Origin of the sequence: Acinetobacter sp. LUNF3, assembly GCF_022699605.1 — a bacterium.
In the GTDB taxonomy this organism is placed as follows: domain Bacteria; phylum Pseudomonadota; class Gammaproteobacteria; order Pseudomonadales; family Moraxellaceae; genus Acinetobacter; species Acinetobacter johnsonii.
In genome coordinates, this window is the sequence record NZ_CP093968.1 from 2,420,259 (window position 1) to 2,477,929 (window position 57,671).

At 41.9% G+C, this 57,671-nt stretch carries 49 protein-coding genes, 6 tRNA genes, 1 other RNA gene and 2 pseudogenes (2 of these 58 cut by a window edge); 25 read left to right on the forward strand and 33 right to left on the reverse strand.

Going from position 1 to position 57,671, the window contains the following annotated elements:
* Positions 1 to 1,588 carry the 5' portion of an ATP-dependent zinc metalloprotease FtsH gene (ftsH, locus tag MN200_RS11805; RefSeq protein ID WP_058870063.1) on the reverse strand. It extends 305 nt beyond the left edge of the window, so the window shows 1,588 of its 1,893 coding nt (coding positions 1-1,588); the start codon lies at positions 1,586 to 1,588; its stop codon lies off the left edge, out of view.
* A gap of 132 nt (positions 1,589 to 1,720) precedes the next feature.
* A complete protein-coding gene (rlmE, locus tag MN200_RS11810) occupies positions 1,721 to 2,371 on the reverse strand; it encodes a 23S rRNA (uridine(2552)-2'-O)-methyltransferase RlmE (RefSeq protein ID WP_004695608.1) in 651 nt (216 codons plus the stop codon).
* Between the two features lie 194 nt (positions 2,372 to 2,565).
* Here rlmE and yhbY point away from each other — a divergent pair, with 194 nt between their 5' ends.
* Positions 2,566 to 2,889, forward strand: coding sequence for a ribosome assembly RNA-binding protein YhbY (gene yhbY, locus MN200_RS11815; protein WP_004695606.1), 324 nt, complete (start codon positions 2,566 to 2,568; stop codon positions 2,887 to 2,889).
* A 12-nt stretch (positions 2,890 to 2,901) separates the two neighbouring features.
* Entirely contained in the window at positions 2,902 to 3,441 is a 540-nt protein-coding gene (locus tag MN200_RS11820; RefSeq protein WP_004695605.1) for a DOMON-like domain-containing protein, read from the forward strand.
* An 86-nt stretch (positions 3,442 to 3,527) separates the two neighbouring features.
* Here MN200_RS11820 and MN200_RS11825 read toward each other — a convergent pair whose 3' ends face one another.
* Positions 3,528 to 3,974 (reverse strand): hypothetical protein, encoded by a 447-nt coding sequence (locus MN200_RS11825; RefSeq protein ID WP_010327273.1) that lies wholly within the window; start codon positions 3,972 to 3,974, stop codon positions 3,528 to 3,530.
* 307 nt (positions 3,975 to 4,281) lie between these two features.
* On the opposite strand from MN200_RS11825, the gene carA reads away from it, so the two are divergent.
* The 4 genes from carA to MN200_RS11845 all read left to right on the forward strand — a co-directional run bounded on the left by carA (position 4,282) and on the right by MN200_RS11845 (position 10,074).
* Positions 4,282 to 5,424: a glutamine-hydrolyzing carbamoyl-phosphate synthase small subunit gene (gene carA / locus MN200_RS11830; RefSeq protein WP_058870064.1), complete on the forward strand. Its 1,143-nt coding sequence runs from the start codon at positions 4,282 to 4,284 to the stop codon at positions 5,422 to 5,424.
* A gap of 14 nt (positions 5,425 to 5,438) precedes the next feature.
* Positions 5,439 to 8,672 (forward strand): carbamoyl-phosphate synthase large subunit, encoded by a 3,234-nt coding sequence (gene carB / locus MN200_RS11835; RefSeq protein ID WP_058870065.1) that lies wholly within the window; start codon positions 5,439 to 5,441, stop codon positions 8,670 to 8,672.
* Positions 8,673 to 8,765: 93 nt separating this feature from the next.
* Positions 8,766 to 9,242 carry a transcription elongation factor GreA gene (greA, locus tag MN200_RS11840; protein WP_005400425.1) on the forward strand — a complete coding sequence of 159 codons (477 nt, stop codon included), beginning with the start codon at positions 8,766 to 8,768 and terminating at the stop codon, positions 9,240 to 9,242.
* A 214-nt stretch (positions 9,243 to 9,456) separates the two neighbouring features.
* Positions 9,457 to 10,074: a CatB-related O-acetyltransferase gene (locus tag MN200_RS11845; protein WP_058870066.1), complete on the forward strand. Its 618-nt coding sequence runs from the start codon at positions 9,457 to 9,459 to the stop codon at positions 10,072 to 10,074.
* Here MN200_RS11845 and MN200_RS11850 read toward each other — a convergent pair.
* The gene (locus tag MN200_RS11850) at positions 10,046 to 11,473 is read right to left on the reverse strand and encodes a P-loop NTPase fold protein (protein ID WP_029575085.1); all 1,428 of its coding nucleotides are present in this window, start codon (positions 11,471 to 11,473) and stop codon (positions 10,046 to 10,048) included. The two genes, MN200_RS11845 and MN200_RS11850, sit on opposite strands and share 29 nt — an antisense overlap.
* A 297-nt stretch (positions 11,474 to 11,770) precedes the next feature.
* Between MN200_RS11850 and MN200_RS11855 the strand changes: the two genes are divergently transcribed.
* Entirely contained in the window at positions 11,771 to 12,211 is a 441-nt protein-coding gene (locus tag MN200_RS11855) for a universal stress protein (protein WP_058870078.1), read from the forward strand.
* Positions 12,212 to 12,254: 43 nt separating this feature from the next.
* On the opposite strand, the gene MN200_RS11860 is transcribed toward MN200_RS11855, so the two are convergent.
* Both MN200_RS11860 and MN200_RS11865 read right to left on the reverse strand, forming a co-directional pair.
* Positions 12,255 to 12,578 carry an MGMT family protein gene (locus tag MN200_RS11860; RefSeq protein WP_058870079.1) on the reverse strand — a complete coding sequence of 108 codons (324 nt, stop codon included), beginning with the start codon at positions 12,576 to 12,578 and terminating at the stop codon, positions 12,255 to 12,257.
* Between the two features lie 114 nt (positions 12,579 to 12,692).
* Complete coding sequence (locus MN200_RS11865; RefSeq protein ID WP_004695584.1) at positions 12,693 to 14,192, reverse strand: cation:proton antiporter; 1,500 nt, start codon at positions 14,190 to 14,192, stop codon at positions 12,693 to 12,695.
* A 223-nt stretch (positions 14,193 to 14,415) separates the two neighbouring features.
* Here MN200_RS11865 and MN200_RS11870 point away from each other — a divergent pair, with 223 nt between their 5' ends.
* A complete protein-coding gene (locus MN200_RS11870) occupies positions 14,416 to 14,973 on the forward strand; it encodes a hypothetical protein (protein WP_078425319.1) in 558 nt (185 codons plus the stop codon).
* Positions 14,974 to 15,027: 54 nt separating this feature from the next.
* Here the strand turns inward: MN200_RS11870 and MN200_RS11875 are convergent, their stop codons facing one another.
* On the reverse strand, positions 15,028 to 15,933 hold the full coding sequence (locus MN200_RS11875; protein ID WP_004695581.1) for a neutral zinc metallopeptidase: 906 nt from the start codon (positions 15,931 to 15,933) through the stop codon (positions 15,028 to 15,030).
* A 41-nt stretch (positions 15,934 to 15,974) separates the two neighbouring features.
* Positions 15,975 to 16,901: a DUF808 domain-containing protein gene (locus MN200_RS11880; RefSeq protein WP_004695578.1), complete on the reverse strand. Its 927-nt coding sequence runs from the start codon at positions 16,899 to 16,901 to the stop codon at positions 15,975 to 15,977.
* A gap of 197 nt (positions 16,902 to 17,098) precedes the next feature.
* Between MN200_RS11880 and trpS the strand changes: the two genes are divergently transcribed.
* The 3 genes from trpS (at position 17,099) to MN200_RS11895 (ending at position 20,975) form a co-directional block, all read left to right on the forward strand.
* Positions 17,099 to 18,112, forward strand: a complete 1,014-nt coding sequence (gene trpS / locus MN200_RS11885) for a tryptophan--tRNA ligase (protein ID WP_242759446.1) — start codon at positions 17,099 to 17,101, stop codon at positions 18,110 to 18,112.
* A gap of 460 nt (positions 18,113 to 18,572) precedes the next feature.
* Positions 18,573 to 19,217: a YqiJ family protein gene (locus MN200_RS11890; RefSeq protein WP_242759448.1), complete on the forward strand. Its 645-nt coding sequence runs from the start codon at positions 18,573 to 18,575 to the stop codon at positions 19,215 to 19,217.
* A 45-nt stretch (positions 19,218 to 19,262) separates the two neighbouring features.
* Complete coding sequence (locus tag MN200_RS11895; protein ID WP_114392794.1) at positions 19,263 to 20,975, forward strand: flotillin family protein; 1,713 nt, start codon at positions 19,263 to 19,265, stop codon at positions 20,973 to 20,975.
* 299 nt (positions 20,976 to 21,274) lie between these two features.
* Here MN200_RS11895 and MN200_RS11900 read toward each other — a convergent pair whose 3' ends face one another.
* The 10 genes from MN200_RS11900 to sdhC form a co-directional block, all read right to left on the reverse strand.
* Complete coding sequence (locus MN200_RS11900; RefSeq protein WP_227509226.1) at positions 21,275 to 21,649, reverse strand: hypothetical protein; 375 nt, start codon at positions 21,647 to 21,649, stop codon at positions 21,275 to 21,277.
* A gap of 388 nt (positions 21,650 to 22,037) precedes the next feature.
* Positions 22,038 to 22,928, reverse strand: coding sequence for a succinate--CoA ligase subunit alpha (gene sucD / locus MN200_RS11905; protein WP_004982733.1), 891 nt, complete (start codon positions 22,926 to 22,928; stop codon positions 22,038 to 22,040).
* A gap of 11 nt (positions 22,929 to 22,939) precedes the next feature.
* Complete coding sequence (gene sucC / locus MN200_RS11910) at positions 22,940 to 24,106, reverse strand: ADP-forming succinate--CoA ligase subunit beta (protein ID WP_058870082.1); 1,167 nt, start codon at positions 24,104 to 24,106, stop codon at positions 22,940 to 22,942.
* 172 nt (positions 24,107 to 24,278) lie between these two features.
* Positions 24,279 to 25,712 (reverse strand): dihydrolipoyl dehydrogenase, encoded by a 1,434-nt coding sequence (lpdA, locus tag MN200_RS11915; RefSeq protein ID WP_058870083.1) that lies wholly within the window; start codon positions 25,710 to 25,712, stop codon positions 24,279 to 24,281.
* Positions 25,713 to 25,771: 59 nt separating this feature from the next.
* Positions 25,772 to 26,986 (reverse strand): 2-oxoglutarate dehydrogenase complex dihydrolipoyllysine-residue succinyltransferase, encoded by a 1,215-nt coding sequence (gene odhB, locus MN200_RS11920; RefSeq protein WP_058870084.1) that lies wholly within the window; start codon positions 26,984 to 26,986, stop codon positions 25,772 to 25,774.
* Between the two features lie 16 nt (positions 26,987 to 27,002).
* A complete protein-coding gene (locus MN200_RS11925) occupies positions 27,003 to 29,825 on the reverse strand; it encodes a 2-oxoglutarate dehydrogenase E1 component (protein ID WP_058870103.1) in 2,823 nt (940 codons plus the stop codon).
* Between the two features lie 805 nt (positions 29,826 to 30,630).
* Positions 30,631 to 31,341: a succinate dehydrogenase iron-sulfur subunit gene (locus MN200_RS11930; RefSeq protein WP_004982744.1), complete on the reverse strand. Its 711-nt coding sequence runs from the start codon at positions 31,339 to 31,341 to the stop codon at positions 30,631 to 30,633.
* A 14-nt stretch (positions 31,342 to 31,355) separates the two neighbouring features.
* The gene (locus MN200_RS11935; RefSeq protein WP_004695556.1) at positions 31,356 to 33,254 is read right to left on the reverse strand and encodes an FAD-binding protein; all 1,899 of its coding nucleotides are present in this window, start codon (positions 33,252 to 33,254) and stop codon (positions 31,356 to 31,358) included.
* Positions 33,255 to 33,266: 12 nt separating this feature from the next.
* Positions 33,267 to 33,632 carry a succinate dehydrogenase, hydrophobic membrane anchor protein gene (gene sdhD, locus MN200_RS11940; RefSeq protein ID WP_004695554.1) on the reverse strand — a complete coding sequence of 122 codons (366 nt, stop codon included), beginning with the start codon at positions 33,630 to 33,632 and terminating at the stop codon, positions 33,267 to 33,269.
* Positions 33,632 to 34,030, reverse strand: coding sequence for a succinate dehydrogenase, cytochrome b556 subunit (sdhC, locus tag MN200_RS11945; protein ID WP_005400408.1), 399 nt, complete (start codon positions 34,028 to 34,030; stop codon positions 33,632 to 33,634). Before sdhC ends, sdhD begins: the two co-directional genes overlap by 1 nt.
* A 1,026-nt stretch (positions 34,031 to 35,056) precedes the next feature.
* Between sdhC and gltA the strand changes: the two genes are divergently transcribed.
* Positions 35,057 to 36,331: a citrate synthase gene (gene gltA / locus MN200_RS11950; protein WP_004695551.1), complete on the forward strand. Its 1,275-nt coding sequence runs from the start codon at positions 35,057 to 35,059 to the stop codon at positions 36,329 to 36,331.
* A 148-nt stretch (positions 36,332 to 36,479) separates the two neighbouring features.
* Here the strand turns inward: gltA and MN200_RS11955 are convergent.
* From MN200_RS11955 to MN200_RS11980, 6 genes and pseudogenes are all read right to left on the reverse strand, one after another.
* A pseudogene (locus tag MN200_RS11955) lies at positions 36,480 to 36,713 on the reverse strand (cyclohexanone monooxygenase); the annotation flags it as partial.
* Between the two features lie 65 nt (positions 36,714 to 36,778).
* A complete protein-coding gene (locus tag MN200_RS11960) occupies positions 36,779 to 37,711 on the reverse strand; it encodes an IS5 family transposase (RefSeq protein ID WP_058870086.1) in 933 nt (310 codons plus the stop codon).
* A gap of 54 nt (positions 37,712 to 37,765) precedes the next feature.
* Positions 37,766 to 39,121 (reverse strand): annotated as a pseudogene (locus MN200_RS11965) (NAD(P)/FAD-dependent oxidoreductase); the annotation flags it as partial.
* Positions 39,122 to 39,139: 18 nt separating this feature from the next.
* Positions 39,140 to 39,934, reverse strand: a complete 795-nt coding sequence (locus MN200_RS11970) for an SDR family NAD(P)-dependent oxidoreductase (protein WP_058870087.1) — start codon at positions 39,932 to 39,934, stop codon at positions 39,140 to 39,142.
* Positions 39,935 to 39,999: 65 nt separating this feature from the next.
* Complete coding sequence (locus MN200_RS11975) at positions 40,000 to 40,956, reverse strand: metal-dependent hydrolase (RefSeq protein WP_058870088.1); 957 nt, start codon at positions 40,954 to 40,956, stop codon at positions 40,000 to 40,002.
* Positions 40,957 to 41,140: 184 nt separating this feature from the next.
* Positions 41,141 to 41,647, reverse strand: a complete 507-nt coding sequence (locus MN200_RS11980; protein ID WP_058870089.1) for a hypothetical protein — start codon at positions 41,645 to 41,647, stop codon at positions 41,141 to 41,143.
* Between the two features lie 203 nt (positions 41,648 to 41,850).
* Here MN200_RS11980 and MN200_RS11985 point away from each other — a divergent pair, with 203 nt between their 5' ends.
* Complete coding sequence (locus MN200_RS11985; RefSeq protein ID WP_058870090.1) at positions 41,851 to 43,476, forward strand: NAD+ synthase; 1,626 nt, start codon at positions 41,851 to 41,853, stop codon at positions 43,474 to 43,476.
* A gap of 117 nt (positions 43,477 to 43,593) precedes the next feature.
* Here MN200_RS11985 and MN200_RS11990 read toward each other — a convergent pair.
* Positions 43,594 to 43,670: transfer RNA gene (locus MN200_RS11990), tRNA-Met, on the reverse strand.
* A 250-nt stretch (positions 43,671 to 43,920) separates the two neighbouring features.
* Here MN200_RS11990 and MN200_RS11995 point away from each other — a divergent pair.
* Positions 43,921 to 44,265 (forward strand): hypothetical protein, encoded by a 345-nt coding sequence (locus MN200_RS11995; RefSeq protein ID WP_242759450.1) that lies wholly within the window; start codon positions 43,921 to 43,923, stop codon positions 44,263 to 44,265.
* Positions 44,266 to 44,426: 161 nt separating this feature from the next.
* Here the strand turns inward: MN200_RS11995 and MN200_RS12000 are convergent.
* The 4 genes from MN200_RS12000 to coaD form a co-directional block, all read right to left on the reverse strand.
* Positions 44,427 to 44,503: transfer RNA gene (locus MN200_RS12000), tRNA-Met, on the reverse strand.
* 73 nt (positions 44,504 to 44,576) lie between these two features.
* Positions 44,577 to 44,954: RNase P RNA component class A (gene rnpB / locus MN200_RS12005), an RNA gene on the reverse strand.
* 26 nt (positions 44,955 to 44,980) lie between these two features.
* A complete protein-coding gene (locus tag MN200_RS12010; protein ID WP_004695536.1) occupies positions 44,981 to 45,244 on the reverse strand; it encodes a YfhL family 4Fe-4S dicluster ferredoxin in 264 nt (87 codons plus the stop codon).
* 1 nt (position 45,245) lies between these two features.
* Positions 45,246 to 45,737 (reverse strand): pantetheine-phosphate adenylyltransferase, encoded by a 492-nt coding sequence (coaD, locus tag MN200_RS12015; RefSeq protein ID WP_004695534.1) that lies wholly within the window; start codon positions 45,735 to 45,737, stop codon positions 45,246 to 45,248.
* 141 nt (positions 45,738 to 45,878) lie between these two features.
* Between coaD and smpB the strand changes: the two genes are divergently transcribed.
* Positions 45,879 to 46,355 (forward strand): SsrA-binding protein SmpB, encoded by a 477-nt coding sequence (smpB, locus tag MN200_RS12020; RefSeq protein WP_004695532.1) that lies wholly within the window; start codon positions 45,879 to 45,881, stop codon positions 46,353 to 46,355.
* Positions 46,356 to 46,395: 40 nt separating this feature from the next.
* Here the strand turns inward: smpB and MN200_RS12025 are convergent, their stop codons facing one another.
* From MN200_RS12025 to rluD, 3 genes are all read right to left on the reverse strand, one after another.
* Positions 46,396 to 46,962 carry a flavodoxin family protein gene (locus tag MN200_RS12025; protein WP_005400401.1) on the reverse strand — a complete coding sequence of 189 codons (567 nt, stop codon included), beginning with the start codon at positions 46,960 to 46,962 and terminating at the stop codon, positions 46,396 to 46,398.
* Positions 46,963 to 47,069: 107 nt separating this feature from the next.
* On the reverse strand, positions 47,070 to 47,810 hold the full coding sequence (gene pgeF, locus MN200_RS12030) for a peptidoglycan editing factor PgeF (protein WP_242759452.1): 741 nt from the start codon (positions 47,808 to 47,810) through the stop codon (positions 47,070 to 47,072).
* Between the two features lie 30 nt (positions 47,811 to 47,840).
* Complete coding sequence (rluD, locus tag MN200_RS12035; RefSeq protein ID WP_058870095.1) at positions 47,841 to 48,893, reverse strand: 23S rRNA pseudouridine(1911/1915/1917) synthase RluD; 1,053 nt, start codon at positions 48,891 to 48,893, stop codon at positions 47,841 to 47,843.
* A gap of 71 nt (positions 48,894 to 48,964) precedes the next feature.
* Here rluD and MN200_RS12040 point away from each other — a divergent pair, with 71 nt between their 5' ends.
* Complete coding sequence (locus MN200_RS12040; protein ID WP_004695525.1) at positions 48,965 to 49,948, forward strand: outer membrane protein assembly factor BamD; 984 nt, start codon at positions 48,965 to 48,967, stop codon at positions 49,946 to 49,948.
* Between the two features lie 193 nt (positions 49,949 to 50,141).
* On the forward strand, positions 50,142 to 52,037 hold the full coding sequence (locus MN200_RS12045) for a DNA primase (RefSeq protein ID WP_058870096.1): 1,896 nt from the start codon (positions 50,142 to 50,144) through the stop codon (positions 52,035 to 52,037).
* A 25-nt stretch (positions 52,038 to 52,062) separates the two neighbouring features.
* On the opposite strand, the gene hemA is transcribed toward MN200_RS12045, so the two are convergent.
* Positions 52,063 to 53,346, reverse strand: coding sequence for a glutamyl-tRNA reductase (gene hemA / locus MN200_RS12050; protein WP_058870097.1), 1,284 nt, complete (start codon positions 53,344 to 53,346; stop codon positions 52,063 to 52,065).
* A gap of 78 nt (positions 53,347 to 53,424) precedes the next feature.
* Here hemA and MN200_RS12055 point away from each other — a divergent pair, with 78 nt between their 5' ends.
* The 8 genes from MN200_RS12055 to MN200_RS12090 all read left to right on the forward strand — a co-directional run.
* Positions 53,425 to 55,134 (forward strand): hypothetical protein, encoded by a 1,710-nt coding sequence (locus MN200_RS12055; RefSeq protein ID WP_242759454.1) that lies wholly within the window; start codon positions 53,425 to 53,427, stop codon positions 55,132 to 55,134.
* Between the two features lie 4 nt (positions 55,135 to 55,138).
* A complete protein-coding gene (lolB, locus tag MN200_RS12060) occupies positions 55,139 to 55,720 on the forward strand; it encodes a lipoprotein insertase outer membrane protein LolB (RefSeq protein WP_178928225.1) in 582 nt (193 codons plus the stop codon).
* A gap of 11 nt (positions 55,721 to 55,731) precedes the next feature.
* A complete protein-coding gene (gene ispE, locus MN200_RS12065) occupies positions 55,732 to 56,562 on the forward strand; it encodes a 4-(cytidine 5'-diphospho)-2-C-methyl-D-erythritol kinase (protein WP_242759457.1) in 831 nt (276 codons plus the stop codon).
* A 1-nt stretch (position 56,563) separates the two neighbouring features.
* Positions 56,564 to 56,638: transfer RNA gene (locus MN200_RS12070), tRNA-Gln, on the forward strand.
* Positions 56,639 to 56,666: 28 nt separating this feature from the next.
* Positions 56,667 to 56,741: transfer RNA gene (locus MN200_RS12075), tRNA-Gln, on the forward strand.
* Positions 56,742 to 56,760: 19 nt separating this feature from the next.
* Positions 56,761 to 56,835, forward strand: a tRNA-Gln gene (locus MN200_RS12080).
* 90 nt (positions 56,836 to 56,925) lie between these two features.
* Positions 56,926 to 57,000, forward strand: a tRNA-Gln gene (locus tag MN200_RS12085).
* 36 nt (positions 57,001 to 57,036) lie between these two features.
* Positions 57,037 to 57,671, forward strand: the 5' portion of a protein-coding gene (locus MN200_RS12090) for a ribose-phosphate pyrophosphokinase (protein ID WP_004695513.1). The gene runs 319 nt beyond the window's last position; 635 of the gene's 954 nt are visible here — the first part of the coding sequence; it begins with the start codon at positions 57,037 to 57,039; the stop codon falls past the right edge of the window.

The following is a 57,671-nucleotide window of genomic DNA, read 5'->3' on the forward strand; positions in this document are numbered from 1 at the left end:
TGAATGATTGCTGAGAATCATCTTCATACACCATTACACCAAGTTTGTCAGACATACCGTACTTGGTCACCATTGCACGTGCCATTTTAGTTGCACGTTCAAAGTCGTTTGAAGCACCTGTCGACATTTGGTTGATAAAGATTTCTTCGGCAATACGACCACCAAACAAAATTGAAAGTTCATTCAACATTTTGTCTTTATAGTGGCTGGTTTGGTCATGTTCAGGCAACTGCCATGTTACACCCAACGCCCAACCACGCGGCATAATGGTTACTTTATGCACAGGGTCTGTACCCGGTAGAATTTCAGCCACAATCGCATGACCAGCTTCATGGTACGCGGTTGCACGACGCTCTTCTTCACGAATCACCATCGACTTACGTTCAGGGCCCATGTACAACTTGTCTTTTGCATCTTCAAAATCATGCATATCGACAGTGTTCTTGTTACGACGTGCAGCAAATAATGCAGCTTCGTTCACAAGGTTCGCCAATTGTGCACCCGAGAAGCCCGGCGTACCACGTGCAAGCACCTGTACATCGACACCAGTCACTGAAGGCAATTTCTTCATGTGAACATTTAAAATTTGCTCACGGCCTTTAATATCTGGTAAGCCAACCATAACCTGACGGTCAAAACGACCTGGACGGAGTAAAGCTTTATCCAGTACATCGGCACGGTTTGTCGCAGCAATGACGATAATACCTTCATTGCCTTCAAAGCCATCCATTTCCACCAACATTTGGTTCAAGGTTTGCTCACGCTCATCGTGACCACCACCTGTACCTGAACCACGATGACGACCCACAGCATCAATCTCATCAATAAAGATGATACATGGTGCATGGCGTTTCGCTTGTTCAAACATGTCACGGACACGAGACGCGCCCACACCCACGAACATTTCAACAAAGTCAGAACCAGAAATACTAAAGAATGGTACTTTCGCTTCGCCTGCAATTGCTTTTGCAAGTAAAGTTTTACCTGTACCCGGTGGACCCACCATTAACACGCCTTTAGGAATCGTTGCACCTAAACGTTTAAATTTTGAAGGGTCTTTTAAGAAATCAACAATTTCTACAACTTCTTGCTTTGCTTCATCACAGCCAGCGACATCGGTAAAAGTCACTTTAATTTGGTCTTCTGCCAACATTTTTGCTTTTGACTTACCAAAACTCATTGGACCGTTTTTACCACCTGCTCCGCCACCCATGTTGCGCATAAAGAACATGAATAACAAAATGATTAAAAGTACAGGGAAGCTTGCGATCAAAAGTTGCATCAATAAACCTTGACGTGCAGGTGCAGTACCTTCAACGACAACGTTATTTTTAATCAGATTAGGCATAAGCTCTGGGTCTTGAACCGCAGGACGAATACTTTCAAACTCTGAACCGTTTGATTTTTGGCCATGAATTCGTTCGCCATCAATTGTCACTTGCTTAATTTGACCAGCATTCACCGCAGCAACAAACTCTGAATAATTCATCGCTGTCGGCTTTTCATTGCTACTGACATTACTGAAAATGAGGATCAGTACGCCCAGTATCACTAGCCACAATATGGCATTCTTGAAGAGATCGCTCAAAGCTTTATTCCCATATCAATCTAATTTGATCATGCCCTATCGGGTGACCTTAAAGTTTCTGCTGAAGATCAGCTTCGCAAAATAATAAAAAGGTACAAAATGCACAATTTTTAACGACTTGGCAAGTAAACTTTATTTGAAAGCCTTCTTACGGCCTTGCCCAACTAAGAATACTTCCTTAGATCGGGCACGTGATGCAGCAGGTTTTACTGTTTTTAACACATCAAAGTTGTCGACTACTTGCTTACGGAACTCGTCAAAGCCTGTACCTTGGAATACCTTTACAACAAATTGACCATTTGGACCGAGCACTTTCGTAGCAAAATCGATAGCCAATTCACAGAGGTAAATCTGGCGAGGTTGATCTACAGCCTTGTTACCTGAAGTATTGGGGGCCATATCTGAAATTACAACGTCTACTTTACGTCCATCTAAAATATTTAACAATTTATCGAATACTTCTTGCTCACGGAAGTCACCTTGCAAGAAGGTCACATCTGGGAGTGCATCCATTTCCAAAATGTCAGATGCAACCACCAATCCTCGATCACCGACCAGCTTTCCTGCAATTTGTGACCAACTTCCAGGTGCAGCACCCAAGTCAACCACGGTCATGCCCGGACGAATGATGTTATATTTTTCTTGAATTTCAAGTAACTTATAAGCTGCACGTGCTCGATAACCTTCTTTTTGCGCTTTTTTCACAAAATGATCATCAAGGTGCTCTCTCATCCACGCACGGCTACTTTTGGATAACTTTTGGTTGGTAATGCGTGTTGCCATATCTCTCTAAAACATTAAAATTTCTTAAACTTAATTGTACGTTAAATTCTCTAGGCTTGCAGTATACATCTGTATCCAAATCTTGGGTTTTAGTTGTTTTTTTCTATTATCTAAATCGATTATTTCCACAGAATATAAAGCGTTTAATTTCGCAGTTTGTTATACTAAGCCGTTTTTAAAATTAGGTTATCTTTATGGCGACTTTATCCATTCAGGAACGCAAGCGTTTGCGTCAAATCGGTCATGCTTTAAACCCAGTGGTAATGCTTGGCGGTTCAGGTCTGACTGAAAATGTCGTTGAAGAAATTTTACGTGCTTTAAACGACCACGAATTGATTAAAGTCAAAGTCGCGGGTGAAGACCGTGAAGAGCGCGCTGCAATCATTGCAGAAATTGCCTCAACTACAGGTGCAGAGATTGTACAGACCATTGGTAAAATTGCGTTGCTTTACAAAAAAGCGGCGAAACAAAATGCCAAATTGTCTAATTTAGTTCGTTTCGCTCACGCAGCAAAATAATTGTAGTTTTTTATGGCAAGTTACGAACTCAGTGCATTTGATCGTCGCTTTCAAGCAATTTCGCTTGTTGGTGCGATTGAACAACAAAGCCCATATGCTCTCAATATCGGCTTTTGGTTACGCGATCCCAATTTGTACATGCACTGGCCCGAAGTCGTGAATGCAAATCCTCGTCAAGACTTTTTATGGGAAAACACCTGTTTTGAAGTCTTTATCGGGGTAAAAGGCGAAGATTATTATCGCGAGATCAATCTCTCCCCTTCGCAAGCTTGGCAGGCCTATCAGTTTGAGGAATATCGCTATCCTGAAGATATGCCGCCACAGGTCGCTTACGATATTGAACTTAATCAATTGAAGCGCACCCACTATGGTTTAAATGTCAGCATTGATCTGACTGAATTTATGCTGCAACACAAACTCAAATGGGCTGACCTATATCTGGGTTTATCCGCTGTGTTAAATACATCACAAGGTCAACAGTTCTATGCCATGCAGCATAGTGGCCAGCAAGCTGACTTTCACAATAAACGTGATTGGTTGCATCAGTTTTAATCCAGACAAATAAACCAGATCAATAAAAAAGTGAGGCTATGACCTCACTTTTTTATGCACTTAATCTTGAGCCTCGTACAGCGAGATTATTTGCTTGAAACTTTATTCCACGCATCTAAGGTGTGTTCTTTTGAACGTTTAAACGTTTCAGTCAACTGATCTTTATGTTTTACTGAAATTTCGCTGACATCACCTTTTAACTCTTTACCTAGTTTGGTCAAGTCATCTAAAACAGCAGTAAACTCAGTTTTAACAAACTCTTTTAGTTCAGTTAAGTCTTTTTGAGAGTTCGATAGCTGCCCTTTAATGGTTTCTAAGCGCAGTAAAAGATCTTGTTTAAACTGGCGGAGTTGCTCTTGCACACTGGCATTCAGCTGCTTCGCTTCAGCTTCAAGCTTTTCTTTGCTTTCAACTACCGCTTCAGTGACCTGCTCTGTTGCTTCTTTCGCCACTTGCTCAAGCTTTTCAGTGCTTTCTGCAACGACTTCTTTCAATGCTGGCTTTGGTTTGGTCACTTTGTCTTGTTCAGTCATGATCTTATTCCTGTTGTTATATACACAGCGACAGCTTAGCGTGATTTGATAAAATTTAGATTTTGATTTGTTAGACAATTATTTGTTGTTACATTTTTCTTTACAAAACTTAGAAACAGCTTTTCTACAAAATAAAAGCACTTTATCTTGTTAATTCCATCTTATTGGCATGGACTTTGTTAGTGAAGTTGCGTATAGTGCCATGTTAAGTTCAAGCGAGCAGACATAGGGAGGGTAGGTTTTTAGATAGCCTTCCTTTTTTTTCGTCTACTCGCTTTTTTACAGCCTAAATTTCAGGAGCTTTGGTTTGAGCACCCCAGCAATTTTAGCCCTTGCCGATGGTACGATCTTTAAAGGAACGTCTATTGGTGCATCGGGTAGTACGACTGGTGAAGTCGTTTTCAACACTGCCATGACTGGCTATCAAGAAATTTTGACTGACCCGAGTTATGCACAGCAACTTGTGACTTTAACTTACCCTCATATCGGTAACACAGGTTGTAATGATGAAGACGCTGAGTCAGGTCGAATTCATAAAGTATGGGCCAACGGATTAATCATTCGTGACCTACCTTTATTGCATAGCAACTTCCGATCAACGCAATCTTTAGGCGAATACTTAAAAGAACATAATGTTGTCGCAATTGCAGATATTGATACGCGTAAATTAACCCGTATTTTGCGTGACAAAGGTGCGCAAAATGGTTGCATCCTTGCTGGTGAAAATATTACTGAAGAGCAGGCTTTAGAAAAAGCACGCGCATTCGGTGGTTTAAATGGTTTAGACCTAGCGAAAGAATGCTGTGATCCAACTGGTTTCGAATGGACAGAAGGTTCTTGGGTATTAGGCAAAGGCTTCACACAACCTGAACTTAAATTCCATGTTGTTGCATACGACTACGGTGTCAAAACCAACATCTTACGTATGCTTGCAGACCGCGGTTGTAAACTCACTGTCGTGCCTGCACAAACTCCTGCTGCTGAAGTACTTGCATTGAATCCAGATGGCGTGTTCTTATCGAACGGCCCTGGCGATCCAGCTGCATGTGACTACGCAATTGAAGCTGTAAAAACAATTGTAGAAGACGCTCGCAACCTACCTGTCTTTGGTATTTGCTTGGGTCACCAAATTCTTGCACTTGCCTCAGGTGCAAAAACGGTGAAAATGCCGCATGGCCACCACGGTGCTAACCACCCTGTTCAAAACATGGAAACAGGCACAGTGATGATTACTTCTCAAAACCACGGCTTCGCAGTGGATGCAGATACTCTTCCTGCAAACTTGAAAGCTACGCACAAGTCTTTGTTCGATCAAACTCTTCAAGGGATTCATCGTACAGACAAACCAGCGTTCAGCTTCCAAGGTCACCCTGAAGCAAGCCCTGGTCCGCATGACTGCGCACCATTGTTCGATCATTTCATCGAACTTATCGAAGCATCTAAGAAGTAATTAAGGAAGCGATCATGGCTAAACGTACAGACATTAAAAGTATCTTAATTATTGGTGCAGGTCCGATTGTCATCGGACAGGCATGTGAGTTTGACTACTCAGGTGCGCAAGCGTGTAAAGCTCTTCGTGAAGAAGGCTACCGTGTTATTTTGGTGAACTCTAACCCAGCTACCATTATGACCGACCCTGCGATGGCAGACGCAACATATATCGAGCCAATCACTTGGCAGACTGTTGCTCAAATCATTGAAAAAGAGCGTCCAGATGCTGTCCTTCCAACAATGGGTGGTCAAACAGCATTGAACTGTGCGCTTGCACTGGATGCCAACGGTATTTTAGAAAAATACAATGTTGAATTGATTGGTGCAACCAAAGAAGCGATTGAAAAAGCTGAAGACCGTAAACTGTTTGATGAAGCAATGCGTAAAATTGGTCTTGAATGTCCAAAAGCTGCGATTGCTGAAAACATGGAAGAAGCTTTAGAGATTCAAGCGCGCTTCGGCTTCCCTGTGATTATCCGTCCGTCATTCACGATGGGTGGTTCAGGTGGCGGTATCGCTTATAACAAAGAAGAATTCCTTGAAATCTGTGAACGCGGTTTCGATCTTTCTCCAACCAAACAATTATTGATTGATGAATCTTTAATTGGCTGGAAAGAATACGAGATGGAAGTTGTTCGTGACAAAAACGACAACTGTATTATCGTTTGTGCGATTGAAAACTTTGACCCAATGGGCGTGCACACAGGTGACTCAATCACTGTTGCTCCTGCGCAAACATTGACAGACAAAGAATATCAATTGATGCGTAATGCATCTTTAGCAGTTCTTCGTGAAATTGGTGTGGAAACAGGTGGTTCTAACGTTCAGTTCGGTATCTGTCCAGATACTGGCCGTATGGTAATCATCGAGATGAACCCGCGTGTATCACGTTCATCTGCTCTTGCATCAAAAGCAACGGGTTTCCCGATTGCAAAAATCGCTGCGAAACTGGCTGTCGGTTACACCCTTGATGAATTAAAAAATGACATCACGGGCGGAACGACTCCTGCTTCGTTCGAACCTGCAATTGACTACGTGGTAACAAAAATTCCACGTTTCAACTTTGAAAAATTCCCACAAGCAGACGCAACACTGACCACACAGATGAAGTCTGTCGGTGAAGTGATGGCCATTGGTCGTAACTTCCAAGAGTCTGTAAACAAAGCGCTTCGTGGTCTTGAAGTCGGTGCGTGTGGTTTTGATGAAAAAATCGCAGTAGGTACTGAAGGCGCGAAAGAAAAGATCTTGGTTGAACTTAAAGTTCCGGGTCCAGAGCGTATTTGGTATGTAGCTGATGCATTCCGTCATGGTTTCACTTTAGAAGACGTGTTCCAAGCGACGAAAATCGATAAATGGTTCTTGATCCAAATCGAAGACATCATCAAAACTGAAAATGAAATCAAAACTTTAGGTTTTGGTGATCTAAACGCAGACAACATCCGTTCGTTCAAACGTAAAGGTTTATCTGACCTTCGCATCGCGAACTTGATGGGTATTTCACAAAAACAATTCCGTAAGCACCGTTGGAACTTGGGCGTAACTCCAGTTTACAAACGTGTGGATACTTGTGCAGCAGAATTCGAATCTGACACTGCATACATGTATTCAACTTACGATGATGAATGTGAATCAAACCCATCTGATAAAGATAAGATCATGGTGATCGGTGGTGGTCCTAACCGTATTGGTCAAGGTATCGAGTTCGATTACTGCTGTGTACACGCGGCGCTTGCAATGCGTGAAGATGGTTTTGAGACCATCATGGTGAACTGTAACCCTGAAACAGTTTCAACGGATTACGACACTTCTGATCGTTTGTACTTCGAACCAATCACTTTGGAAGATGTACTTGAAATCGTACGTACTGAAAAGCCAAAAGGCATTATCGTTCAGTACGGTGGTCAGACTCCGCTTAAATTGGCTCGTGCTTTAGAAGAAGCAGGTGCACCAATTATCGGTACATCACCAGATGCGATTGACCGCGCAGAAGACCGTGAACGTTTCCAACAAATGATTCAACGTCTTCAACTTCGTCAACCAAATAACAGCATTGTAAAATCTGCTGAAGAAGGTATGGCTGAAGCATCTAAAGTAGGCTACCCACTTGTCGTGCGTCCTTCCTATGTACTCGGTGGTCGTGCGATGGAAATCGTATACAACGACGACGAACTTAAACGCTACTTACGTGATGCGGTACAAGCATCAAATGAAGCGCCAGTTCTTCTTGACCGTTTCTTAGATGATGCGATCGAAGTTGACGTAGACTGTGTATCTGACGGTAAAGACGTTGTGATTGGCGGTATTATGCAGCACATTGAACAAGCAGGGATTCACTCAGGTGACTCAGCATGTTCGATTCCTCCATACTCGCTATCAGTTGAAATTCAAGACGAAATGCGTCGTCAAACCGTTGCTATGGCAAAAGAGCTTGGCGTTGTTGGCTTGATGAATGTACAGTTTGCTGTGAAAGGCAAAGACGTTTACATCCTAGAAGTGAACCCACGTGCGTCTCGTACTGTGCCATTCGTTTCTAAATGTATCGGTGAGTCTTTAGCGAAAGTGGCTGCGCGTTGTATGGCGGGTCAGTCTTTAGAATCTCAAGGATTCACTAAAGAAATCATCCCGACTCACTTCTCTGTAAAAGAAGCGGTGTTCCCGTTCAACAAGTTCCCGGGTGTTGACCCTATTCTTGGCCCTGAGATGAAATCTACAGGCGAAGTCATGGGTGTAGGTAAAACATTTGGTGAAGCATTCTACAAAGCTGTGTTAGGCTCGAATGAACGCGTACCGGGTCTTCCTACAGAAGGCGAAGTGAAGCATGCATTTATCTCTGTGCGTGATTCAGACAAGCCTCGTGCTGTTGGTATTGCGAAGCAACTGGTAGGCTTTGGCTTCAAAGTACTTGCGACTGGCGGTACTTATGAGTTCATTAAAGCTGCGGGTATTGAGTGTGAACGTGTAAATAAAGTCACTGAAGGCCGTCCTAATATCGTGGACCGCTTGAAAAATGGCGAAGTTCACCTCATTATCAATACAACTGAAGGCAAACAAGCTCAACAAGATTCGTTCTCGATTCGTCGTTCAGCGCTTCAAGCGAAAGTGTATAACACTACGACCTTGAACGGTGCTGATGCTGTATGCCAAGCTTTTGCAATTCAATTGCCAATGGATGTATACCGTTTGCAAGATTTACAAACTGTAGGTTAATTCGTTTACCGAGAAGTCCCGTCACCTCTCGGTGGCGGGCTTTTTTCATTTATAAACCTATATTTTTTACACTCACAGACTTGAGGGACAACAATGCAACGTTATCCTATGACTCCCCAAGGCAAATTAGCCTTAGAGAAAGAATTACATCAATTAAAAAGTATTGAACGTCCACGTATTATTGCGGCAATTGCTGAAGCACGTGAGCACGGGGATTTAAAAGAAAATGCGGAATACCATGCTGCGCGTGAGCAACAAGGTTTCTGTGAAGGTCGTGTTCAAGACATCGAAGGTAAATTGGGTGCGGCTCAAGTTATCGATGTAAAAGAACTTGAACAGAATGGTCGCGTGGTTTTTGGGGTGACAGTCACTATCGAAAACTTAGATACCGAAGAACAAAAGACCTATATGATCGTGGGTGATGACGAAGCTGATTTTAAAATCAATAAAATTTCAGTGAACTCTCCTATCGCGCGTGGCCTTTTGGGCAAAAGCGAAGGCGACGAAGCAAAAATTCAAACCCCTCAGGGTGAAGTTGAATACGAAATTGTAAAAGTTGCATATATCTAAGTTTCTTTGATATTTACGGCTGTAGAAACCCCTCGATTGAGGGGTTTTTTGTTTTTGTATTTTCCTAAATACCTCTCCCTAGCCCTCTTCTTAAGCACGTGGGAAATTTCACTCCAAGAATGAGATAGATTTAAGGAATCCTTTTCCCCCTCTCTTTTTTAAAGCAAGACTTTTATTTGTTATAATTTATCACACTCTTCAACGCTGTCTTTTTATGTCTGAGCCCCTGATTAATTCGCCTGTCAAACACTGGTGTGAGTTTGAGTTCATCTCTAAAACGGTGAAGAATCCGAATATTCACATTAAAGGGAATTACTCTTACTATTCAGCGTATTGGGATCAAGGTTTTGAACGTTGTGTCGTGCGTTATTTGCATGATAAGCCCTCGACCATAGACAAACCAATTGATCAACTCTATATCGGCAACTTCGTCTGTTTTGGCGCAGAATGCGTGATTATGATGGGTGGTAACCAACTACATCGTACCGACTGGATTTCAGCTTTTCCTTTTGATACGCGTAGTTTTGTTCCCGCAGGTGATACCATCATTGGCGATGGTTGCTGGATTGGCTCTCGTGCCATGATTATGCAAGGTGTGGAGCTAGGTGAAGGCGCAGTGGTGGCAACGGGCGCTGTCGTGACCAAGGATGTTCCACCCTATACCGTTGTGGGTGGAGTACCTGCCAAGATTATTAAGTATCGCTTTCCCGAAGCAGATATAGAAAAACTGCTTGCACTGAAGCTCTATGACTTAGATGAAAAGCAGTTTTTAAAAATGCGTGAGCAGTTACAGACAGATGATATTAACTCTCTGCTTGAGTTTCTGAAATAAAACCAGATTCAATATAATTTTTCCAACTCGTGACAAGATCATCAGATTTACGCAATTTCGTCACGGAATAATCTGAATATAAATCTAAAAGAGCTCTTTCCTTCTCATCCATCTGTCCAGAAGTTGTGTAGTGTTTCATAAAATTTTCCAACTGATCAGCTAATTCCAGAATTCCCAAGCTAGTTAACTTATATTTTTGATTTAAATTATTTATTAAGTTTCTTGCTATATAACTTTCATTATCCCGTTGATGAGTATGATTAGTTATATATTCTAATAATCTCTTTAGAACTCTTCTAAAATACTGCACTGTAACTTGGAAATCCCTATCAAATATTATTGCTATTACAATCATATCCTTATTTAAATTATTTGTTCTTAATAGGGCATATTGATTGACTTTTCTAATAAGCTCTCGCGAATTGTAATTTTTATATAATTGCAATGCCAATACCCAAAAATAAAAAGTACTAAAATGCTCTTTATTTTCAATTTCACCTATTCTAAAAAGCTGCTCTTTTAAGAGCATTTCATAATTATTTATAGCATCCAACTGAGGAAATTTAATCGTGAAATCAATAAACTTTTCGAAGTAATCACCATTCGTTTCAATAGTATAGCCATATAAAGTGTGTACAGACTGTATAAGCTGAGTCTTATTCATCACCAAAACAAAAACAATTTTAGGAATATCAAAAAAGTGTTTAATACGCTCAATCAAACGAATTGCAAAATCAGGACGACAACGATCAAGTTCATCAATAATAAAAACTAGTGGTTTGTCTAACTTTTCAACTGTTTGAGCTAGATGTTTTTTGAATTCTTCTAAAGTTTTCTTTTCAGCTTCATGACCTGCAATTTTCTCTTGAATACTTTCTTTAATTCGATCACTCGTCTCATCTGATAATTTATCTATTTCATCCTGCGCATTTTCATAACCTTGCTGCAAGATTCCACCTAAAAATCCAGCTCCAACAAGATGAAGTCCAAGCGTTAATGCAATTTTCGGTAAAGATGGCAACAATGCTGTTCCTACAGATGCTGATAGATCTATTAGTTTTTTAACCTTACTTTTGGTCTTTTTGTCTTTACTTAAAGTATTTGTAATTTCTGAAGTCACAACTAAAAATGGATCATCTAAATAGTCATTTGCAAATGCATCTAGATAAATCACATTATGATTCTCATCTTCTAAATGTTTTTGCCAGTGTCGAACAAACCAAGTTTTGCCTTCACCCCAACGGGCATCTAAAGCGAGTACAGCCCCACACTGCAAACGATCAACATAATTCGTCAGTTGAATACCCAAACGCTTACGATCCCAAAGGTCACCTTCCCAAGCTGTTTCTATATTCTCTAAATTTGTCCGTTGCCAATTCAATTGATTCGTATCTGTCATCGTATTTATAAAGTTGTAAGCCATTCATAAATATAAGCTATTTTTTAGTCAAAGCCTATGTTTCTTAAACGCTACATTTACATTCAACTTTAGTGTTAAATTGATTATTATTCACACGCTTTTGTGATAATTTAGAAGTAAGAAATTAGCATTTCATATACAAATATCCATATGAATTTACTAGGTTTTATTCTTTAAAAAATACAGCTAATATCAAGGTATAAGCTGTATTTAACCCGTGATACATTAGAACAGAAATCTGCACGTATAATCAGTTGATAATAAGGAGAAACAACCATGGCATACCAAAACATTTTAGTCCCTGTAGACGGTTCAGAAACATCATATGCAGCAGTTGCGCAAGCGGCTGAACTTGCAAAAGCATTTGGCGGTAAAATTACAGTCGTTCAAGTACTTGCACTTGACCCTTACATTGCTGCCGAATACATTTCTGCAACTCAAACCAATGACTTAATTGAACGTGCGCGTACTTCAGTTTTGAAAACACTTGAGGAAGCAGCGGCTAAATTTAGCGATCTGGGCATTCCAGTTGAAGCAAAACTACTTGAAGGTCAGGTGGTGCACCGTGTAATTATCAAAGAAGCAGAAACATCTAAAGCAGACCTGATTGTCATTGGCTCTCATGGCCGCACAGGTTTAAAACGTTTATTCCTAGGTAGTGTTGCACAAAGTGTTTTAGGTGAAGCGCACATTCCTGTTTTAGTTGTTCGCCAGTAATACATCGAGTGCTCTACTTATACGGAGGTAGAGCATTTCTATTTTAAATATCCCACTGAAACTCTTTCATTTTCACTTTGTCCCCAATCACTAAAATACCTTCCGCCATAAGTAACTGTGCTTGAATGTTCTGTCCCTGATCATTCAGTTTACTTAGGCTAATTTTCCCTTGGGAGTTGATTACCCGATACCAAGGCAAACTACTGTCTGCATCCATATGTTTTAGCACATAGCCTACTAAACGTGCATGTTTGGGAATACCTGCTAAGCGTGCAATTTGTCCATAACTGGCTACCCGCCCATAAGGAATCTGGGCGATCACCTGAAAAATCATCGGTGCCAGTTCTTTGACTATCGATTCTGCCATTTCAAAGGTGTCCTGTTCTAATTACTCCATAATGACATCATTATCTGATTCAAATAAGCCCTCTCATCCATTCTAAAAAGCCCCAATACAGGGGCTTCTTGATTGAGCAAATCACTAAAAATTATCAGGACTTTCCAGCCGTTTCACTTCCTGAACTCGCTCAGGGTTATGCACCGCAGCAATGCCATCATCTGCTTTAACATCAATCAATGCTTCAGGTTGATAGACAATAATGGTTTCATAGCCCTGTGCATCTTCACCAATAATATACTTGAAACCTTTACGGTTCATTTTATTACACAGACGTTGATACCAGCCTTTAAAACCCGTCTTTTCTTCATTCGGGTTGTAATAAAACGCATTCATCACAGCAGGTAATCCTAGGCCACAGACCATGCCTGAAAGCAACACGGCGATAAAAGTATAACCAATCAAAATACTGCTATATTCACTTAACTCAGGCACGTTGGCTACCGCTAAGATCAGTGCTAAGGATATCCCTCCACGCACTCCACCCCATGACAAAATCGCTAAACTTCCGTTATAACTTTTCTTACGGAAAGAGGGAAAAAAGGCAAAAGATAAATAGTTCGCTGCAAAACGTGAAGCATGCAAAATAATAAAAGCGACGATGCCTCCAAAAATTAGACTAAAGCTGAGATCTAAAATAAACAGTTCCAAACCAATTAAGGTGAATAAGAACGAGTTAATAATCCCTTCAACCGTATGCCAAAAATGGTTCACTTCCCGTATTTCGCGCTCTTGTAAAATTTCTTTCCATTTGTTCCCTACAATCAAACCACCGATGACACAAGCAATCGGTGCTGAAGCATGGGCAAACAGTGCAACCAAGTACGAACCGCAGGCCAAGAGTGCTGTGGTCAAAATGAGAGACTCCATTTCGTGCTTACCACGCAGCAGTCGCAAGATCCCTAAGCCAAAGGCCCAACCAATAATGACTGCGACAAAAATTTCATAGAGTAAGGTTTGCAACACGCCCATGACGGTAAAGTTTTCACCCTGTAAGACGTTTAAGAGTGTCATAAACAAGGCAATACACATGGCATCATTAAACAGTGATTCACCTTCAAGCTTGACCATTAAATGATGCGGTGCACGTACCGAACTGAGCACGCCTTTGATCCCAATCGGGTCCGTTGCACCCAATGCAGCCCCCAGCAGCAAAAGCACCAATAAATCGACATGCTGCCCAATGATGAACTGATAACCGTAGAGCACCACCCCAAAGAACACGGCGCACAGTACCAGCGCAATACTGGCTAAAATACTGATTGGCTTCCAATAACTACGTAAATCTGAGACTTTGAACTTCAGTGCAGAAGAGGTCAAAATGAAGCAAATCACGCCATTGATTAAAAAGTCATAAAAGTCGATATGACGAACCGCTTCTTCAATATTATGAATATTGATGGTGATAAACTGATTACCACTCAGCAGGCTCGCGCCCCACTGTAAAATAAAGACAAAAATGGCGGAAACGATGGGTACGCCAATGGCTTGAGGAAAACCTAAAATACGTTTATTAAAAATAGTCGTTGCAATAGATAATGCAAAAATAACGGTAAAAACTTGTAGAAAAAAATAATTTCCCATTGAACTTCCAAATTGGGCGGTTGGGGAGATGGCGGCTTTCAGTGCTTATCTATGGAATAAAAATTCACTTCATACACATTGATGCTCGAAATATTTTAATCATTTTTCACATCAACGCCCGAAAAAAATAATTTTTTTAACATTTCTCCTGATGATGAATTAACATAGGGCATATGCATGTTTTTTATGCGTGAACTTTCCCTTTGGCCAAGTTTGATCTCCTATGCAATTCACTTTTAAAACCATCTTTCGGATGTTCTTCGCACTGATTATTTTCCTCACGACCTTTGCGTTGTTTCTAACCTGCTTTGCGAAAACCAAAGAAATTTTACAGGCTGAGCAAACTTTTGCCTCAGCCCAAAGTTTTAAAATGAACTCTCGTCCCGATCAAACACTGGTTCTACTTTCAAACAATAAAGCTCCCGATGATCATATTTATTTGCATGTGGCCAATCAGGGTTATATCGCCAAACTCAGCTGTGATCATTATTTAACTGACATTTGTGTAGATGACTACAACGAACAACATACCCGCCAAATTCAGTCAATTGAACTACTCAAAGCAGGTCAGTTTAACTATATTCAGCAAGTCAGTTATCTCGATACACGCACACAAGATGTTAAAACATTGCGTTATACGCCTGAACAAATTCAACAGTTTTACCGTGCGGATATGAGCAACTTAAAGTATGTGGTGTTTGGGGTGTTGTTATTTGCCTGTATTGCGTTATATGTGAGTGTCCGTATTGCTCGAAACTTTAAGCAGTTCTTAAACCGCTAGAATGAATTGCTTGAAATAAAAAAAGAGGCGATCAATCGCCTCTTTTTTTATGGCTTAAATGGCTTGGTTAAAGGTATCACAACTTTCAACTTGACCCGACTTAAAGCCCGTGCCAAACCAAGTCATACGCTGCTGACTGGTTCCATGGGTAAAGCTATCAGGCACCACTTGCCCTGTTGCCCGCTTTTGTAGGTAATCATCACCAATCTTATGTGCAGCATCCATCGCTTCTTCAACATCGCCTTGCTCTAAGAACTGAGTTCGTTGATTGTTATGATGCGCCCATACTCCTGCTAAACAGTCAGCCTGTAACTCTTGGCGTACCGATAAAGCATTGCCTTGCGCTTTTGAGCCCTGTGCACGAGCTTTTTGCACTTGTTCAGAAATCCCTAAAATGGTCTGAATATGATGTCCAACCTCATGTGCCACCACATAAGCCTGAGCAAAGTCACCCGCTTGATCTTGGCGCGCCAACTCCGTTTGGTTTTGCTCACCGCCAATACCCATTTGAGTCCGCATGTCTTTAAAGAAAGCGGTGTCGATATACACCTTCTGATCTGCTGGACAGTAAAACGGCCCCATTGCAGACTGAGCAGTACCACAACCCGAATTGATCACTCCTGAAAACATCACCAACTTGGGCGGAACATATTGTTGTCCCAATTGCTGTTGGAAAATTTGACTCCATGTGTCTTCAGTATCGGCCAGTACAGTACCGACAAAGTCCATCGCTTCCTGCTGATCAGGCGTTGGGTTATCCAAACCTTGAGTTTCTGCCGCTCCAGTTTGTGCGGTCACTTGTTTAGTGGCTTGGTAGGCTTGCTGCGGATCGACTCCTAGAAATTTCCATGCCACAAAGGCTACGATCAGCCCTAAAATACTGATGCCACCCGCCTTGACACCGCCACCACCGCGGCGATCCTCGACATTGCTACTGACACGACGTCCCTTCCAACGCATAGCACTCTTCCTTCTTCTAATTTATGCTGGCCCGATCCAGTTTATGCCTTTTTTGAACTCGGCCAAACTTTTTTAATCAAGCTCACAATAGCCAATACAATCAAACCAGCCACAAAACCAATCACTAAGTTAATCAGTGTTGGGGTTAATGCTCCCACAATGCTTCCCACAGTTGGAATATGTTCAGCATAATCCACTGAACCTTCAGTGAAATGATGCAATAAAGGCACGCCGTGGGAAATAATGCCACCACCCACTAAAAACATCGCGATAGTGCCCACGATGGTTAAGGTCTTCATCAGTTTTGGTGCAAAAGCCAATAAACCACGGCCAATAGTTTGCTTAAATGAAGAGGCTTGCTGAGTTAGATACAGTCCTAAATCATCAATTTTGACAATCATCGCCACAAAACCATACACACCGACGGTCATTAAAATGGCAATTACAGACAACACCATGACTTTGGTTGAAAAAGTTGCAGCAGCCACAGTCCCCAGTGAAATCACCACAATTTCTGCCGACAAAATAAAGTCGGTACGAATCGCCCCTTTAACTTTATCTTTTTCAAAAGTCGCCATATCGGTTTCAATCGCAGTTAATTCTTGGCTGGCTTCTTCTTCGGTTTTGGCTTTTTTGTGATGCAAACTGTGGAGGACTTTTTCTACCCCTTCATAGCATAGAAATAAACCACCAATCATTAACAGTGGCGTGATCAGCCATGGCGCAACTACACTAATCAACAGCGCCGCAGGGACTAAAATCAATTTATTAACAAAAGAGCCTTTTGCCACAGCCCAAACCACAGGCAGCTCACGGTCAGTACGAACCCCGCTGACCTGTTGAGCATTGAGTGCTAAATCATCGCCCAAAACACCCGCCGTTTTTTTTGCCGCCATTTTACTCATGACCGCAACGTCATCTAATATCGTGGCAATATCATCTAGTAATATTAATAAGCTACTCGCCATTTATTTTTATCCATCTTGAGAATTCTGACATTTTAATCTGTGATCTAAGCTTTTGAATATTTGTTTTTTGAAATTTAACTGATTTTATAATTTTTTCACTGCAGTTTTTTTAAGACTGACATTGAAAAAGATTATGCCGTACAATGTCTGCATTCTTTGAAAATAGCATGTCGCTACGACGACTTTGGAAATAGATAATGAGTAATCAAGACAACCGTCCTGTTATTTTGACAGGCGACCGTCCAACGGGACAACTTCATTTAGGGCACTTTGTCGGATCTTTACGTTCACGTGTGGGTTTGCAGGATTCACACCATCAGCATTTATTATTGGCCGATTCACAAGCCTTTACTGACAATGCAGATAACTTTGAAAAAGTTCGCCGCAATATTCTTGAAGTTGCCACAGATTACTTAGCAGTCGGGATCGACCCAACCAAAACCACCATTTGCGTGCAGTCGAGCTTACCCGCGCTGAATGAACTCACCATGTTGTATCTCAACTTTGTGACCGTGTCTCGTTTAGAACGTAACCCAACCATCAAGTCTGAAATTCAGATGCGTGGTTTCGAACGAGATATTCCAGCTGGTTTCTTATGCTACCCAGTTGCACAAGCAGCAGATATCACCGCATTTAAAGCAACGGTTGTGCCTGTGGGTGAAGACCAGATTCCAATGATCGAACAGACCAATGAAATCGTACGCCGCTTAAACCGTCAGATTGGTCAGGAATTACTGCCTGAATGTAAGGCTCTGCTTTCCAATATGAGCCGTTTACCTGGCTTTGATGGTAAAGCCAAAATGTCGAAATCTTTAGGCAATACCATTGTGTTGGACGCAACAGATAAAGACATTAAAAAAGCTGTTAATGCGATGTACACCGACCCGAACCACCTGCGTGTTGAAGACCCAGGTCAGGTTGAAGGTAATATCGTATTTACCTATTTAGATGCGTTTGATCCAAACAAAGAAGAAGTTGAAGAACTGAAAGCACATTACCGCCGTGGCGGTTTGGGCGATGGTACGGTGAAAAAACGTCTTGAAGGCGTATTAAAAGAGCTGATCACGCCAATTCGTGAACGCCGTATGGAACTTGCGAAAGATCCTGATTACATCATGGATATTTTGAAGACTGGTACAGACAAATGTCGTGATATCACTCAACAGACTCTAGATGAAGTTAAATCAGGTTTAGGAGTGTTTCATTTCTAATCCGAGCCTAAACTAACGCGCTTCTTTAAAGCCTTTCTCACTGAGAAAGGCTTTTTTAATCTCTAAATAGACAAAAATAAGCCACATGCATCTCAAAAACTGACATTTATTGTCGTTTGTTAACCTAAATTTACAGTATTTAACGTGAATACTCATGAAATAAGAACGCGTAGCCCTTATGATAAGTTCATAGCTTAGATTAACCCCTGAGATATAACATTTCTCCTTTTTACCGAAACTGTGTAACAACAGATTCGTGTTCTACGCAATGAATACCCCAATCATTGCGTATTTTTTTGTCTAAAATTTATTAAATCACAATTAAACTACTCTCTCTTTCCATGCCAACAAACTTAGACATTCTGTTTTTTGAATGCTATGCTAAAGCCCAATTTCAATACAATTCTGTTTAAAAATTTACACTTAACTGATAACAGTATAAAAATAGAGAACCTTTAGAATGTGGGAATTATTTACTCACCCATCCAATTTAATTTTTAGTATTTGCCTCAGCCTCATGTTTTTATTGGGACTACTCGAATTGATTTTATTGGTGTTAGGCGGCGGCTCACAAGGCCTACTTGACCAATTCCTACCTGATGACCTAGGCAGTACTAAAGACGTCGACATTGCACTAGATGCCGATCAAGGTTGGCTCAATGCCCTGCTGGATTGGTTGTTTATCGGCCGTGTCCCTCTCTTAGTTTGGCTGATTATCTTCCTCACCCTGTATAGCTTAAGCGGCTTTATTCTACAGTCCATTCTTCAAACTTGGACCGGAAGCTATTGGAGTGCATGGATCATGGCACCTCTTTGCCTCGTACTTTCGATGCCTATGATTCGTTACAGCGCCATGCTGATTGCTAAAATTTTGCCACAAGATGAAACCACAGCAATTTACAGTGAAGAGCTGATTGGACGAACAGCACTGATTATTTTAGGAGAGGCTAAAGTTAACTCACCGGCTCAAGCACGAGTTCAAGATCGGTTCGGACAAACGCATTATGTACTGGTTGAACCTGAAACAGACCTTCATTTTTCTCAAGGTCAAGAAGTCATTTTGACTCAAAAAACCAAGATTGGCTTTAAAGCCATTTCACTTTAATTCTTTCATTTTGTACTTATAACTTTAAATAAAATCGGGACCCTTATGCTCAGCAACAATTTCTATAACATTCTTATTCTTGCAGGGATTATCTTTGCAGCTCTGGTTATTATCGGCATTATTATTGCCCGTCTGTACCGTCGTTCCAGCAAAGAAATCTCTTTCGTACGTACAGGTTTTGGCGGCGAAAAAGTTATTTTAGGTGGCGGTGCAATTGTACTGCCTGTATTACATGAAATTATCCCTGTCAACATGAACACGCTACGTTTAGAGGTTCGCCGTGCTGATGATCAAGCGCTCATTACCCGTGACCGTATGCGCGTCGATGTCATGGCGGAGTTCTATGTCCGTGTGAAGCCACTAGCAGAATCAATTGCAGTGGCCGCGCAGACTTTGGGACAAAAAACCATGTCTCCAAATGAGTTGAAGAACCTTGTGGAAGGTAAATTTGTCGATTCCTTGCGTGCAGTCGCTGCTGAAATGGCGATGGAAGAGTTGCATGAAAAACGCGTGGATTTCGTGCAAAAAGTACAACAAGTGGTGTCCGAAGACTTACATAAAAATGGTCTAGAGCTTGAAACTGTGTCATTAACAGGTTTAGACCAAACAGGTTTTAAATACTTTAACCCTCAAAATGCATTCGATGCCGAAGGTTTAACCAAGCTGACTGAAACGATTGAAGACCGTCGTCGTAAACGTAATCATATCGAGCAAGACGCTGACCTTGCCATTAAGACCAAAAACTTAGAAGCAGAACAAGCACGTCTACAAATCATCCGCGAAGAAGAATACGCCAAACTACAGCAAGAGCGTGAAATTGCAATTCGCCGTGCAGAACAATTGGCTGAAATTGCCTCACAAGAAGCTGAGAAAAAACGTGAAGCAGAAGAAGCACGTATTGCAGCTGAGCGTGAAGTCGAGTTAAAGCGTATTGGTGCAGCACGTGATGTAGAAAGCCAAAATATTCAAAAATCACAAATTATTGAACAAGCACAGGTTGAACAAAAGAAAACCATCGAGTTGGCTGAACAGTCACGTGCCATTGCAATCGCTGAAAAGTCGCGTGAAGAGTCTGAAGCCAAAGCTTCTGCTGACCGTGCCCGTGCTGAAGCCGTTAAAGCTGAAGAAGAAGTGATTACCGTACGTGAAACCCAACGTGCTGAGCGTCAAAAAGCAGTTGAATTGGTTGCGGCGAAGCAAGCTGCAGAAAAAGATGCGATTGCGATTACGGTTGCAGCTGAAGCAGGCAAACAAGCTGCTGCCGATGATGCCGAAGCAGTTCGTATTGCAGCGGAAGCTCAAGCCGAACAAGCTCGCTTAAAAGCCAAAGGTGAAGCAGATGCCAAAATACTGTTGGCTCAAGCAATGGAAAAACAATACCAAGTCGACGCAGATGGTACACGTGCTGTCAATGAAGCCAACAACGTCTTATCTCCAGAGCAAGTCGAAATGCAAATTCGCCTAGCATTGTTAAAATACTTACCTGAGATCATTCGTGAAAGTGTTAAACCGATGGAAAACATTGATGACATCAAAATTCTACAGATTAATGGTTTAGGCAATGTCGGTTCAGCTACAACTGGAGGTGATGGTACGGAATCTTCACAAGTTGCTTTGTCTGATCAAGTGGTGAATAGTGCGCTACGCTATCGTACTCAAGCACCACTAATCGATAGCTTGATGAATGAACTGGGGATTCAAGGCGGCGACATCAATGGTTTAACCCAAAGCTTAAAACCGCAAAGCAAAGCTCAATAGTAGTTAGACTTACAATCAAAAAACGCGACGATCTGTCGCGTTTTTATCATCTGCTTTAATATTCAACTTTCTACAAAATACACATTTAAGCTTTTTAAACGATAAACCTAAAAATTCACGCAGCACAGTAAGCCTATCATCTATTATAAAAATTTAAGTTATCTTCGTTCTTAAGTCGATTCACTCGCCATCAGAGAATTCAAAGAAGTAATGTAAACATCCTAAACTCTACAATTGAGTAAAAATATTCTAAACAGTAACGGAAAAAACTTTTTAATGAATAAATAGAATTAAGCTATTTAGTGTAAACGTACCCAAAAGAAACGAATCAATTGCCCACGATCATAAGGAAAATTTGAAAGGTACTCATATCCCACTTTATTTCTTTTGTTGACTTTAATTTCGATACCATACCCGAATGAAATACTGAGTACATCCAAGTCTGAACTGTGAAACTCCCCTGTCCCTAATTTATGGCTCAAATTATCTGAGTTGTAGGCCGAGTAGTTAAATACACGAATATATTCATTCTTATAAAAATCATTATTGATCAAGGTATAATCGTTTTCTGCTTCATCATGTTGTGCAGCTAACTGCTGATAATAGTGGAAAATATCATCACTCAAAGACTCCGCCAAGTAGACATCTTCATTTTCAGCATAAGCGCTATTCATCGCTAGCCCGAACAAGAATAAGCAGTGGCAAAACAATAAATGAATAGGCTTTAACATCTGTAATATTATGTCTTCAAAAGAATTATTTTAATTATGAATATAGCATAGTCTCCTATATAAACAGTGTACACCAAATATTTATCGATACTCAGATTATTAGGTACAGAGCAAATCTTGCTCTAATTTAACCATTTTGTCTTTTGTCCAATATTGCTTTTTCAATGTGGCTAAATATAGTTTTCAGCTGAGATTAAACACTCTAACCCCCATATTATTTTTATACAGAGAAATGTATTAGGGCAAACCAATATGCTCTCCACAAAAAAACCGTATGTGCAATTAAGACATACGGCTTTTTCCTTTAAAATATAAAAGGCTTAAACAAGGCTTAAACTAAACCTTTGTCCTTTAAAAGTTGGAACATCGTTGAACCGAGTTCAGCTGGGCTACGCGTATAGGCCATCCCAGCCTTTTCAAATGCTGCAAACTTTTCTTCCGCAGTCCCTTTACCACCAGAAATAATCGCTCCCGCATGCCCCATACGCTTGCCTTTCGGTGCTGTTACACCGGCAATATAACCCACCACAGGTTTAGTCACATGTGATTGAATATATTCCGCTGCTTCTTCTTCAGCCGTACCACCAATCTCACCAATCATGATAATCGCTTCAGTTTGCGGATCTTCTTGGAACAGTTTCAAACAATCAATTTGGTTCATGCCAGGAATTGGATCACCACCAATACCAATACAGGTCGACTGTCCTAAGCCCAGTTTCGTCGTTTGAGCAACAGCCTCATAAGTCAACGTGCCTGAACGCGAGATAATACCAATTTTACCCGGTTGGTGAATATGACCAGGCATAATCCCAATCTTACATTCACCTGGGGTAATAATACCCGGACAGTTTGGACCAATCAGACGCGTACCATTGCCATTTGTTTCAAGATAACGCTTAGCTTTGAGCATGTCTAAAGTTGGCACACCTTCTGTGATGACCACAATCAGTCCAACACCTGAGTCCACTGCTTCAATAATTGAATCTAATACAAACGGAGCTGGTACATAAATCACAGTCGCATCTGCGCCTGTACCTGCGACTGCATCTTTCATGGTGTTAAATACAGGTAAATCTAGGTGGGTTGTGCCACCTTTACCAGGAGTTACCCCGCCAACGACTTTAGTTCCATAATCTAGTGCTTGTGCTGAGTGGAATGTGCCGTTTTTACCTGTAAAACCTTGTACCAATACTTTGGTGTCTTTATTAATTAATACGCTCATATTGATACTCCTTACGCTTTTACTGCAGCAACAATTTTTTCTGCGGCATCCGACAAGCCATTTGCAGAAATCAATTTCAAACCTGATTCATCAAGTAATTTGGCACCCAATTCAGCATTGTTCCCTTCTAAACGAACAACCACAGGTACGGTCACATTTACTTCTTGAACCGCTGCAATAATTGCTTCAGCAATCATGTCACAACGTACAATTCCACCGAAGATATTAATCAACACCCCTTGTACAGAGGTATCTGCCAGAATAATTTTAAACGCTTCAATCACACGGTCTTTGGTTGCACCACCGCCCACATCAAGGAAGTTAGCAGGTTGACCGCCATAGAGTTTAATAATATCCATGGTTGCCATTGCAAGGCCTGCACCATTAACCATACAGCCAATGTTGCCTTCAAGCGCGACGTAGTTAAGGTCAAATTCAGACGCTTTTAGCTCACGTTCATTTTCCTGTGACTTATCGCGCAGCGCAGCAATTTCAGGTAAACGATACAGCGCGTTTGAGTCAATCCCCACTTTGGCATCGACACATAGAATGTCACCATTTTCACGCACAGATAGTGGGTTAATCTCAAATAAAGCAAAGTCATTCTCGATGAATGCTTGATACGCAGCAGACATCACTTTCACAAATTGATTCACTTGACCATCTTTAAGGTTCAACTTAAATGCAACTTCACGTGCTTGAAATGGTAATAAGCCGACCAAGGGATCAACTTCAACTTTGATAATTTTTTCAGGGGTTTCTTCAGCAACCTTTTCAATTTCGACACCACCTTCGGTTGAAGCCATAAAGGTCACACGACGGCTTGAGCGGTCAACCACTGCACCTAAATACAGTTCACGCTCTACAGGATAAACATCTTCCGCGACAAGTACGCTATTTACAGGTTGGCCATGGCTATCGGTTTGATAGGTAACAAGGTTGGTCCCGATGATGCTTTTTGCATATTCAGCAGCTTCCGTTGCTGACTTTACAACTTTTACGCCACCCGCCTTACCACGACCACCTGCATGCACTTGGGCTTTCATGACAGCAAATTTTCCGCCTATTTGTTCAAAGGCTTTTACTGCTTCGTCTGGAGTGGTGGCAAGTACGCCCTCTTGAACAGGCATACCATATTTTTTTAATAGCGCTTTAGCTTGATATTCATGTAAATTCATCGACTAACCTTTTTATTACTGCTTATTTACTTTTTGTTGCACCGAAACTGTTTACTATCACAGTAACCATTTTGGATTTTTAAAACTTCTTGTCTTTATTTTTAGATGATTCTTCATGAGAAGACAACACCTGAAACAAAAAAGAGCGACCGTAGTCGCTCTTTTCGTTGTCTTATTTGCGTTTACGCTGGATTGCGTGAATCGCTCGACCATCCACTGCAAGTGCAGCTTCATGAACCACTTCAGAGAATGTTGGGTGACCGAAAGTCATCAACTGTAGATCTTCAACCGAAGATACAAACTCAAGTGCAATCATACCTTGGTGTACGATATCAGACGCAGCAGGCCCAATCACGTGCATACCCAGTAAACGGTCAGTTTTTGCATCAGCAACAAACTTCACGAAACCAGCATTTTCACCCGCAGCCATTGCACGGCCGTTTGCAGCGAAACCAAATTGACCCGTTTTTACTTCATGGCCTTTTTCTTTCGCTTGCTCTTCTGTTAAACCTACCCACGCCGCTTCTGGGTGTGTATAGATTACAGAAATGATTGTGTCATAGTTGACTTGTGCAGCATGACCGTGAATACGTTCAACAGCCATTACGCCTTCTTCCATTGCTTTATGTGCAAGCATTGGACCACGTACCAAGTCACCAATTGCATATACACCTTCAACAGAAGTTGCACACCAATCGTTCACTTCAACTAAACCACGTTCAGTGAGTTTAATACCTGAATCATCAGCCAATAAACCTTCTGCATAAGCACGACGACCAACACAAACAATTAATTTATCGAAAGTTTGAGTTTTTTCTTCGCCACCTTGCGTGTACTTAACGGTTACTTCACGACCGTTAACTTCAGTACCTGCAACTTTAGCGCCTACGCGAATGTCTAAACCTTGTTTAGTCAATAATTTTTGGTAATCTTTAGCCAATGCTTTATCAGCCATTGGTAAGAATGCATCCATTGCTTCAAATACAACAACTTCAGCACCTAAACGACGCCATACTGAACCAAGTTCTAAACCAATTACGCCAGCACCAATAACACCTAAACGCTTAGGAACTTCTTGGAATTCTAAAGCACCAGTTGAATCAACAATAATGTCTTGATCAACAGGAGCTACAGGAATATTTACAGGCACAGAACCAGATGCAAGAATCACATATTTTGGCTCTAAAATTTGAGTTTCACCTTCATGAGAAACAAACTCAACTTTTTTACCAGCAAGTAATTTACCAGTACCTTTTAACCATTCGATACCATTCCCTTTAAGAAGGCCGTCGATACCCATAGTTAATTGGTTTACGATTTTATCTTTACGATCAAGAAGTTTAGCCAAGTCAAACTTCACTTCACCTGTTGTAATACCGTGATCAGCTAAGTGATGCACTGTATCTTCGTAGCGGTGAGAAGAATCAAGTAAAGCTTTAGAAGGAATACAACCCACGTTTAAGCAAGTACCACCTAAAGATGGTTTGCCTTTGTGAATACGTTTTTCGATACAAGCAACTTTAAAACCTAATTGCGCTGCACGAATCGCTGCTTCATAGCCACCTGGGCCACCGCCAATTACAACAAGATCAAATTGTTGAGACATTTTTATCTCCAAAAATGGGCTTAGAGGATCGCTCTAAGCCCATTTTTTATTCTTTAGAATTAAAGGTCAAGGATCAATTTAGCTGGTTCTTCTAACAATTCTTTGATTGTTACCAAGAAACCAACTGCTTCTTTACCATCAATTAAACGGTGGTCATAAGAAAGCGCTAAATACATCATCGGTAAGATTTCTACTTGACCGTTTACAGCCATTGGACGCTCTTGGATTTTATGCATACCCAAAATCGCAGTTTGTGGTGTATTCAAAATCGGAGTCGACAACAATGAACCGAAAGTACCACCGTTAGTAATGGTGAATGTACCGCCAGTCATGTCTTCGATACCCAATTTGCCATCACGTGCTTTGTAAGCAAAGTCACGGATACCATTTTCAACTTCAGCATAGTTCATGCGATCTGTATCACGAAGCACAGGTACAACTAGACCACGCTCAGAAGATACTGCTACACCGATGTCATAGTAACCGTGGTAAACAATGTCATCACCGTCAATTGAAGCGTTAACTGCTGGGTAGCGTTTAAGTGCTTCAGTTGCCGCTTTAACAAAGAAAGACATAAAGCCAAGACGCGCACCGTGACGCTTCTCAAATGCGTCTTTGTATTGTGCACGCATTTCCATGATTGGCTTCATGTTCACTTCGTTAAACGTTGTCAACATTGCAGTTTCTTGCGTTGCAGCAAGTAGACGCTCAGCAACACGCTTACGAAGACGTGTCATAGGAACACGCTTTTCAACACGCTCACCCACAGCAACACTTAATGGTGCTGCAGCTGGAGCTGCTGGTTTAGTTTGATGATTTGCCACATCTTCTTTCGTTATACGACCACCACGGCCTGTACCCGCAACATCAGCAGCTGGAATGCCAGACTCAGTCAATGCCTTACGTACAGCAGGCGCTTGATCAGCAACTTGAGCACGTTCAACGACTGGTGCAGCACCTGCTTCAGTTTGAACAACCGCTTGCTCTACTTTCGATTCAGATTGAACTGCTTCAGTTTGCGCAGCGCCAGATACAGCACCTTCTTCAAACTGTGCAATCACTTCATTTGAAAGAACAGTGTCACCCTCACCTTTAATGATCGATGCAATTGTACCGTCAGCAGGAGCAACAACTTCTAAAACAACTTTATCTGTTTCAATATCACAGATCACTTCATCACGTGATACTGCTTCACCTGGTTGTTTGTGCCAAGTTGCGATTGTTCCATCCGCAACTGACTCAGGGAATACCGGTGCTTTAATTTCGGTTGCCATTACTAAGAATCTCCTGTTATTCAGCTACGATCGCTAAAGCGTCATTTACGAGCTGAGCTTGTTGTTTTGCATGCAAATATGGTGAACCACAAGCCGGTGCAGCAGAAGCTTCACGACCTGCATAACTGATACGTACTGGTTTAGCCGACTTCATTACATCATCATATAGACGAGGAGCAATAAATAACCAAGCACCTTGGTTCTTCGGCTCTTCTTGCGTCCAAACGATGTCTTTCACATTTGGATATTGAGCAAGAACTTCAGCAATACGTTGTTCAGGGTATGGATACAATTGTTCAATACGAACGATTGCAGTGTTATTCAACTCTTGCTCACGACGTTTCTCAAGCAAGTCGTAGTAAACCTTACCACCACAAAGTACTAAACGTGTTACGTCTGCTTTGTTGATGTTGTCGATTTCATCAATCACAGTTTGGAATGTACCATTTGCAAGTTCACTTAAAGTAGACGTTGCAAGCTTGTGACGAAGTAAAGACTTCGGTGACATGATGATCATTGGCTTACGAATTGGGCGAATCGCTTGACGACGTAAAGCATGGAAAATCTGTGCAGGTGTAGTTGGTGTCATCACTTGCATGTTGTCTTCAGCACATAGCTGTAAGAAACGCTCTAAACGTGCAGATGAGTGCTCTGGCCCTTGACCCTCAAAACCATGAGGAAGAAGTAGCGTTAAACCACATACACGCTCCCACTTGGTTTCACCTGATGCGATGAACTGATCGATTACAACCTGTGCACAGTTTGCGAAGTCACCAAATTGCGCTTCCCAAATCACCAAGCTCTTAGGAAGCGTGGTTGCATAACCATACTCAAAACCTAACACCGCCATTTCTGACAATAATGAGTCATAAATTGCTGTACGTGGTTGATTTTCTTTAATGTGGCAAAGTGGGATGTACGTTGAACCATCTACTTGGTTATGCAACTTCGCATGACGGTGTGAGAATGTACCACGACCAACGTCTTCACCTGTTAAACGAACAAGGAAACCTTCATCCAAAAGTGATGCATAAGCTAAAGTTTCAGCAGCACCCCAGTTCAATGGCATTTCACCAGTTTGCATTTTCAGGCGATCATCAATCACTTTTGCAACCTGACGCTGCATTACGAAGCCCTCAGGAAGCTCACGCATTTTGCGACCAAGTTCTTTTAAGCGATCTTCAGAACATGTTGTATCCCATACGTCTGTATAGTCATGTCCTAAGTACGGTGCCCAATCTACAAACATTTTTGTATTTGGTTCAAGTACCAATGCATTGGCAACGTGCTTACCTGCTTCTAAATCAGCACGGTAGTCTTCAACCATTTGATCTGCTTTAGCACGGTCTAAGACGCTTTCTTGAACCAATTGGTCTGCATACAGCGCACGCGTTGTCGTTTTCTTGTTGATGACTTGATACATCATTGGCTGAGTTGCAGCTGGCTCGTCCGCTTCGTTGTGACCACGGCGGCGGTAACAGAACATGTCAATGACAACGTCTTTACGGAAAGTATGACGGAAGTCATGTGCCAATTGCGCAACAAACAATACTGATTCAGGATCATCACCGTTCACATGGAAAATCGGTGCTTGGATCATTTTCGCGATGTCCGTACAGTATTCTGTAGAACGCGCATCACGTGGATCAGACGTTGTGAAACCTACTTGGTTATTCACCACAATGTGAACCGTACCACCCACTGTATAGCCACGTGTTTGTGACATTTGGAAGGTTTCTTGGTTAACACCTTGACCTGCAAATGCAGCATCACCATGAACAATTACTGGCAATACGTCATCACCACCAATGTCTTTACGACGAACTTGACGTGCACGTACTGAGCCTTCAACCACAGGGCCAACGATTTCTAAGTGTGATGGGTTAAACGCCAATGCCAAGTGAACTTCACCACCTGGAGTCATTACGTTTGAAGAGAAACCTTGGTGGTACTTAACGTCACCAGAACCTTTTTTATGTAAGCTCTTACCTTCAAACTCACCAAATAGGTCTGCTGGGTTTTTACCCATGATGTTTACAAGAAGGTTTAAACGACCACGGTGTGGCATACCAATGACCACTTCTTTACAACCTACAGAACCTGCACGTTGAATCAAAGCATCAACCATTGGAATGAAAGATTCACCACCTTCCACGCCGAAACGTTTTGCACCAACGTATTTATTACCTAGGAATTTTTCTAGGCCTTCAGCCGCAGTTAAACGCTCTAATACGTGTTTTTTCTGTTCTGCAGTGAAGTTGAATTGACCACGTGCACCTTCAAGGCGTTGTTGAATCCAACGTTTTTCTTTGGTATCAACAATGTGCATGTATTCTGCACCAATTGAAGCACAGTACGTTGCTTCCATGGCTTGAACCATTTCACCTAGAGTTGCTTCGTCTTTACCAATCAAAAGATTACCTGTGTTGAATACAGTGTCTAAATCAGATTGGGTTAAGCCATGTGCAGCAAGGTCAAGATCTGGCACGATTTCACGTTTTGCCAAACCTAAAGGATCAAGCTTCGCTTTTTGGTGACCGCGGTTACGGTACGCTGCGATTAGTTGTAGTACGCCAATTTGACGACGTTCATGTTCTGTACTAACAGAACTTTGTACCACTGCTTGAACACGACTTGAATTACGACCTAGTAATAAGAATTGCTCACGTACATTGCTGTGTGGTTGATCACCTTTCGGGTATTTATCGAAGTATGCACGCCAGTCAGCTTCTACTGAGTCTGGTGCAGCCAAGTACTGCTCATAAAGTTCTTCAATATACGCTGCACTATCAGCGGAAAGTTCAGTGTCAAGACGCAATGCGTCAGCAACTTCTTGCATTTGTGGACCCATTTCCTATTGCAAAAACATTTCAGGATGCTTTTTAAGCGAACCCATGATTAGTAATGTCAAATTGGTAACATGACATTAGTCCCCATAAGGCGGATGCCATGAGGCGTTATCACTACATTAGAATTACCCAATGTGACAATGAATCATAACGCCCTCAGCGGCATCATCACTCATTCATACCCGGCCAAAACCGAGCAATTTTTTTGCAAATCGACTTAGAAAAAATAAGGCATTGCATTATTTTTTCTAAAGCGACTAACTCCTCATTTATACTCGCTCTAATGCAGCTTAAATGTTGAATTAATGTACATATTTAGCGCGCATTTTTTAAATATAAATGTGCAAAAATTTTAACATACTCCCCATATTTCAATTGATTTTTTTGACACATACCTTTCATAAATTGGCGAAATACACATATCAAAATTTCATCTAATATATGGTGCTTTAAATAAAACCGAGTTTCAACGTAGACCAAAGTCTACTCCAAAAAACACATACGAAAAGAGAGCATCATCTTTCAATATGCCCTCCCCATCAACAACATCCATATTAACATCTTCATAACTTTTTTTGCAGACTCATACTTGCACTTATTTATAACATTTGTTTTAAATCGCCGCGCTTTTCACCAATCTGGTGCAATTTATACAAAAGCCACCTATCACAAACAAAAATAGTGCCAACCTCACGCTTTCACTCAACTTTATTTTTTACAGCAAAAATCTTGCTATAAAATAAAAAAGCACACCCTATAGGTGTGCTTTTTCTAACTGATAAATCAGCCTACAGATTAACCCGCAGCATCTAAAAGCATGTTACGGATGTGACCGATTGCTTTAGTTGGGTTCAAACCTTTAGGACACACTGATACACAGTTCATAATACCCTTACAACGGAATAGCGAGAATGGGTCGTCTAGACGAGCCAAACGCTCTTGAGTTGCTGTATCACGAGAGTCAATGATGAAACGGTATGCATTCAACAATGCTGAAGGACCCAAGAACTTGTCTGGGTTCCACCAGAATGACGGGCATGAAGTTGAACAACATGCACAAAGAATACATTCGTATAAACCATCTAAGTGTTCACGCTCTTCAGGAGACTGTAAACGCTCTTTTGGCGGCGCAGGTTGGTTGTTGATCAAGAATGGGTGAATTTTGTTGTACTGATCGTAGAACTGATTCATATCCACAACTAAATCTTTAACCACCGGCAAACCAGGTAAAGGACGAACTGTGATCACTTCTGGTAAGTCGTTTAGGTTCCAAAGACACGCTAAACCATTTTTACCATTGATGTTTACACCATCCGAACCACAAATACCTTCACGGCATGAACGGCGGAATGTTAATGACTCATCCTGTACTTTCAATGCAAGAAGCGCATCAAGCAACATACGGTGCTTATCAGTCAACTCTAACTTGAAAGTTTGCATGTACGGCGCTGCATCCTTATCAGGATCGTAGCGGTAGATATTAAATGTACGAGTACCTCTACTCATCTTACTTCTCCCAATTAGAATGTACGTGGTTTAGGTGGAATTGCAGCAACAGACAATGGCTTATAACGTACTGGCTTGTACTCAAGACGGTTATCGCTAGAGAACCATAATGTGTGCTTCATCCACTCATCATCACGACGACCATATGGGTAAGCTGGGTGATCTGGCGACTCTTCAAAGTCTACAACCGTATGCGCACCACGGCACTCTTTACGAGCTGCTGCTGAGATCAATGTTGCTTTAGCCACTTCATACAAATTTTCAACTTCTAAAGCCTCTACACGCGCAGTGTTAAATACTTTAGATTTGTCTTTCAAGTGAATGTTACGTACACGTGGTTCAATCGCAAGAATCTGCTTCACACCTTCTTCAAGAAGTGCAGTTGTACGGAATACACCAGCATGATCTTGAACGATGTCACGAATTGCATCTGCAACTTCTTGGGCATTTTCACCTGTAGATGAGTCATCTAACTTACGGATACGTGCAACAGTTTGCTCAAGTACAGTCGTAGGAAGCGGTTGGTATTCATCACCGTGATGTTTAGTCACGTAGTCAATGATGTGCTCACCCGCAGCTTTACCAAATACAACCAAGTCTAGTAACGAGTTGGTACCTAAACGGTTTGCACCATGTACAGACACGCAAGAACATTCACCAATTGCATAGAAGCCTTTAACAGGTTTCGTAAAGTTACGATCGCCCGCATTAGTCGAATAGATATCGCTATCTTTGTCATAATGTGCTGCAAATGCTTCAGTTTCAGAACCTTCAGGCACAACCACTTGACCGTGGATATTCGTTGGAATACCACCCATTTGGTAGTGAATTGTTGGTACAACTGGAATTGGCTCTTTGGTGATGTCAACGTTCGCAAATTTCTTACCAATCTCAAATACAGATGGAAGACGTTTCATGATCGTTTCAGCACCCAAGTGCGTCATATCAAGCAAGATGTAGTCTTTCTTCGGACCACAACCACGACCTTCTTTAATTTCTTGGTCCATAGAACGTGATACGAAGTCACGTGGCGCCAAGTCTTTTAAAGTAGGTGCATAGCGTTCCATGAACGGCTCGCCTGCATCGTTACGAAGGATTGCACCTTCACCACGACAACCTTCAGTTAACAATACGCCTGCACCAGCAACACCCGTTGGGTGGAACTGCCAGAATTCCATATCTTGCAATGGAATACCTGCACGAGCCGCCATACCAAGACCGTCACCAGTGTTGATGTAAGCATTGGTTGATGCACGGTAAACACGACCCGCACCGCCTGTAGCAAACAATGTCGCTTTGGCTTGGAATACTGCAATTTTACCTGTTTCTTGGTCAATTGCTGTTACACCAAGAACATCACCTGCTTCGTTACGAATCAGGTCAAGTGCGATCCATTCAACAAAGAATTGTGTACCCATTTTCACGTTGCTTTGATAAAGCGTGTGAAGAAGTGCGTGACCTGTACGGTCAGCAGCAGCACATGCACGTGGAACCGCTTTTTCACCGTAGTTTGCAGAGTGACCACCAAATGGACGTTGGTAAATCGTACCGTCTGCGTTACGGTCAAATGGCATACCCAAGTGTTCTAACTCATAAACCACTTGTGGCGCTTCACGCGTCATAAATTCGATCGCGTCTTGGTCGCCTAACCAGTCAGAACCTTTAACAGTGTCGTAGAAGTGGTAGTGCCAATTATCTTCTTGCATGTTACCAAGAGATGCACCAATACCACCCTGCGCTGCAACTGTGTGCGAACGAGTTGGGAATACTTTAGTTAAAACAGCAACTTTCAAACCAGCTTGAGCAAGTTGGTAAGACGCGCGCATACCTGAACCACCACCACCAACGATGACAGCATCGAAAGTTTCGTGTGGAATATTTGTGTAATCTTCTTTAGGGGTTATAGCGCCCATGATCTCTTCCTATCAATTCGCCCAAAAAATCTGGATTGCCCAGATCGCATATGCAAATACAGCAATAATTACTGCTGAAGTCAGTACAAGGCGTAAACCTGAAGCTGAAGGACCCATTTGACGAGTAGTCACATAATCCGTGAATACCTGCCACATACCAATCCAAGCATGTGCAACAAGAGATAAGACGGCCAATAAAGATAAAATCTTCATTGGAGCTGTCATCATAAAGCCGTACCACTGTTCATAGCTAAAACCGCCATTGCATAGGATCCAACCTAAAACAACAACTGTATAAACCGCTAATACGACAGCACTTACACGTTGGATAAACCAATCGCGAGAACCTGAACCCGTTAAACCAGTAGCACTTTTCATTAGATAACAATCCATACAAATGCCGCAACGATACCGATTGCAGACAAGATCAATGAAATAGTAGCTGCGATACGACCACTTTGCAGTTCTTCAGCAATACCGATATCTGCAAGTAAGTGCTTAACACCCGCAATAAAGTGGAAAATTAAGCCGGCTACAAATACCCATACGACAAAACGCACAATGAAGCTATTAAAAATAGCCTGAACTTGAGCAAATCCTTCAGGCGAAGACAATGACTTGTCTAAGATCCATAGAAGTACCGGTACGAGTAAAAATACGATGACACCTGATAGACGGTGTAAGATTGATGCAATAGCCACAGGGGATTTTAAGTTTACTTCTAAAACTTGACCCATGGACAAATTGACAGGTCTGTTGCTTTTCACAGCGGGCATCCTGTAAGTAAAAACTCCATCCGGAGTTTGTTGGAATTAATTCGAAGGAAAGCTGGCATTGTTCAGCAGCTACTTTAAAACTCTAAATTAAATAGCGTTTGAACTTAAAACGACACTGAATTATAAGACGTGAACTATCAAAATACAAACAATGCCCTTGGCCTTTTTGCATAAAAATTCTTTAAATAAGAATCATTAACACATAGATAAATACCTTGCGCTACAATACTTTAGCTTCAAATCTTAGCTATATGGTTGGTTTTTATAAAATAAACACCAAATTCAAGCGCTAAAATTTATACAAAAACGGGAAAATTCGACTTTAGACTAATGATGCACAAAAAAGTCTTGTTTTAAAAACTGGGGAATTTCACTGCTTTATTTTAATCATTTTTTATTTATATATAAAATGTTCATTATTTTATTTTAATATAGTGGCATAAATATGCATGATGTTGGTGCAACAGATTAATCCCCTACAAGATTGAAATATCTCGTAATAAATTTTAATTAAAACAATTTTTCACATCCGTATAAATAAAAAAAGTGACTGATATACCGTTTTCGAAATACCAAATAAGCTATTTTTTATACAACTAAATCATTTTTTTTGAGTCACTTATTGTTTTTAACAATGACTACGAAAGCAGCATTTTCTTTTTAAAATGATGCGTAAGTTACGAGAATCATAATAAATGTAAATATATGACGACTTGAATTCTGTTTCTTTTCAAGCGCTTTTTTCAATATAAAACTGCTTACAATTGCGCCAGCAACATTTTTTATTTATGCACTTGCTCGTTGAATTAACTTATTATAGTGTGTCGGTGCTGTGATTTTATGCAAATTTTAATGGATTAAATCTTAACTATAACTTCGGAAGTCATCATTTTATCCATAAGTATAATTGACAAAATTTCAGCACTCTCTACTCTTAGAGCAAATTTTTAATCCGTCTGATTCGTGCATTAAAAGATGAGTATTTCGAGTCAGATAAATCATTCACCAGGACAGGAGATCTATTGAATGTCTGAAGCAACTGGCAAAAAAGCCGTTTTACAGCTTGATGGCAAAGAAATTGAATTACCAATTTACAGCGGCACATTGGGCCCAGATGTAATCGACGTTAAGGATGTATTGGCCGCAGGTCACTTCACTTTTGATCCTGGTTTTATGGCTACTGCTGCATGCGAGTCTAAAATCACTTTCATCGACGGTAACAAAGGTGTGCTTTTACACCGTGGCTACCCAATCGACCAGTTAGCAACTAAAGCTGACTACTTAGAAACTTGCTACTTACTTCTCAATGGCGAGCTTCCAACAGCTGAACAAAAAGAAGTATTTGATGCTAAAGTTCGTAACCACACTATGGTTCACGATCAAGTTAGCCGCTTCTTCAATGGTTTCCGTCGCGATGCTCACCCTATGGCGATCATGGTTGGTGTAGTTGGTGCGCTTTCTGCGTTCTATCACAACAACTTAGACATCGAAAATGTTGATCACCGTGAAATTACAGCGATCCGCTTAATTGCTAAAGTACCTACTTTGGCTGCGTGGAGCTACAAGTACACTGTAGGTCAACCATTCGTTTACCCACGTAACGACTTAAGCTACGCTGAAAACTTCTTGTACATGATGTTTGCTACTCCAGCAGACCGTGATTACAAAGTAGATCCTATCCTTGCTAAAGCAATGGACCGCATCTTCACGCTTCACGCTGACCACGAACAAAATGCTTCTACGTCTACAGTACGTTTAGCTGGTTCTACTGGCGCGAACCCATATGCATGTATCGCTGCGGGTATCTCTGCACTTTGGGGCCCTGCTCACGGCGGCGCGAACGAAGCTGTTCTTAAGATGCTTGATGAAATCGGCACTGTAGAGAACGTTGCTGACTTCATGGAAAAAGTGAAAACTAAAGAAGTTAAACTCATGGGCTTCGGTCACCGTGTGTACAAAAACTTCGATCCACGTGCGAAAGTAATGAAAGAAACTTGCGACGAAGTTCTTGGTGCGCTTGGCATCAACGATCCACAGCTTGCTCTTGCTATGGAACTTGAACGTATCGCGCTTTCTGATGAATACTTCATCAAACGTAACCTATACCCGAACGTAGACTTCTACTCAGGTATCATCCTTAAAGCGATTGGTATCCCGACAGAAATGTTTACAGTGATCTTCGCGCTTGCACGTACTGTTGGTTGGATCAGCCACTGGTTAGAAATGCACAGCGGTCCGTACAAGATCGGTCGCCCTCGTCAGCTTTACACTGGCGAAGTTCAACGCGACATCAACCGTTAATTCGGTCTGCGTTGATAGACAAAAAACCACCCGCATGGGTGGTTTTTTTATATGTTGAACTCTAAACCTACCATTCATGAATCACACCCTTAAAGTATTAAAAGGCCTGAACAGACTCAGGCTTTTTTTAATACTTAATGTGGCTACTTTAAGCTTCAACAACATCGTAGTGTTTTAGCTCAAGCGCAGATAAACGTTGCTTTAACTCGGCCAAGGACCACGGCCAAGCTGCGAAGTTACGCCCATTTCGATCCAAATAATAGCTTGAGCAACCACCTCGGTTAAATACTGTGGTTTTCAAATGGGTTTGCACCTTAGCATTGTGATAACGCAGAACATCACGTTTTACCATCATACGTTTAAAGCCTTGCTGCTTCATTTTTTAGTAGACCATCGGCTTTGTTGCATAAAGATTTTAAAGATAGAGCTTTCCTAAGTTGCTCAAATTTAAGTGACAACTTGGGTATGAGGTCTGCCTAATTCTGTAAATTTATTTAACACGGCTATACGTGCATGAACTTCATTGACCTGACTATCAAAACTCCTTGCGCTGAGTTTATCGCCTAATAATTTGATGCAATGCATCTTAGTTTCGACCAAACTTCGGCGATGATAGCCTGACCATTTTTTCCATAATGTCCTGCCGAAACGTTTAACTGTTCGAAGTAATTCATTTCGCTCTCGCGAATGAACTTTGTTACCTTTCCAAGGCTTTGCATTTTTTCTTGGTGGAATCACCGCATGCACTTGCCGATCTGCAATGATCTGACGGCATTGCTTGGTGTCATAAGCGCCATCCGTATAAACAAAGTCAATCTGCTCATCTTTAGGGATCTGATCAAGCAAGTTTCCAAGAACCTGAGCGTCACTCACATTATTTGTTGTGAGCTGAACAGCCCGTATTTGCAGAGTTTTAGCATCTATGCCGATATGTAGTTTACGCCATTGGCGACGATATTCAGGTTGATGTTTCTTACGTTTCCACTCACCTTCGCCTAAAAACTTCAAGCCAGTAGAGTCCACTAATAGATGTAGCCCATCACTACTTTTCTGATAGCTAATCAAAATATCAATATGCTTTTGTCTTCTACAAAGTGTGGTGTAATCTGGTGCTGTCCAATCTAGACCACATAGTTTAATCAGGCTTTGAACAAAGCCGGTGACCATGCGTAAAGACAGACGAAATAAGGATTTAATCATTAAGCAGCATTGGATTGCTGCATCAGAATAGATTTGATTTCGCCCTTTTTTACCGATGGACGGAGCATACCATTGGGTCGCTGAATCAAACCAAATTGATATATTTCCTCGATTGATCAAGGCTTTATTGTAGGTCGACCAATTGGTTGTACGATAGATTTTTGGTGTGAGCTTATTCATTTGAAAATTATATTGTGGAATAAGTCTTTAGAGATACGTTTGTGCAACAAAGCCTAGACCATCTACAATGTACTGAATCTGAGCTTCAGCAATGCCAATAAAAGAGTCATAGACCAAGATATTTGGGCCCAATACCAAAAATGCATTCGGCACATTTTCCAAACTTGTACCCAAGTACGCTTCTGGCGAACTATCCTTCCAAAGGTCAGCCAATCGCTCACCTTGGGCATTCCATACCCGTTGTCCAATCGGTGGGTGTGCCACTTCAAAACCGGTTCCCCAGATAATGACATCGACCTCAAATCGCTCACCATTTGCAGCAATGACAGTCTGCCCATCAATCTCAACCAAACCTTGTGGCAACAGCGTTACATTGTCTTGTTGCAGTGCTGGATAATAATTATTGGCAAATAAAAGCCGCTTACAGCCAATCGAAAAGTTAGGTGTTACAGCTTTACGTAAGGCGTCATCCTGTATTTGCAATTTCAATAATTGACGGCTTAAAAAATTGACTGGCTCAAGCAGTGACGGATGACGTAGCCCAAAGTTGATCCCGTTTAAAATACTGGAAACACTATTCCTCCAACCTTGCTGAATCATCGGGAATTTGGCCACCAGCGATTTCATGCTTGCATTCAATTGCATATCCGCTTTGGGTAAGACCCACGGCGCAGTTCTCTGAAATACGATCAGCTCTTTCGCCAATGGCTGAATTTGTGGAATAAACTGAATGGCCGATGCGCCAGTTCCAATCACGGCAACCCGCTTTCCCGTTAAGTCATAATCATGCTTCCAACGGGCTGAATGGAACATTTCTCCTTTAAACCCCTCTATCCCTTTAATCTTAGGTAAAGATGGTTCTGTAATCGGCCCTGTGCTAAAGATCACGGTTCGTGCTTGATATGTCCCTTGAGAAGTTTCAAGTTGCCAAATATTCGCCTCTTCATTCAACTTGGCACTGAGCAACTCATGCTGAAAACAGATTTTGTCTTGCAATTCAAACTGCTCAACTACCCGTTCTAAGTAACTTAAAATTTCAGGTTGTTTCGCAAATAAATGGCTCCATTGATGACTAGGTGCAAAGGAAAATGAATACAATGCCGAAGGTACATCACAGCCACAGCCGGGGTAATTATTATCACGCCACGTACCACCAACTCTCTCTGCCTTTTCTAAAACCAGATAGTCCTGATAGCCGACTTGTTTCATTTTATAAGCCGCAGCAATGCCAGAAATCCCAGCCCCTACAACAATGGTATCGTAAGTTTGTACAGCTTTAGGACGAAGCACAGCCTTTTTACGGGTCTGCTTAGGTTGAGCTTCTGTACTTTTTGACGTGGTAGTTTGATCTCGCATTTGATCAGACGGCGCTTGCACATCTACTTGCTCGATCTCTAATTGCGTTTCCATATTCATTTTTCTCTATTCTTATTTTGTGATTTGATTAAACAGTGGATAACCCAAACCTAAAAGCTTGACGTATAAGCTTGGCGATGCGCGTTTCATCCACCAAAACAATTTGGCATCGGGTTGTGGAATAGTATAAAGCTTGCCTGCATCTAAGCGATTTAATGTTTTTTTGACTACAGCATCACTGGTGGTAAACGCATGGTTCATCATCAGTTTGTCAGCCAGTCCAGAATAGCGACTCGGCAACCGTCCATTCTTCATAATATTGGTCGGCACCAAGGTCGGACACAGCACATTGACTGCAATGTTATAAGCCTGAAGCTCTGAAGCTAAGGTTTCTGATAGAGCCAAAACACTAGACTTGGTCACGTTGTACGCTGTCATTTCAGGGGCTGCGGTATAGCCCGCTGCCGATGCTACATTGATAATGGCACCAAAACCTTGCTGTTTAAATTTGGGTACAAAGTAGTAGCAACCATGAATTACCTCCCACAGGTTGACATGCATACACCACTGCCAATCCTCCAGCGACACCTCATCAAACTTACCACCTAGCCCAACTCCGGCATTATTGATGAGCAAAGTAACAGGATATCCCAAAAGCTGTTCCGCTTGCTCCGCCAAAGTGTGTACAGATTCTTTTAATCCAACATCACAATGCACCGCATAGGCTGACGAAGATGTCATCGACTGAATCAAATCTACCGTCTCCTGTGCTGAGCTTAAGTCAATATCTGCACAGACGACATCACCACCGCGCTTTGCCAGTTCCAGTGCAAAGCTACGGCCAATTCCACTACCTGCACCAGTCACAACTGCGTAGGCATTTTGACTTGGTTTATTTTTTTACTCAACAGTCCCATGTCATAACCTCCTTTTTATGGTTTAAGTACTGGAGTAAATTCTTTGGTGAAATAGGGGGTTAACACTCCTGTTTCAGGATGTAGTAAACGCTCTTTGTAATAATCTAAAAATGCAGAGGTGTCATAATCATTCGGGTGAAAGCTTGGACGCAAATAGTCAAAAATATGCTTCCAACTACTGCCATAAACACCTCTTTTTAATCCAAACAAGAGACTGAAACTGCGCGGTACATCCTTCCAGTAACTCAGGCTCACCAAATTAGACGGTTTGCGATAAAATGGGACAAAAACTGACGCCACTGAAATCAGCAGCAAAATGGTGATAAGGGCTGGAAAAAAGCCTGCAATACGTAAGGCATAGTTATTGGAAAGTGATTGAAACACATCATATGCAATGTCTTTATGCTCAGACTCCTCTAGCATGTGCCACATCCAAATCGCCCGTTGCTTTTCATCTTGAGAATCGAAGAAAATCTCTTCATGGTTCATCATGTATTCAGACAGCACAGCGGTAAAATGTTCAATGCCTGCCATCAAAGACAATTTCATCGGCTGCGGTAAGCGGTTAAAACCGTAATCAAAAACGATTTCGGCTAAATAACGAAAAATGCCAACGGGTAAATCAACCTGTTTAAAGGTATCGTTCAATTCTTCATGTAGCTTTGAATGCAGTGCCTCCTGTCCAATTAAAGACGTCACACGTTGTTTTAATACAGGGTCTGTGAGGAAATCGCGGTGATAACGGGCGGTATCAATCACCAAGTCTTCACCATAGGTCAGAAAGATCGAGAGAGATGCAAAGTAAGCACTGGCTAGCTCCGCATTTAAGTAAAATTTGGGATCAATTTTCTCAGCTTCAAAGTCAAATTTCATATGCCGAATTGGAATAATCGCAGACTGTTTTTCAGCATCGAATACGGGTCCTGCAAAAATTTGGCTGGCTTTGCCTTTCAATGGAAGAGCGATACGCATAGGACATTCCTTCTTATTTTTAGCTCATTTTTTAGGCTCAATCTCACGATTTTTTACCTGTGCTTTGCATTCAAAATAAGAGTCCGATTCCCCTATGCCACTGGCATTTTTCTTCAAATGATTTGCAATTTATGACTTTAAAATCTGTTGTCTAACAATCACTCCACAGATTTATCTATCGGGGTCAGAACGAGGCTTTGTGTGCCACAAAGGGAATACACTGCTCATAGGCTGAGCACTCTTCGCCATAGTGTTTTTTGAGAAAATAGTCTTGCACCATTTGCGCCTGCTGTTCAATGCCATAGCTTAAAAACTGCTTTCCTTGTTTTAACGCATAACGATATTGACGGTTAAAAAGTGCCTTACGCACTACAGCGAGTCCCTGCTGAATTTGCCAAACATGCGTTAGCTCATGAATCAACCAAGCTTGTTGATGAATCGGCTGGTCGGCAAAGTTTTCGCACCAGTCTTTGATATTAAAATAGACATGTCCATTGGGGCTAATCGCATAATGAGGCAGCACTGCCCGATGCGCGATAATTCGAACCGAATCCATGCTCAGACTGTTCCCAAAAATACTGCTGGCAAACTTTTTCTCCCCTTCAGTCAAGGGCCTGTTTTTAAGTTCAAACTTTTGCTGTATTTTTTGTAAAAGCGGTTGAAACCACACAATCACACTCCATAAAGACATTAGAATAATTTGTTCTTTTTAAGGACATTTACGGATTTTTTTTAGAATATCCCTTAAAAAAAATCGCATTTCGTATATAGTATTCGCACTTATTATTGATTAATACTTCTATTTGTTTATCGTCACTTACACCACGTAGAACTTATAGCTATAACAAACTCAATCGTCGTGTATATCCCTATAGGTATAGGATTTAGTTGGAAATGAAAAGTTTTAAAATTGCACTTGCACAGTTCTCTCCGCACATTGGCAACCTTGAAGCAAATGCCCAAAAAATGTTGGAACAGGCCAATGAAGCAAAAAAACAAAATGCTGATTTAATTATTTTTCCAGAACTTTCGAGCATTGGTTACCCAGCAGAAGATTTACTTCTACGTCCAAGCCTAACCAAACGCACGCAACAAGTTTTTGAACAACTTAAAACAGTAAAAGACATTGTAATGGTCTTTGGTTTTGTCAATCAAACCGAAGATGGTCAACGCTACAACGCCGCTGCGGTCATGAAAGATGGACAGGTTTTGGGTGTGTATAACAAACAAAACTTGCCAAACTATAGCGTGTTTGATGAAAAGCGTTACTTCACTGAAGGACATCAACACCTTGTTTTTGAATATTTGGGTCATAAGTTTGGTGTGTTGATTTGTGAAGATGTTTGGTCACTTTCAACGGTACAACAACTAGCACAGCTCAATGTAGAAACAGCTTTAGTCTTAAATGCTTCACCATATGAAGTCGGTAAGCCACAGCACCGCGTTGAAACCATGTCTGCACTGGCAAAACAAATGAACCTCAACTTGGTTTATGCCAACCAAGTCGGCGGTCAAGACGACCTGATCTTTGATGGTACAAGCTTCGTGATTGCCAAAAATGGTTCAGTTGTACTTCAAGCTGAAAGCTTTAAAGAATCCCTGTATTTCGCTGAATACGAAGCAGAACAACAAGCCTTTAAGGCCAATCCTCTGCCGCCTGCTTTAGACACTATGGCAGAGATTTATCAAAGCTTAGTAATGGCGACCCGTGACTATGTACAGCGCTCAGGTTTCCCAGGGGTGATTTTGGGTTTATCAGGCGGGATCGACTCAGCTCTAACTCTTGCAATTGCAGCCGATGCGATTGGCGCCGATAAAGTCCAAGCCGTAATGATGCCATATACTTATACCGCTCAAATCAGTGTAGAAGATGCAGCTGAACAAGCGAAGAGTATGGGGGTGACTTTTGGGATTGCTGAAATCAACCCGATTGTAAACAGCTTTATGCAAACGCTTTATCCGTTTTTTGGCAACAGCCCTGCGGATGCAACTGAAGAAAACTTACAAGCGCGTGCCCGCGGTACACTGCTAATGGGTTTATCCAACAAATTTGGCAATTTAGTCCTGTCTACAGGCAATAAATCAGAATTGGCTGTGGGCTATTGCACGCTCTATGGTGACATGGTCGGTGGTTTTGCCGTACTGAAAGATGTGTATAAAACCATTGTGTTTGAACTTGCGAAATACCGTAACAGCATTTCAGACAAGCCCGTGATTCCTGAGCGTGTGATCACTCGTCCACCTTCAGCAGAGCTACGTCCAGATCAAAAGGACCAAGACTCTTTACCGCCATATGATGTACTGGATGCCATTTTATATGCCTATATCGAAGAAGATATGAGCCAAGATGACATCATTGCCAAAGGCTTTGATGCTGAAGTGGTTGCAAAAGTAATTCGTTTGGTCGATTTCAATGAATACAAACGTCGCCAAGGTGCAATTGGTCCGCGTATCAGCTCACGTGCATTTAGCCGTGAACGTCGCTACCCAATCATGAATGGCTGGAAAGCTGGCCTATAAGCTGCTGTTCCAATAAAAAAGCCCAAACAGATGTTTGGGCTTTTTTATATCAACATATTCAAATCTATTTTTTACGCACAAAAAAAGAGACCAAGCTGAGAGCTTGGTCTTTTAAAATGGTGGCTATGACGAGACTTGAACTTGTGACCCCCGCATTATGAGTGCGGTGCTCTAACCAACTGAGCTACATAGCCGTAAACTGTGCGCGCATTATGCAAAGTTCAAAGACAAGCGTCAACCCTTTTTACACACAAATGGTTATTCCATAAACAAATACAATTTAAACTAGCAATTTTTCAGCAAACCACTCTTTTTAAACTTATTTTCATACTGCAAGCTGTATTTAACTTAAACATATTTACGAGAAAGATAATGAAAAAGACTTTAGTCTTTTCATCATCCTGAGCACTATAGCATTGAGCAATTGTCAGGCTGATTTCCCCCATGATCACCAACTATAACGGTGTACGGCGTGATGTAGCGACCTATATCAACTCCAACCTATTATTTAGCCTAAAAGATCGAGAGATATTGGTCAACTATGCCAAAGGACAACAAAAGATCCTGACGGCAGATCGCTTAAGCCCAACTGCACAGCAAAACTTAGCTTTAGAAAGAGCCGAAGGACGCTACTGTGCAAGTCAGCACATATCTTTAAAAAAACTCAATTTAGTCGATCATCAAATCTTTGCATTACCCGAACATCAAGCCAATTGGCAACACATTCAAAACTTACAGACGCAGATCAATTTAACGCCTGAAAACCTTAACTGCGAGGGGAAATTTTAAAAAGATCATAAATGTCCGCAGTCACAGCTTTGGTTTAAATATCGAAACAACGGCGCAGTGAACCACAAGGCCATTTCAGAAATGGCAAGTAAATAAAAACACTTTCAGACCTTTCTTTCCCACAAAAAAAAAGATCATGCTGATAGCATGATCTATAAAAATGGTGGCTATGACGAGACTTGAACTTGTGACCCCCGCATTATGAGTGCGGTGCTCTAACCAACTGAGCTACATAGCCGTAAACTGTGCGCGCATTATGTGGTTTTCTCACCAGTACGTCAAGTACCTTGCGCGCTTAATTGATCAAAATTTGTTGAAGTGAGCCGATAAGCCGGGTTCTGTCGAGAACGATCATTCCTCTAGGCGTACAATCACTCATACGCTCAAGCGACCTACCCGGATCCAGCATGGGCCATGCCTAAAGGATCCCTATTTGGTCTTGCTTCCGGTGGGGTTTACCATGCCATGAACTGTTACCAGCCATGCGGTGCGCTCTTACCGCACCCTTTCACCCTTACCTTCGATTTCGATTGCTCGAAACCACAATGAAGGCGGTCTACTCTCTGCTGCACTTTCCGTCGGCTCACGCCGCCCAGGCGTTACCTGGCACCTTGCCCTATGAAGCCCGGACTTTCCTCCCCTGCTTCAATCACGGAGATCTCCACAGCAGCGATCGTCTGGCTCACTTCGAGGCGCATATTATCAAATCTTAGACTTAATTGCTTGCGCTTTTTTGAGCAATCAGCTTTTTATATTTATCCATGAGCTCATCCTCAGTTTCCGCATGATTAGGATCCAACGGAATACAGTCCACTGGACAGAACAATTGACACTGGGGTTTATCATAATGTCCGATACACTCTGTGCATAAGTCTGGATTGATTTCATAAATCAATTCCCCCATGAAAATGGCTTCATTGGGGCACACAGGTTCACAAACATCACAATTGATGCATTCATCGGTTATATATAAAGACACATTACCAACCTTGTTGATGTTTACGTTCAAAAGCAGCGACTACAGCTTGCGGTACAAACTTGGTCACATCACCTTTTAAACGTGCTATTTCACGAATCAACGTCGATGAAATAAATGAATACTGCTCTGACGGCGTTAAAAATACTGCCTCAAAGTGTGAATCAAGTTGACGGTTCATATTGGCTAACTGGAACTCGTATTCAAAGTCAGACACTGCACGCAATCCTCGCAGTACAGCCGTTGCCTTCTGTTCACGGAAGAAATTTACCAACAAACCATCAAAACCTACAAACTCAACATTATCAAGATGGCTTAATGATGCTTTGGCCAAGCTCACACGCTCTTCTAAACTAAAGAGAGGGTTTTTATGATGACCAATGGCAATGGCTACCACCACTTCATCAAACATACGTGATGCACGTGTGACCAAATCAATATGACCATTGGTAATTGGATCAAAAGTCCCCGGGTAAATGACGCGAGTTTTAGACATCCATTTTTACTCTGTTGATTTTGTAGAGCCATATTTTAGCAAAAACTTGTTTTATAGGTGAAGAAACTCCATAAATTTGAAAAAACTTCACCTTAACCCTGCTTTAAGGCACAATAGGTACATTGTTGGAAGTAATTGATTATGGCGAAAGCAACTGTAGTTAAAAAAAATACCAGCGGGACGATTGCACAGAATAAACGTGCACGTCACGACTATTTTATTGAAGAAAAATTTGAAGCCGGCCTGTCACTGCAAGGCTGGGAAGTGAAATCATTACGTGCAGGTCGTATGACGCTGTCTGAGAGTTATATCACCTTTAAAAATGGTGAAGCTTTCCTGTTTGGTGCTCAGATTCAGCCTTTACTCAGTGCATCAACGCACATTGTTCCTGAAGCGACCCGTACCCGTAAGTTACTGTTGAACCGTCGTGAACTGGATAAGCTACTCGGCGCAGTGAATCAAAAAGGTTATTCGTGTGTTCCGCTTGTTGCTTATTGGAAAGGACCACGTGCTAAATTAGAAATCGCTTTAGTGAAAGGCAAACAGCTGCATGACAAACGTGCCACGGAAAAAGACCGTGACTGGCAACGTGATAAAGCCCGTATTATGCATAAATAATAAAAACCTCCCATGTGGAGGTTTTTTATTATTAGAACTGTTAATAGTCAGCTTTTAGCTCAACCAAATATTTTCCAAACTTTCGAGCAGTTTCCAAGTCACCTTCGGGTGGGGTTATTTCAATACTGGCGTTGTCTGACTGAGTCATCAAACCTAAAAAGCTCGACATCCGATTAATATCGTGTTGGCTACGTCCCGTCGGCATAAACGGTAAACCAGCCCACAACATACCATGCTGCATAGCAAATAAATTAATCTGCTGTAATACCGCCAGTTTATCGCCACTTAAGCCCCCACCATTGGTAAAGCCTGCAGCCAGTTTTCCTTGCCAAGCCCGTGCTAACCAACGCTTAGAGGAATCTTCCATAAACTGCTTAAGCGCTGCTGTAAGACTGCCCATATACGTTGGGCAACCCATCACAATAATATCGGCCTGATCTAACAAGTCCCACTGCACTGCAGCAACAGAAATTAAATGCACATCAGCACCCGCCTGCTCTGCACCTTGTGCAATATACTGAGCGACTTTCGCCGTATGACCATAGGCGCTATGATAAACCACACACACATGAACAGGTGCAGCAGAAACAAGATCAGGTACAGACATGAAAACTTTTAAGACCAAAGAATTGAGTTAAGTTTAACACTTCCACTCGCTGAGTGGGGAGTAAGTGTAAGGATTAAAACAGCCAAGCACTTGATCAGAAACCCAAACTATTGCATAAACACAAAGGTCGCCATACGCCCAGTTTTGGCATGACGTCGATAAGAGAAGTACTCATCCGACTGGCTAAATGAACACTGATCACCACCAGAAACCACTTCAACCCCGTGCTGTTTTAGAATGAATTTTGCGATCGCATATAAGTCAGCATAATATTTTCCAGCTTGCGCAGCTGTTTGAAATGCAGACTCAAGCTCAGCATACTTTGAACAAAAGGCTTCTTTTACTTCCGCCCCAATTTCAAAACAAGGTTGGCTAATAGCCGCACCCAACCAAGCCCATGTCGGCTGAATGTTCATACTGGCAATGGTATTTTCAATAATGCCATGCGCCAACCCACGCCAACCTGCATGCAAATTGGCCACTTCAGTTCCATCTGCATTGCCTAAAACCACTGGCAAACAATCGGCTGTCATCATCATCAGGGCATGCTTCGGGCGCTGCGTCACCAAACCATCCCCTTCTTGAGCATCAAAGTCAATTTGCTCATTCACTACACGGCAAATGGTGCTATGGGTTTGCGTCATCCACGTGATTTTATCGACACCATAGCCTGCAAACTCTTCGAGCAAGATCATGCGATGCTGTTGCACACGTGCAGCATCATCCTGTACATGCAAAGCCAAATTAAAGCCTTGTAATTCAGTTTGAGTGGTCTCTAAAGCACGATCATGATGTACACGGGTTTGCCCCACAAAAACACCTGCCGGAAGTCCTTGAACAAATTGCATATACTGTCCTTATGATGATTCATCTATAACTTAATAGGCTTTGTTTTCCGTACGAAGTACATCAACCAAGGTCGCCAAGTCTGCTGGCCACGGCGCTTTAAACAACATTTCTTCACCTGTACGTGGGTGTTTCAAACCGAGCTCTGCTGCATGCAAGGCTTGGCGTCTGAAACCACGTAAAGTCTCATCTAAAAGCTCCGATGCACCTGCGGGCACGCGCACACGCGGCATATACACAGGATCGCCAACTAAACCAAAACCAATATAACTAAAATGCACACGAATCTGATGCGTACGTCCAGTTTCAAGACGCGCTTGGATACGGGTGAAATGTTGGAAACGTTCTTTCACGTTGTAGTGTGTTACAGCATCTTTACCGCCCGGCAATACCGCCATTTTGACACGGTCTACAGGGTGACGTTTAATCGGTTCATCCACCGTGCCGCCCGCAATCACATTGCCATACACAATCAGGTCATAAACACGGTAAACCGTTTTTTTCGCCAATTGCTTACTCAGTGAAAATTGCGCTTCTAAATTTTTCGCAACGACCAACAAGCCAGAAGTATCTTTATCAATACGATGTACCAAACCCGCACGGGTCAGTTCTGCCGATTTTGGATAGTGATGCAATAATGCATTTACCAACGTACCCGATGAATTGCCCGCACCTGGGTGAACCACCATCCCAACAGGTTTATTCACGACAATAATGTCATCATCTTCATAGACAATATCCAGCAGAATGTCTTCAGGCAGACTACGAGTTTGGGCTTCTAACTCAACTTCAAGGGTTAACAGTTCAAATCCTTCACATTTATATTTGGGTTTGACACTGTTACCATTTACCAACAAATGGCCTTCTTTTAGCCACTGTTTGAGTTTTTCACGCGAAAAGTCGCTCCAAATCGTTGCTGCAACTTGGTCTATACGTTGTCCGAGATAAGTTTCATCCAATTGAAATTGCAACGATAAACGTGTTGCAGTAGAGCTTGAAGTATGGTTATCTGCATCCTCAGAATCTTCAAGTAAATTGAAATCGGTTTCAGGGAAATTTGGATCGGAAGATTGTGCTTGAGCCATTTGATCATTCAAATAAAAGTGATTTAATAGCGCAATTGTAGCTCATTGCCCGTATTAACAGAGGAATTTTTATGTCGCTACCACATTATAAAATGACAATGCTTGCTCTAACGATTGGCATTGCATCTGCAATGGTAGGCTGTAGCAGCAATCCCAAGAAAGAAGTGGTAGATACCGGTCCACAATCGAGTGAACAGGTTTATATTCAAAAAGCAGAAAAAGCACTGCAAAGTGGTCAATATACCGACGCTGCAAAACACTTAGAAGCATTAGATACCTATTACCCTACAGGTGAATATGCGCAACAAGCTCAACTAGAGCTGCTCTATGTGAAGTTTCAGCAGAAAGATTATGAAGGTGCGATTGCACTGGCTGATCGTTTCATTCGTTTGAACCCTCAGCATCCAAACGTGGACTATGCCTACTATGTCCGTGGCGTAGCCAATATGGAACAAAACTATGATGGTTTGATTCGTTATACTTCTTTAAAGCAAGCACATCGCGATGTGAGCTATCTTAAAGTGGCGTATCAAAACTTCGTAGACTTTATTCGTCGTTACCCTTCAAGCACTTATGCTGTAGATGCCGCACAGCGCATGAAGTTTATCAGCAATGAGTTGGCTGAAAGCGAAATGAATGCAGCACGTTTTAATATCAAACGTAAAGCATGGGTCGCAGCACTAGAGCGTGCGCAATGGGTGATTGAACATTATCCACAAAGCCCTCAAGTGCCTGAAGCTTTAGCAACTGTTGCTTATTCGTATGACCAATTGGGTGATAAGCAAACTGCACAACAATATACCGATGTATTGAAACTAAATTATCCAAATTTAGTGAAATCGAATGGTGAAGTGAACTTACGCGCTGCACGTAAAGAAGCAAGTTGGGTCAACCGTGCGACTTTAGGTGTGTTTGGTCGCGAAGAACAAAACAGTTCTGAAGAAAAAATCGAACAGCCGAAACAAACAACAGAGCGCAGCTTTACCAACCGTATCAGTTTCGGTTTGCTCGATCGTCCTGAAACACAGCAAAACATCAATACTGAAACCGAATAATTCCTCTGAAATATTCGCTATTTTAGAAAGGGCAAGTTATCATACTTGCCCTTTTGTTTTGTGCGATTTCCGCTTGATCAAAACGCCTAAACAGTATACAAAACAATCTAGATTCGATGGTTTTTTGAATTTTAAAACCTCCATCTCTGCTTTTTTTCACGGTTTTCAAAACATCAGCGACTGACGATTCGACATGGCTATTCCTCAACACACCATTGACCAAATTTTAGATCGGACCGACATTGTCGACCTGATTGGTCAACGTGTGAAACTTAAAAAGTCAGGTCGTACCTATTCAGGCTGTTGTCCATTCCATCAAGAGAAATCACCGTCTTTTCACGTGTATCGTGACAAACAGTATTTCCACTGTTTTGGTTGTCAGGCCAATGGTAATGCCATTCGTTTTTTAATGGACATCGACAGTCGTAGCTTTATTGATGTGATGAAGGATTTGTCGAGTCAAACAGGCATCGAACTTCCAAAAGACAACCGTGACTCGAAAAAACTGGTGTATAAGCGCGAAGCTAAACCTGTCCAAAAACCACAGGTCGATGTCGCAGAAGCCAAGAAAACCGAGCCAGCTCCAGCACAACCTGAGTTTCAGATTGAGCATGATCCTTTTGCTGAATTTCAGTCCATGGACTACCAAGAGGGTTACGCTGATTTTGATACTTTCGAGGGCTTCAACACCGCCCCCGTTCAGGAAGGTAACTTATACGACCTGTTAGAAAATATTGCGCAATACTATGAGCAACAACTACCGCATAGTCGCGCTGCTCAGCAGTACTTTAAACAGCGCGGGCTCAGTCGAGATACCATTGCATATTGGCGTTTAGGCTATGCACCTGAGGAATGGCAACACTTAGAGAAAGCCTTCCCGCAAGATATCGAAGGCTTAAAGCTACTCGGACTGATTCGTACTAGTGATAACGGTCGTGACTTCGACTTACTGCGGGATCGTGTCATATTTCCGATTCGTGATGCCAAAGGTCGCGTAGTGGGCTTCGGTGGTCGTGCCTTAAATGACGAAATTAAACCCAAATACATCAACTCGCCAGACTCTGAAGTATTTCATAAAAACCAATTACTTTATGGTTTATATGAAGGCCGTAAACAAAAAGCCCAAGACTGGCTGATGGTCGAAGGCTATATGGATGTGATTGCGCTACAGCAGTATGGGATTGCAGGTGCTGTGGCGACCTTAGGAACTGCCAGTAACACCGAACACTTAAATATTCTGTTTAAACAAAACAACCGTATTACCATTGCCTTCGATGGTGACGTAGCTGGACAAAAAGCGGCTCGCCGTACTTTAGAAATTGCATTACCGTTGCTCAATGATGGTCGCGAGCTGAAGTTTTTTGTTTTACCAAATGATCATGACCCTGACTCACTGATTCGTCGCGAAGGTATTGAAAACTTTAATAAACTGCTCCAACAGGCTCCACTGCTGTCAGACTTTGTTTTTGCACATCTGACGCAGAACCATGACATCAGTAGCCCTGAAGGTAAAAGTCAGGTCATGAGTGAGTTACGCCAACTAACGGACTTATTGCCCAAAACAGGCTCTTTCCGTTATTTGCTGAATCAATCCTTCAAAGAAAAACTCGGTTTTGGTCGTCGCTGGACACCTCAAGTCAGCAACGATGCCTCGTTGTCTTTTAATATTCGCACCAAAGATGAAGATTTCGCTCTCGCCGTTCTGATCCATCATCCGTTTTTGTATATTCACTTTGAAACTCTACGCGCCTATCTACCTGAAGATGAACTTTTAGCGCATGTGCTACAAGTCTTAGATAGCATCTTTGATGATTTACCTGATGACCAAGAACTGGCAACCTATTATGTTTTGGGTGCATGTAGCCGTTATGCCAACGCGATTGCCGATATTATGCAGCGCACCAATATTGAAGTTCTGACCAAAACACCTGAAATGGCCGACAAACTGGCCAGTGAATATGCTCTCTCGCTTGAAGAAAAATATTTGCGCCAAAAACTAAAAGCGCCTTTAAGCCTGCTCGAATCGCGCAATCTACGTCAAAAACTGAATGAATTGACCAAAAAAATAGGCTTAAGACTGATTACTTAAACCTATTACATTTTTATATTTAGATTTACTTTTTAGTTTTACGACGTTTAGCAAAAGTCTCATTTAAACACGTTTGCATTTGTTCAAAATGACTCGGATCTTCAGATTTGGCTGCTTCACGCAGCATAATCGAGGTCGGATGTAGCAACTTCTGCGTCAAACGATGTGCAAACTCTTGCATTACTCGTTCCGCCATTTCCCCTTTCGCAATTCGTGCCAGCGCTAGATCTAATTCTTCTTGTCTTAACTGTTCACCTTGCTGACGGTAAGCATGGATGGTTTCACCTGCGAGATTGACCTTCTGTTGGGTCACCAACTCGGTGGCTAGTTGGTTGACCATCACCTCTGCTTCAACCGCCGCCTGACGACGCTGAGCAAGGTTTTCATCAATCACCGATTGCAAATCATCTACGCCATATAAATAGACGCCATCTAAGCTTTCCACTTTCGGGTCTATATCACGCGGAACAGCCAAATCCACCATCAACATTTGTTGATAACGACGTTTTTTTAAGGCAGCTTTGACATCGGGATAATGAATCACCTGATGTAAACTTCCCGTACAACTGGAAATGACATCTGCACGTGCTAAGTTATTAGCCAACTGATCAAACTCAATAATTTCAACGTCTACACGATGGGCTATTTCTTGAGCCAAAGTTTCAGCCCGTTCACGAGTACGGTTACAAATGAGGATTTTTGCGACTCCCATTTCAGCCAAATGCTTCGCCACTAAGCTATTCATTTCGCCCGCAGCGACCACCATGATAGTCAACTTTTCAGGCTTACTAAACACTTGTAATGCCAACTGAGCAACCGCGTAGCCCATCGATACGGCATGACTACCCACAGCCGTTTCAGAGCGTACGCGTTTCGCTGCATAGAAGGCATATTCAAAAATTCGGTTTAAATGAGGAGAGACAGTATGAGCCGTCTTCGCCAAAGATAGTGCAGATTTAACCTGCCCCAAAATTTGCGGTTCACCAAGCATGAGTGAATCTAAACCGCTTGCAACACGCATCAAGTGAGTGACAGCCTGCGCATTTTCATAACGGTATACATGATTCAACAATTGTTTAACATCTATGCCATTTGCTTGGGCGAGCCAGTTCAATACCATATCTGAGTTTTCAGACATGGCATACACTTCTGTTCTGTTACACGTAGAGACCACCACCATTTCATTTAAGTCTTGGTTTTGGCCTTGTTGCTCAAGCAGTTGCGTTAACTTTTCAGGGTTAAAGGCAATTTGCTCACGCAATTCTACGGAGGCGGTTTGATGGTTGACACCCAATGCAAAGAAAGACATATCAGATCATCATTTCGCTAAATTTATGCTATTGTGCAATAACGGTGTCATAAAAAGCATTACTTGGATCAAGAAAAATTGCGTCAAACACATTGCCGACTGAGCGGCGCGAGAATTAAGCAATATTCTACCACATTCTTACTCGTCGGTAGCATGGCATCTAGTGCTCATCTTAGAGCAGCTGGAGATTTTTCGCTATCTAATTATGATGCAATTCAACAAAGTATGATTGCCGAATTTGCACTGGCTTACCAAGACAGCGCGACTGCCTTGCACAACTATACTGTGCTGGCGATTAAAAGTAATTCCACCACCATTAAACAACGCGCTTTAAATATTGCCCTTGAACAAAATGATTTGCATGCCGCACTCGACATTGCAATGCATTGGGTGGTGCAAGAGCCTACCGATGTTCCAGCCTTATTTTATTTGTCGCACATTGCACTCAAAGCACATGAATATGAACTCGCGGCTGAAACGCTCGATAAAATTCTCAATATTGATGCCAATGCCGATTTAGAGCAAATCCTTGCGGGGATTGCCCCTGAAGAGCCTGAAGATCAAGAAATTCTCATCCAAGCGTTACGTTCGAGTAAAGAGCGGAATAACCCCTCTATTTTAGCGTTGATTGCAGGTTTAGAGGCGCAAAATGGACAGCTTGAGCAAGCCCTAGCCACCATCAATAAAGCCCTAAAAAAGCGTGGAAAAGTCACAGGCTACATCCTAATGAAAGCCAACTTACTCAGCGCACTCGGTCAAGAGGAAGAAACCCGCAATTGGTATGCGAAATCGAGTCGTAAACACCGCGACAATGTCGATATCCGTTTAGCAGAAGCCAAATATCTGATTAAAATTAATGCGTCGAATGAGGCCTTAACCAAGCTTGAGAGCCTGATTAAAAAATGGCCTAACCAAGAAGAAGCCTTGTTTATAGCGGGGTTAACCAGTATTGATTTAAAGAAGTACGAAAAAGCTGAAAAATATCTGGTTGAACTACGTAATTCGGCTGAATATCAAAATGAAGCCTATTACTATCTAGCAGTGAATGCTGAACGAAAACAGCATTTTGAAACAGCCAAGGCCTACTATCGTCTAGTCGATGGTAGTCTGTATACCGTATCGCGTCGCAGCCTCATCAGTATCTATACCCTGCAAAACAAACCCAATGATGCTTTGCGCTTTTTAACCCAAGAACGGGTGAACTATCCACAACATGCAAGTTTTTTGTATCAGGCGCAAGCCGATATTTTAAAGCGCATGAATAATAAAGCCGCAGCCATGCGACTGTTAGATGAGGCGATTAAAAACTTACCAGATGATCCTGAACTGATCTATTCTGAAGTGCTAATGTTGGATCCACATACGGATAAAGACAAACTTGAAAAGTTGCTCAATCAACTGTTAAGTATTGAGCCCAATAGCCCAACCTACCTCAATGCTTATGCATACACTTTAGCCTTGCAAAACAGACGCTTAGATGATGCACGTAGATTTGTTGAACATGCTTTAGAATATGCCCCTGAACAGGCCTCCATCTTAGATACCTTAGGCTTTATTTGTTACTTACAAAATGACTTTAGCACGTCAGCCAAAGTCTTAGAAAAAGCCTACCTCATCAGTGGTAGTGTCAATATTGGCGTGCGTTATGCGCGTTCAGTTTATATGCTCGGTGATCTGCAAAAATTCTCCACTGTGTTACAACAACTCAAACAAAAACACCCAAATGATCCTCAATTGGATCAACTTAATACTTTATTGTTACCCCAACAACTGAAAAAGAGCTCATAGTTTTATGCGTATTTTCTCAAATCTGAGCTTAAGCTTACTTGCTGCAAGTAGCTTGGCACTTACAGGCTGTCAACAATTTACCAAACCACAGCTTGACCCAAACACCATACAAACCGAATCTGATCAACACTTTAGCTTACAGGGTAAAATTGGGGTACGTACGCCTGAACAAACAGGCAGTGCTTTTTTTACATGGGTACAACAGCAACAAGAATTTGATATTGAACTCAGTGGAATTTTAGGCGTTGGTAAAACGCAAATTAGTGGTCGTCCAGGTGAAGTTAGCCTGAATAGTGCTAAAACTGGCCTCATCCAAGCTGAAACTCCTGAAGAACTTTTAAAAACAGCAACAGGGTGGCAAGCACCCATCACCCATTTAGTCAATTGGGTTCAAGCCAAACCCGCAACAGTTCAAGCACAAATCCAACGTGACAGTGCCAAACGCGCAGTACAGATCATTGAAGATGGTTGGAGCGTTGAGCTGAGCTATAACGAGCAAGCCCATATGCCAAATCGGTTGATTTTAAAACAAGCACTTGAAAATGGTGCAGAAAACCGTATTACAATGGTCATTCAAAACCGCTAGTTTATCTCGTTATGATCCGTGTCCCTGCCCCATCAAAGCTGAATTTGTTTTTACACATTACGGGTCGCCGTGAAAACGGCTACCACGAACTGCAAAGTATTTTTCAGTTGATCGATCTGTGTGATTGGTTGGAATTTGAGCCTCGTACGGATCAAGAGATTCATATTGAAGGTTTAAACAGTGTCGATTTGAGTCAAAATCTGATTTATAAAGCGACACAGATACTTAAGCCGTATGCACAAACAGCCACCGGTTTATCCATTCGTCTTGAAAAAAATATTCCGATGGGTGCAGGCTTAGGTGGCGGTTCATCGGATGCCGCGACGACATTAATCGTAGTCAATCAACTGTGGCAATGCGGGCTAAATACTGAGCAATTAGCAGACTTGGGTGTTCAGTTAGGCGCAGACGTTCCCATCTTTGTCCATGGTCGCAATGCATGGGCTGAAGGTATAGGTGAGCACTTAACATTCATAGACTTAGATCAAAAACAATACATTGTGCTAAAACCTGATTGTTTTATCAGCACTCAATTGCTTTTTTCACAAAAAACATTGACAAGAAACACGAAGAGCTCTAAATTTTGCGCCTATCAGTTAAAGCCATCTGATTTTGGAAATAATTTTGAGCCTTTGGCAAGAAGTTTATATCCAGAAGTAGATGAAGCGATGCAATATCTCGACCAGTTCGGTGTTGCAAAACTTACAGGTACAGGTGCTTGTGTTTTTGCTGAAGTAACAAGTGATATGAACATTGATGATGTTCTTGCAAATGCACCATGTAAAGCTTACTTGGTCAACAGCTTGAATGAATCACCAATAAGACATTTCCACGTTACCTGATAGGGGTATCGCCAAGTGGTAAGGCACCGGTTTTTGATATCGGCATCCGTTGGTTCGAATCCAGCTACCCCTGCCATTTTATTTCACCTGTAGATGACTGTACTAGGGGTATCGCCAAGTGGTAAGGCACCGGTTTTTGATATCGGCATCCGTTGGTTCGAATCCAGCTACCCCTGCCATTTTACAGTAATCAAATTTAGGGGTATCGCCAAGTGGTAAGGCACCGGTTTTTGATATCGGCATCCGTTGGTTCGAATCCAGCTACCCCTGCCATTTTCCAAAAAAGACAGAACAACACTTTGCTGTTCTACTGTTAATTTACCTTGACAGAAAGACGCAAAAATATTAAAGTTCTGCCGCATTAGGGGTATCGCCAAGTGGTAAGGCACCGGTTTTTGATATCGGCATCCGTTGGTTCGAATCCAGCTACCCCTGCCATCTAATTCCTAAATTGCCAACCGCCAAGGGTGCTTCATGCCCAATCTTGTCGTTTTTAGTGGATCTGCACATCCACAATTCGCCCAAAAAGTCGTAAGCCACTTGCACATCCCTTTAGGTGCTGCATCTATTGGTCAATTTTCTGACGGTGAAATTGCTGTCGAAATTACTGAAAATGTTCGTGGTAAAGACGTATTTATCGTACAACCTACTTGTGCCCCAACGAATGATAACCTAATGGAAATCCTCGTTATGGCTGATGCTTTGCGTCGTGCAAGTGCTGGTCGTATTACCGCAGTGATTCCTTATTTCGGTTATGCGCGTCAAGACCGTCGTCCTCGTTCATCACGTGTTCCAATTACTGCAAAAGTTGTCGCAGATATGCTGACAACTGTAGGAATTGACCGTGTGGTAATGATCGACCTTCACGCTGACCAAATCCAAGGTTTCTTCGATATCCCTGTAGACAACATCTACGGTACACCAGCGCTTTTAGCTGACCTTCGTCAACAATCACATGATAACCTCATGGTGGTTTCTCCTGACGTTGGCGGTGTCGTTCGTGCACGTGCTGTTGCTAAACAAATGGGCGATATTGACCTTGCTATCATCGACAAACGTCGTCAAAAGGCAAACGAATCACAAGTCATGCATTTGATTGGTGATGTTAA

Bases quoted from the DNA above. Each gene is read 5' to 3' on its own strand.
- greA (WP_005400425.1), top strand. From the start codon at position 8,766: ATGCAACGTTATCCTATGACTCCCCAAGGCAAATTAGCCTTAGAGAAA.
- rlmE (WP_004695608.1), bottom strand. From the start codon at position 2,371: ATGGCAACACGCATTACCAACCAAAAGTTATCCAAAAGTAGCCGTGCG.
- MN200_RS11930 (WP_004982744.1), bottom strand. From the start codon at position 31,341: ATGAGTAGAGGTACTCGTACATTTAATATCTACCGCTACGATCCTGAT.
- ispE (WP_242759457.1), top strand. From the start codon at position 55,732: ATGATCCGTGTCCCTGCCCCATCAAAGCTGAATTTGTTTTTACACATT.
- MN200_RS11875 (WP_004695581.1), bottom strand. From the start codon at position 15,933: ATGCGTTGGAAGGGACGTCGTGTCAGTAGCAATGTCGAGGATCGCCGC.
- MN200_RS11900 (WP_227509226.1), bottom strand. From the start codon at position 21,649: ATGAATAGCGCTTATGCTGAAAATGAAGATGTCTACTTGGCGGAGTCT.
- lpdA (WP_058870083.1), bottom strand. From the start codon at position 25,712: ATGTCTCAACAATTTGATCTTGTTGTAATTGGCGGTGGCCCAGGTGGC.
- MN200_RS11980 (WP_058870089.1), bottom strand. From the start codon at position 41,647: ATGTCTTTATGGAGTGTGATTGTGTGGTTTCAACCGCTTTTACAAAAA.
- sdhC (WP_005400408.1), bottom strand. From the start codon at position 34,030: ATGCCCGCTGTGAAAAGCAACAGACCTGTCAATTTGTCCATGGGTCAA.
- hemA (WP_058870097.1), bottom strand. From the start codon at position 53,346: ATGTCTTTCTTTGCATTGGGTGTCAACCATCAAACCGCCTCCGTAGAA.
- MN200_RS11865 (WP_004695584.1), bottom strand. From the start codon at position 14,192: ATGGGAAATTATTTTTTTCTACAAGTTTTTACCGTTATTTTTGCATTA.
- pgeF (WP_242759452.1), bottom strand. From the start codon at position 47,810: ATGCAATTTGTTCAAGGACTTCCGGCAGGTGTTTTTGTGGGGCAAACC.
- MN200_RS11825 (WP_010327273.1), bottom strand. From the start codon at position 3,974: ATGACTGAACAAGACAAAGTGACCAAACCAAAGCCAGCATTGAAAGAA.
- trpS (WP_242759446.1), top strand. From the start codon at position 17,099: ATGAGTAATCAAGACAACCGTCCTGTTATTTTGACAGGCGACCGTCCA.
- sucC (WP_058870082.1), bottom strand. From the start codon at position 24,106: ATGAATTTACATGAATATCAAGCTAAAGCGCTATTAAAAAAATATGGT.
- MN200_RS11890 (WP_242759448.1), top strand. From the start codon at position 18,573: ATGTGGGAATTATTTACTCACCCATCCAATTTAATTTTTAGTATTTGC.
- MN200_RS11880 (WP_004695578.1), bottom strand. From the start codon at position 16,901: ATGGCGAGTAGCTTATTAATATTACTAGATGATATTGCCACGATATTA.
- odhB (WP_058870084.1), bottom strand. From the start codon at position 26,986: ATGGCAACCGAAATTAAAGCACCGGTATTCCCTGAGTCAGTTGCGGAT.
- MN200_RS11855 (WP_058870078.1), top strand. From the start codon at position 11,771: ATGGCATACCAAAACATTTTAGTCCCTGTAGACGGTTCAGAAACATCA.
- MN200_RS11860 (WP_058870079.1), bottom strand. From the start codon at position 12,578: ATGGCAGAATCGATAGTCAAAGAACTGGCACCGATGATTTTTCAGGTG.
- MN200_RS11975 (WP_058870088.1), bottom strand. From the start codon at position 40,956: ATGCGTATCGCTCTTCCATTGAAAGGCAAAGCCAGCCAAATTTTTGCA.
- carB (WP_058870065.1), top strand. From the start codon at position 5,439: ATGGCTAAACGTACAGACATTAAAAGTATCTTAATTATTGGTGCAGGT.
- MN200_RS11995 (WP_242759450.1), top strand. From the start codon at position 43,921: ATGATCACCAACTATAACGGTGTACGGCGTGATGTAGCGACCTATATC.
- MN200_RS12040 (WP_004695525.1), top strand. From the start codon at position 48,965: ATGTCGCTACCACATTATAAAATGACAATGCTTGCTCTAACGATTGGC.
- MN200_RS11960 (WP_058870086.1), bottom strand. From the start codon at position 37,711: ATGAATAAGCTCACACCAAAAATCTATCGTACAACCAATTGGTCGACC.
- sucD (WP_004982733.1), bottom strand. From the start codon at position 22,928: ATGAGCGTATTAATTAATAAAGACACCAAAGTATTGGTACAAGGTTTT.
- MN200_RS11895 (WP_114392794.1), top strand. From the start codon at position 19,263: ATGCTCAGCAACAATTTCTATAACATTCTTATTCTTGCAGGGATTATC.
- MN200_RS11985 (WP_058870090.1), top strand. From the start codon at position 41,851: ATGAAAAGTTTTAAAATTGCACTTGCACAGTTCTCTCCGCACATTGGC.
- MN200_RS11820 (WP_004695605.1), top strand. From the start codon at position 2,902: ATGGCAAGTTACGAACTCAGTGCATTTGATCGTCGCTTTCAAGCAATT.
- lolB (WP_178928225.1), top strand. From the start codon at position 55,139: ATGCGTATTTTCTCAAATCTGAGCTTAAGCTTACTTGCTGCAAGTAGC.
- MN200_RS11870 (WP_078425319.1), top strand. From the start codon at position 14,416: ATGCAATTCACTTTTAAAACCATCTTTCGGATGTTCTTCGCACTGATT.
- gltA (WP_004695551.1), top strand. From the start codon at position 35,057: ATGTCTGAAGCAACTGGCAAAAAAGCCGTTTTACAGCTTGATGGCAAA.
- MN200_RS12045 (WP_058870096.1), top strand. From the start codon at position 50,142: ATGGCTATTCCTCAACACACCATTGACCAAATTTTAGATCGGACCGAC.
- MN200_RS11935 (WP_004695556.1), bottom strand. From the start codon at position 33,254: ATGGGCGCTATAACCCCTAAAGAAGATTACACAAATATTCCACACGAA.
- MN200_RS11925 (WP_058870103.1), bottom strand. From the start codon at position 29,825: ATGCAAGAAGTTGCTGACGCATTGCGTCTTGACACTGAACTTTCCGCT.
- MN200_RS11850 (WP_029575085.1), bottom strand. From the start codon at position 11,473: ATGACAGATACGAATCAATTGAATTGGCAACGGACAAATTTAGAGAAT.
- rluD (WP_058870095.1), bottom strand. From the start codon at position 48,893: ATGGCTCAAGCACAATCTTCCGATCCAAATTTCCCTGAAACCGATTTC.
- smpB (WP_004695532.1), top strand. From the start codon at position 45,879: ATGGCGAAAGCAACTGTAGTTAAAAAAAATACCAGCGGGACGATTGCA.
- yhbY (WP_004695606.1), top strand. From the start codon at position 2,566: ATGGCGACTTTATCCATTCAGGAACGCAAGCGTTTGCGTCAAATCGGT.
- sdhD (WP_004695554.1), bottom strand. From the start codon at position 33,632: ATGAAAAGTGCTACTGGTTTAACGGGTTCAGGTTCTCGCGATTGGTTT.
- MN200_RS12025 (WP_005400401.1), bottom strand. From the start codon at position 46,962: ATGTCTGTACCTGATCTTGTTTCTGCTGCACCTGTTCATGTGTGTGTG.
- MN200_RS11845 (WP_058870066.1), top strand. From the start codon at position 9,457: ATGTCTGAGCCCCTGATTAATTCGCCTGTCAAACACTGGTGTGAGTTT.
- coaD (WP_004695534.1), bottom strand. From the start codon at position 45,737: ATGTCTAAAACTCGCGTCATTTACCCGGGGACTTTTGATCCAATTACC.